Source organism: Pseudomonas sp. ok266, from assembly GCF_900110195.1.
Classification (GTDB): Bacteria; Pseudomonadota; Gammaproteobacteria; order Pseudomonadales; family Pseudomonadaceae; genus Aquipseudomonas; species Aquipseudomonas neuropathica.
Genome location: NZ_FOCU01000004.1, coordinates 403,700 through 459,527, shown reverse-complemented (window position 1 = coordinate 459,527; position 55,828 = coordinate 403,700). Strand labels below are relative to the sequence as shown.

At 59.6% G+C, this 55,828-nt stretch carries 57 protein-coding genes and 3 pseudogenes (2 of these 60 cut by a window edge); 36 read left to right on the top strand and 24 right to left on the bottom strand.

The window, feature by feature from the left end; genetic code table 11:
- From BMY54_RS09915 to BMY54_RS09905, 3 genes and pseudogenes are all read right to left on the bottom strand, one after another.
- Positions 1-226: the 5' portion of a hypothetical protein gene (locus tag BMY54_RS09915; RefSeq protein ID WP_093431531.1), read on the bottom strand. Its footprint begins 104 nt before the window's first position; 226 of the gene's 330 nt are visible here — the first part of the coding sequence; it begins with the start codon at positions 224-226; its stop codon lies off the left edge, out of view.
- Between the two features lie 44 nt (positions 227-270).
- Positions 271-515: pseudogene (locus BMY54_RS30850) on the bottom strand (hypothetical protein).
- Positions 516-656: 141 nt separating this feature from the next.
- Entirely contained in the window at positions 657-2,087 is a 1,431-nt protein-coding gene (locus BMY54_RS09905; RefSeq protein WP_093431529.1) for an aldehyde dehydrogenase family protein, read from the bottom strand.
- 123 nt (positions 2,088-2,210) lie between these two features.
- Between BMY54_RS09905 and BMY54_RS09900 the strand changes: the two genes are divergently transcribed.
- Positions 2,211-3,113: a LysR family transcriptional regulator gene (locus tag BMY54_RS09900; protein WP_175559576.1), complete on the top strand. Its 903-nt coding sequence runs from the start codon at positions 2,211-2,213 to the stop codon at positions 3,111-3,113.
- A gap of 93 nt (positions 3,114-3,206) precedes the next feature.
- On the opposite strand, the gene BMY54_RS09895 is transcribed toward BMY54_RS09900, so the two are convergent.
- Positions 3,207-3,800: an NADPH-dependent FMN reductase gene (locus BMY54_RS09895; protein WP_093431523.1), complete on the bottom strand. Its 594-nt coding sequence runs from the start codon at positions 3,798-3,800 to the stop codon at positions 3,207-3,209.
- The gene (locus tag BMY54_RS09890) at positions 3,797-4,654 is read right to left on the bottom strand and encodes a sterol desaturase family protein (protein WP_093431520.1); all 858 of its coding nucleotides are present in this window, start codon (positions 4,652-4,654) and stop codon (positions 3,797-3,799) included. Before BMY54_RS09890 ends, BMY54_RS09895 begins: the two co-directional genes overlap by 4 nt.
- 67 nt (positions 4,655-4,721) lie before the next feature.
- Here BMY54_RS09890 and BMY54_RS09885 point away from each other — a divergent pair, with 67 nt between their 5' ends.
- Positions 4,722-5,684: an AraC family transcriptional regulator ligand-binding domain-containing protein gene (locus tag BMY54_RS09885; RefSeq protein WP_093431517.1), complete on the top strand. Its 963-nt coding sequence runs from the start codon at positions 4,722-4,724 to the stop codon at positions 5,682-5,684.
- 153 nt (positions 5,685-5,837) lie between these two features.
- Here the strand turns inward: BMY54_RS09885 and BMY54_RS09880 are convergent, their stop codons facing one another.
- Complete coding sequence (locus BMY54_RS09880; protein WP_093431515.1) at positions 5,838-6,227, bottom strand: winged helix-turn-helix transcriptional regulator; 390 nt, start codon at positions 6,225-6,227, stop codon at positions 5,838-5,840.
- Between the two features lie 112 nt (positions 6,228-6,339).
- Between BMY54_RS09880 and namA the strand changes: the two genes are divergently transcribed.
- Positions 6,340-7,380 carry an NADPH dehydrogenase NamA gene (namA, locus tag BMY54_RS09875; RefSeq protein ID WP_093431512.1) on the top strand — a complete coding sequence of 347 codons (1,041 nt, stop codon included), beginning with the start codon at positions 6,340-6,342 and terminating at the stop codon, positions 7,378-7,380.
- 40 nt (positions 7,381-7,420) lie between these two features.
- The gene (locus BMY54_RS09870) at positions 7,421-7,804 is read left to right on the top strand and encodes a nuclear transport factor 2 family protein (RefSeq protein ID WP_093431509.1); all 384 of its coding nucleotides are present in this window, start codon (positions 7,421-7,423) and stop codon (positions 7,802-7,804) included.
- A gap of 123 nt (positions 7,805-7,927) precedes the next feature.
- On the opposite strand, the pseudogene BMY54_RS09865 reads toward BMY54_RS09870, so the two are convergent.
- Positions 7,928-8,053, bottom strand: a pseudogene (locus BMY54_RS09865) (zinc-binding dehydrogenase); the annotation flags it as partial.
- On the opposite strand from BMY54_RS09865, the pseudogene BMY54_RS09860 reads away from it, so the two are divergent.
- Positions 8,048-8,359: pseudogene (locus BMY54_RS09860) on the top strand (LysR substrate-binding domain-containing protein); the annotation flags it as partial. The pseudogenes BMY54_RS09865 and BMY54_RS09860 sit on opposite strands and share 6 nt — an antisense overlap.
- Positions 8,360-8,529: 170 nt before the next feature.
- Positions 8,530-8,991 (top strand): hypothetical protein, encoded by a 462-nt coding sequence (locus tag BMY54_RS09855; protein ID WP_093431506.1) that lies wholly within the window; start codon positions 8,530-8,532, stop codon positions 8,989-8,991.
- Positions 8,992-9,007: 16 nt separating this feature from the next.
- On the opposite strand, the gene BMY54_RS09850 is transcribed toward BMY54_RS09855, so the two are convergent.
- Positions 9,008-10,252 (bottom strand): MFS transporter, encoded by a 1,245-nt coding sequence (locus BMY54_RS09850; RefSeq protein WP_093431704.1) that lies wholly within the window; start codon positions 10,250-10,252, stop codon positions 9,008-9,010.
- Between the two features lie 229 nt (positions 10,253-10,481).
- On the opposite strand from BMY54_RS09850, the gene BMY54_RS09845 reads away from it, so the two are divergent.
- From BMY54_RS09845 to BMY54_RS09825, 5 genes are all read left to right on the top strand, one after another.
- On the top strand, positions 10,482-11,414 hold the full coding sequence (locus BMY54_RS09845; RefSeq protein WP_093431503.1) for an AraC family transcriptional regulator: 933 nt from the start codon (positions 10,482-10,484) through the stop codon (positions 11,412-11,414).
- Between the two features lie 75 nt (positions 11,415-11,489).
- The gene (locus BMY54_RS09840; RefSeq protein WP_064118102.1) at positions 11,490-11,945 is read left to right on the top strand and encodes a (2Fe-2S)-binding protein; all 456 of its coding nucleotides are present in this window, start codon (positions 11,490-11,492) and stop codon (positions 11,943-11,945) included.
- The gene (locus BMY54_RS09835) at positions 11,945-14,197 is read left to right on the top strand and encodes a xanthine dehydrogenase family protein molybdopterin-binding subunit (RefSeq protein ID WP_093431501.1); all 2,253 of its coding nucleotides are present in this window, start codon (positions 11,945-11,947) and stop codon (positions 14,195-14,197) included. The genes BMY54_RS09840 and BMY54_RS09835 overlap by 1 nt, the downstream gene beginning before the upstream one ends.
- 17 nt (positions 14,198-14,214) lie before the next feature.
- Complete coding sequence (locus tag BMY54_RS09830) at positions 14,215-15,567, top strand: c-type cytochrome (protein WP_093431498.1); 1,353 nt, start codon at positions 14,215-14,217, stop codon at positions 15,565-15,567.
- Between the two features lie 12 nt (positions 15,568-15,579).
- The gene (locus tag BMY54_RS09825) at positions 15,580-16,584 is read left to right on the top strand and encodes an XdhC family protein (protein WP_093431495.1); all 1,005 of its coding nucleotides are present in this window, start codon (positions 15,580-15,582) and stop codon (positions 16,582-16,584) included.
- Positions 16,585-16,593: 9 nt separating this feature from the next.
- Here the strand turns inward: BMY54_RS09825 and BMY54_RS09820 are convergent, their stop codons facing one another.
- On the bottom strand, positions 16,594-17,181 hold the full coding sequence (locus tag BMY54_RS09820; RefSeq protein WP_175559575.1) for a TetR/AcrR family transcriptional regulator: 588 nt from the start codon (positions 17,179-17,181) through the stop codon (positions 16,594-16,596).
- 223 nt (positions 17,182-17,404) lie between these two features.
- On the opposite strand from BMY54_RS09820, the gene BMY54_RS09815 reads away from it, so the two are divergent.
- The 8 genes from BMY54_RS09815 to BMY54_RS09780 all read left to right on the top strand — a co-directional run bounded on the left by BMY54_RS09815 (position 17,405) and on the right by BMY54_RS09780 (position 23,774).
- Positions 17,405-18,193 (top strand): SDR family NAD(P)-dependent oxidoreductase, encoded by a 789-nt coding sequence (locus BMY54_RS09815; RefSeq protein WP_034154110.1) that lies wholly within the window; start codon positions 17,405-17,407, stop codon positions 18,191-18,193.
- 107 nt (positions 18,194-18,300) lie between these two features.
- On the top strand, positions 18,301-19,299 hold the full coding sequence (locus BMY54_RS09810) for an NADP-dependent oxidoreductase (protein ID WP_093431701.1): 999 nt from the start codon (positions 18,301-18,303) through the stop codon (positions 19,297-19,299).
- Positions 19,300-19,417: 118 nt separating this feature from the next.
- The gene (locus BMY54_RS09805) at positions 19,418-20,230 is read left to right on the top strand and encodes a DUF1206 domain-containing protein (protein ID WP_093431489.1); all 813 of its coding nucleotides are present in this window, start codon (positions 19,418-19,420) and stop codon (positions 20,228-20,230) included.
- Positions 20,231-20,346: 116 nt separating this feature from the next.
- Complete coding sequence (locus tag BMY54_RS09800; protein WP_093431486.1) at positions 20,347-21,249, top strand: bestrophin family protein; 903 nt, start codon at positions 20,347-20,349, stop codon at positions 21,247-21,249.
- A 316-nt stretch (positions 21,250-21,565) separates the two neighbouring features.
- On the top strand, positions 21,566-22,123 hold the full coding sequence (folE, locus tag BMY54_RS09795; RefSeq protein ID WP_034154114.1) for a GTP cyclohydrolase I FolE: 558 nt from the start codon (positions 21,566-21,568) through the stop codon (positions 22,121-22,123).
- Between the two features lie 81 nt (positions 22,124-22,204).
- A complete protein-coding gene (locus BMY54_RS09790) occupies positions 22,205-22,747 on the top strand; it encodes a DUF3833 domain-containing protein (protein WP_093431483.1) in 543 nt (180 codons plus the stop codon).
- Entirely contained in the window at positions 22,744-23,454 is a 711-nt protein-coding gene (locus BMY54_RS09785; RefSeq protein ID WP_093431480.1) for an SDR family NAD(P)-dependent oxidoreductase, read from the top strand. Before BMY54_RS09790 ends, BMY54_RS09785 begins: the two co-directional genes overlap by 4 nt.
- A 14-nt stretch (positions 23,455-23,468) precedes the next feature.
- Complete coding sequence (locus BMY54_RS09780; RefSeq protein ID WP_093431477.1) at positions 23,469-23,774, top strand: DUF6482 family protein; 306 nt, start codon at positions 23,469-23,471, stop codon at positions 23,772-23,774.
- Positions 23,775-23,956: 182 nt separating this feature from the next.
- On the opposite strand, the gene BMY54_RS09775 is transcribed toward BMY54_RS09780, so the two are convergent.
- Entirely contained in the window at positions 23,957-24,925 is a 969-nt protein-coding gene (locus tag BMY54_RS09775; protein WP_093431474.1) for an NAD-dependent epimerase/dehydratase family protein, read from the bottom strand.
- A gap of 92 nt (positions 24,926-25,017) precedes the next feature.
- On the opposite strand from BMY54_RS09775, the gene BMY54_RS09770 reads away from it, so the two are divergent.
- From BMY54_RS09770 to BMY54_RS09760, 3 genes are all read left to right on the top strand, one after another.
- The gene (locus BMY54_RS09770) at positions 25,018-25,905 is read left to right on the top strand and encodes a LysR family transcriptional regulator (protein ID WP_093431471.1); all 888 of its coding nucleotides are present in this window, start codon (positions 25,018-25,020) and stop codon (positions 25,903-25,905) included.
- A gap of 263 nt (positions 25,906-26,168) precedes the next feature.
- The gene (locus tag BMY54_RS09765) at positions 26,169-28,574 is read left to right on the top strand and encodes a glucose/quinate/shikimate family membrane-bound PQQ-dependent dehydrogenase (protein ID WP_093431468.1); all 2,406 of its coding nucleotides are present in this window, start codon (positions 26,169-26,171) and stop codon (positions 28,572-28,574) included.
- Positions 28,575-28,659: 85 nt separating this feature from the next.
- The gene (locus BMY54_RS09760) at positions 28,660-29,958 is read left to right on the top strand and encodes a carbohydrate porin (protein WP_093431465.1); all 1,299 of its coding nucleotides are present in this window, start codon (positions 28,660-28,662) and stop codon (positions 29,956-29,958) included.
- Positions 29,959-30,021: 63 nt separating this feature from the next.
- Here BMY54_RS09760 and BMY54_RS09755 read toward each other — a convergent pair whose 3' ends face one another.
- Entirely contained in the window at positions 30,022-30,276 is a 255-nt protein-coding gene (locus BMY54_RS09755; protein ID WP_175559574.1) for a hypothetical protein, read from the bottom strand.
- A 166-nt stretch (positions 30,277-30,442) separates the two neighbouring features.
- Entirely contained in the window at positions 30,443-31,090 is a 648-nt protein-coding gene (locus BMY54_RS09750) for a hydrolase (RefSeq protein ID WP_093431462.1), read from the bottom strand.
- Between the two features lie 178 nt (positions 31,091-31,268).
- On the opposite strand from BMY54_RS09750, the gene BMY54_RS09745 reads away from it, so the two are divergent.
- Together BMY54_RS09745 and alaE are read left to right on the top strand one after the other, a co-directional pair.
- A complete protein-coding gene (locus tag BMY54_RS09745) occupies positions 31,269-32,192 on the top strand; it encodes a LysR family transcriptional regulator (protein ID WP_093431459.1) in 924 nt (307 codons plus the stop codon).
- Between the two features lie 38 nt (positions 32,193-32,230).
- Positions 32,231-32,692 (top strand): L-alanine exporter AlaE, encoded by a 462-nt coding sequence (gene alaE, locus BMY54_RS09740; protein ID WP_093431456.1) that lies wholly within the window; start codon positions 32,231-32,233, stop codon positions 32,690-32,692.
- Between the two features lie 88 nt (positions 32,693-32,780).
- On the opposite strand, the gene BMY54_RS09735 is transcribed toward alaE, so the two are convergent.
- From BMY54_RS09735 to BMY54_RS09705, 7 genes are all read right to left on the bottom strand, one after another.
- Positions 32,781-33,143, bottom strand: a complete 363-nt coding sequence (locus BMY54_RS09735; RefSeq protein ID WP_093431453.1) for a hypothetical protein — start codon at positions 33,141-33,143, stop codon at positions 32,781-32,783.
- A gap of 91 nt (positions 33,144-33,234) precedes the next feature.
- Positions 33,235-33,723: a DUF2867 domain-containing protein gene (locus BMY54_RS09730; RefSeq protein ID WP_093431450.1), complete on the bottom strand. Its 489-nt coding sequence runs from the start codon at positions 33,721-33,723 to the stop codon at positions 33,235-33,237.
- A 138-nt stretch (positions 33,724-33,861) separates the two neighbouring features.
- Positions 33,862-35,208, bottom strand: coding sequence for a glutamine synthetase family protein (locus tag BMY54_RS09725; protein WP_093431448.1), 1,347 nt, complete (start codon positions 35,206-35,208; stop codon positions 33,862-33,864).
- 21 nt (positions 35,209-35,229) lie between these two features.
- A complete protein-coding gene (locus BMY54_RS09720; RefSeq protein WP_093431445.1) occupies positions 35,230-35,787 on the bottom strand; it encodes a helix-turn-helix domain-containing protein in 558 nt (185 codons plus the stop codon).
- A gap of 13 nt (positions 35,788-35,800) precedes the next feature.
- On the bottom strand, positions 35,801-37,090 hold the full coding sequence (locus tag BMY54_RS09715; protein ID WP_093431442.1) for an NAD(P)/FAD-dependent oxidoreductase: 1,290 nt from the start codon (positions 37,088-37,090) through the stop codon (positions 35,801-35,803).
- Positions 37,091-37,146: 56 nt separating this feature from the next.
- Complete coding sequence (locus tag BMY54_RS09710; protein WP_093431439.1) at positions 37,147-38,475, bottom strand: ATP-binding protein; 1,329 nt, start codon at positions 38,473-38,475, stop codon at positions 37,147-37,149.
- Positions 38,472-39,221, bottom strand: a complete 750-nt coding sequence (locus BMY54_RS09705; RefSeq protein ID WP_093431436.1) for a response regulator — start codon at positions 39,219-39,221, stop codon at positions 38,472-38,474. Before BMY54_RS09705 ends, BMY54_RS09710 begins: the two co-directional genes overlap by 4 nt.
- A 119-nt stretch (positions 39,222-39,340) precedes the next feature.
- Between BMY54_RS09705 and BMY54_RS09700 the strand changes: the two genes are divergently transcribed.
- The 3 genes from BMY54_RS09700 to proP all read left to right on the top strand — a co-directional run bounded on the left by BMY54_RS09700 (position 39,341) and on the right by proP (position 42,071).
- Positions 39,341-39,658 carry a hypothetical protein gene (locus BMY54_RS09700; protein WP_093431433.1) on the top strand — a complete coding sequence of 106 codons (318 nt, stop codon included), beginning with the start codon at positions 39,341-39,343 and terminating at the stop codon, positions 39,656-39,658.
- Positions 39,658-40,317, top strand: a complete 660-nt coding sequence (locus BMY54_RS09695) for a DUF3313 domain-containing protein (RefSeq protein WP_093431430.1) — start codon at positions 39,658-39,660, stop codon at positions 40,315-40,317. Before BMY54_RS09700 ends, BMY54_RS09695 begins: the two co-directional genes overlap by 1 nt.
- 251 nt (positions 40,318-40,568) lie before the next feature.
- Positions 40,569-42,071, top strand: a complete 1,503-nt coding sequence (gene proP / locus BMY54_RS09690) for a glycine betaine/L-proline transporter ProP (protein WP_093431427.1) — start codon at positions 40,569-40,571, stop codon at positions 42,069-42,071.
- 31 nt (positions 42,072-42,102) lie between these two features.
- On the opposite strand, the gene BMY54_RS09685 is transcribed toward proP, so the two are convergent.
- On the bottom strand, positions 42,103-42,990 hold the full coding sequence (locus BMY54_RS09685) for a LysR family transcriptional regulator (protein WP_093431424.1): 888 nt from the start codon (positions 42,988-42,990) through the stop codon (positions 42,103-42,105).
- Positions 42,991-43,089: 99 nt separating this feature from the next.
- Here BMY54_RS09685 and BMY54_RS09680 point away from each other — a divergent pair, with 99 nt between their 5' ends.
- Together BMY54_RS09680 and BMY54_RS09675 are read left to right on the top strand one after the other, a co-directional pair.
- Positions 43,090-43,752 (top strand): NADPH-dependent F420 reductase, encoded by a 663-nt coding sequence (locus BMY54_RS09680; RefSeq protein ID WP_093431421.1) that lies wholly within the window; start codon positions 43,090-43,092, stop codon positions 43,750-43,752.
- 68 nt (positions 43,753-43,820) lie between these two features.
- Positions 43,821-44,414: a DUF502 domain-containing protein gene (locus tag BMY54_RS09675; RefSeq protein WP_093431418.1), complete on the top strand. Its 594-nt coding sequence runs from the start codon at positions 43,821-43,823 to the stop codon at positions 44,412-44,414.
- On the opposite strand, the gene BMY54_RS09670 is transcribed toward BMY54_RS09675, so the two are convergent.
- The 4 genes from BMY54_RS09670 to BMY54_RS09655 all read right to left on the bottom strand — a co-directional run bounded on the left by BMY54_RS09670 (position 44,415) and on the right by BMY54_RS09655 (position 47,692).
- Positions 44,415-44,999, bottom strand: coding sequence for a hypothetical protein (locus BMY54_RS09670; RefSeq protein WP_093431415.1), 585 nt, complete (start codon positions 44,997-44,999; stop codon positions 44,415-44,417). It lies immediately after the preceding gene.
- A 1-nt stretch (position 45,000) separates the two neighbouring features.
- Positions 45,001-45,789 (bottom strand): DUF2092 domain-containing protein, encoded by a 789-nt coding sequence (locus BMY54_RS09665; protein WP_093431412.1) that lies wholly within the window; start codon positions 45,787-45,789, stop codon positions 45,001-45,003.
- Positions 45,790-45,897: 108 nt separating this feature from the next.
- Complete coding sequence (locus BMY54_RS09660; protein ID WP_093431408.1) at positions 45,898-47,013, bottom strand: AI-2E family transporter; 1,116 nt, start codon at positions 47,011-47,013, stop codon at positions 45,898-45,900.
- A gap of 73 nt (positions 47,014-47,086) precedes the next feature.
- Positions 47,087-47,692: a TetR/AcrR family transcriptional regulator gene (locus BMY54_RS09655; protein WP_093431406.1), complete on the bottom strand. Its 606-nt coding sequence runs from the start codon at positions 47,690-47,692 to the stop codon at positions 47,087-47,089.
- Between the two features lie 157 nt (positions 47,693-47,849).
- Between BMY54_RS09655 and BMY54_RS09650 the strand changes: the two genes are divergently transcribed.
- From BMY54_RS09650 to BMY54_RS09620, 7 genes are all read left to right on the top strand, one after another.
- Entirely contained in the window at positions 47,850-49,232 is a 1,383-nt protein-coding gene (locus BMY54_RS09650; protein ID WP_093431403.1) for an aspartate aminotransferase family protein, read from the top strand.
- Positions 49,233-49,538: 306 nt separating this feature from the next.
- Positions 49,539-51,242 carry an amidase gene (locus BMY54_RS09645; protein ID WP_093431400.1) on the top strand — a complete coding sequence of 568 codons (1,704 nt, stop codon included), beginning with the start codon at positions 49,539-49,541 and terminating at the stop codon, positions 51,240-51,242.
- 294 nt (positions 51,243-51,536) lie between these two features.
- Positions 51,537-52,832: an OprD family porin gene (locus BMY54_RS09640; protein ID WP_093431397.1), complete on the top strand. Its 1,296-nt coding sequence runs from the start codon at positions 51,537-51,539 to the stop codon at positions 52,830-52,832.
- A gap of 548 nt (positions 52,833-53,380) precedes the next feature.
- Positions 53,381-53,740 (top strand): DUF6124 family protein, encoded by a 360-nt coding sequence (locus tag BMY54_RS09635; RefSeq protein ID WP_093431395.1) that lies wholly within the window; start codon positions 53,381-53,383, stop codon positions 53,738-53,740.
- 121 nt (positions 53,741-53,861) lie between these two features.
- Positions 53,862-54,116, top strand: coding sequence for a ribbon-helix-helix domain-containing protein (locus tag BMY54_RS09630; RefSeq protein ID WP_093431392.1), 255 nt, complete (start codon positions 53,862-53,864; stop codon positions 54,114-54,116).
- A 400-nt stretch (positions 54,117-54,516) separates the two neighbouring features.
- Positions 54,517-54,876, top strand: a complete 360-nt coding sequence (locus BMY54_RS09625; RefSeq protein WP_093431390.1) for a DUF6124 family protein — start codon at positions 54,517-54,519, stop codon at positions 54,874-54,876.
- A 388-nt stretch (positions 54,877-55,264) separates the two neighbouring features.
- A protein-coding gene (locus BMY54_RS09620) for a hypothetical protein (RefSeq protein ID WP_093431387.1) crosses the window boundary here: on the top strand, positions 55,265-55,828 show its start. Its footprint extends 1,974 nt past the window's final position; 564 of the gene's 2,538 nt are visible here — the first part of the coding sequence; the start codon lies at positions 55,265-55,267; its stop codon lies beyond the right edge, outside the window.

Genomic DNA, 55,828 nt, shown 5'->3' with positions numbered 1-55,828 from the left:
AGCACCAAACCGACACCGGATCGCCTACCTTCAGCCCGTATGAGGCTTTACGCAGAGTTGCAGTTGACCAAGCGTCAATGGTTTCGTTGAGAGACTTGTGAAACCGCTTCCCGTTGGCGCTATAACTGAAGCTCATGAACTGCGCTCCAATCCACGTCCCCTCACTCCCCACAAACGTTACGTAGCCTTGTACCACTTGCCCCACAGGTACATCGCCAGCGCTCATCAATTATCTCCTGAGAATGTGCCCGACATGCCGGGACGACGCGATCATCCATGTTCCGCTGCCAACATTGACCTGAACTGAGCAATGCTCTCTGAAGATAGCCCGGCACCTTCAAACACTGCGCAGGTGAAGCTGACGGGGCGGTGCCTGGAGCAGTACAGCCAATCCACCCTGCGAACGAAACTGCCCCATAGCAGGAGCAAAAAACCTGACGTCGATCCCGTAAAACGGGGAAAGCATATTCTCAGTCCGCAAAACCGGGTTTCAGTATCAAACCCACGCGAGCCATCAGCCAGGATCCTCCATGAATGCCCGTAACATATGACGACAACAAACAGACATCAAGGGCAGCTTCGGGCCGTTTTCAGTCGCCCAGTGAACGCTAAATTGCCATTCCCCCCCAGTGCCCCCAGACAGGAACCTGACCCAGTCATTTCAATGGGGCAGAGCTGATCAACGCCTTCGGCTCCAAATACGCGCTCATCCCCCACCTGCCCATTTCGCGCCCAAGGCCTGAATGCTTGAATCCACCGAAGGGCGCACGTGGTTCGTGGGCCAGGGTGTTGATGAGCACGCGCCCCGCATCGATCTGACGAGCGACGTTCATACAACGTTCCGAGCTTTTTCCCAGCACCAGGGCGCTCAGCCCATAGTCCGTATCGTTGGCAATGCTGATTGCATCGGCATCATCCTCGTAGGGAATGATTGTCAGCACGGGGCCGAAGATTTCCTCACGCGCGATGCGCATCCGGTTGTTGGCATCAGTGAAGATCGTGGGCTTCACGAACCATCCGGCATGCAAGCCTTGCGGGCGACCTTCGCCACCCGCCAGCAACCTCGCGCCTTCTTCCTGGCCGGTACGGATGTAGCGCTGCACCCGTTCCCATTGTTTCTGGCTCACCATCGGACCGATGTCGGTGTCGGTGTTACGCGGATCGCCCGATCGGATCTGTGAGACGCCCTCCTTCGCAATGCGCTCGAACTCTGCCAGCCGGCGGCGCGGCACGAGGATGCGAGTGCCTGCGATGCAAGCCTGGCCGCTGTTGAGAAATCCGGCTTGCAGCACCAGCGGCATGACTGCCTGGAAATCCGCATCGTCAAGTACGACGGTGGGCGACTTGCCGCCGAGTTCAAGCGTCACGCGCTTCATGGTGTCAGCACCGGTTTTTACCAGGTGTCGCCCGATAGCGGACGAGCCCGTGAACGAGATCTTGGCGACATCGGGATGTCGCGCGATTTCCTCACCGACCACATCGCCTCGCCCGTTGACGATGTTGAATACACCCGGTGGCAGCCCCGCTTCGTGCAACGCCCTGACCACGACCTGCGTCTGCAATGCGCTCATCTCGCTAGGCTTGATGACGGCGGTGCAGCCTGCTGCCAGCGCGGTGGCCAGCTTGTTGCAGATGAAGCCTGCATTGCTGTTCCAGGGCGTGATCAGACCGGTCACGCCCACCGGCGTCAGAATGACCCTGGCCATGCCGACCTGTTCCTCGAAATCGAATGCCTCCAGTGCATCGATTGCCTGCGCGATCACCTCGGCCGGATAAGTCGCCATCCAGCGCCCGCGAACCGCAGGTGCGCCGTACTCCACGAGGATGGCTTCCAGCAGCTCCTCCTCCCTTGCCGCCATGGCCCGGTGCATGCGGTGCAGTGCCGCAATGCGCTCCTCCCGGCTGGTACGGGCCCACGCCGGGAACGCAACCTTGGCGGCTGCGATCGCACGCTGTGCGTCCAGTGCGTCGCCCAGCCGAACCTGGCCGATGACTTCCTCGGTACTCGGGTTATGAAGATCAAACCATTCCTGACCGTGTGGAAGGACGAACTCGCCGTTGATGTAGATATGTTCAATGCGTTGCATGGCGACTCCTCGCTCAAAAACGGCTCGCCTGAATCGAGCCTCTGTGAAGGAGTCTAAGAAGGGTTCATTATTCCGATAAGCCATCCTTTGGCTGATGAAGCATCCTTATATTCAGGACAATCCATGCACAGAACAGCAATGACCGAGCTGGAAGTGGTACTGGCCGTGGCGCGCCGCAGCAGTTTTCGCGGCGCAGCACAGGAGTTGGGCATGTCCACCACCGCCGTGAGCAGCGCGGTGGCCGGCCTGGAAGCTCGCCTGAAAGTGCGCCTGTTCAATCGCTCCACGCGCAGCGTTGCCCTCACCGACATCGGCCAACGCTATGTGGCACGCATCGCACCTGCGTTGGCACAGATCAAAAGTGCCGGCGAGGAAGCCAGCGCCGGCCCCGATGAACCCAGCGGCACATTGCGCATCAATGCACCGCATGGCGCGGCCTACCTGCTGTTGGATCCGCTATTGAAGCAGTACGCTCAGCGCTATCCCGATGTGCGCATCGACATCGTCAGCGAATCAAGCATGGTCGACATCATCGCCGGTGGCTTCGACGCCGGGATTCGTCTGGCAGAGTCTGTGCCGCAAGACATGATTGCCGTGGCACTCTCAGGTGACATCCGCATGCTTGTGGTGGCCACGCCCGAGTACCTCGAACGCCAAGGCGTGCCCGAGCATCCGCGAGATCTGCTCACCCACCGGAGCATCGGCATGCGCATGGCCCATGGTGGCCTCTACCAGTGGGAATTGGAGTGCGATGGCCAAAAACTGCAGATGGATCTGCCGGTGTGCTTCGCGTCCAACGAGTTGCTGGCCATCAAACAGGCCGTAGTGTCGGGCCTCGGCATTGGGTTCATTTCCGAGTGGTTCATCCAGGAAGAACTGGCGAGCGGCGCCCTGGTGCCGGTGTTGCTGCCGTGGTGCCCGTCGTTTGGCGGGTTGAGGCTCTACTACTCGGGCCATCGCTTCGTGCCGGCGCGATTGCGCGCACTGATTGAACTGGCGCAGGAGTTACGGCCCACTGTGGTTTGATCTGGGCTGAGTTGGAAATAGTTGACCTTTACCGGCAGCCACTAATGTTTAGCTTTAACAGTTGCACTTTAAACTTATTGAGGTGCGACAATCTCACATCCCCGTAGAGAACTCAGGTGGATGTTTGATTGCAGTTCGTATCGTACGCAAGGCGTCATTGTATTGGCAAAGAACATGCAAAACCCAATCGGCACGTGCGCGGATGCGCATATCATTTTCATCTGAAGGGCACTCACTGTTAAACATTGATTCAACGTTTCTTATAATCAGTTGCTCAGGCAAATACAGGATCCGGCTATTTTTATAGCTTGAAGCACGTAATTCGGTAATTGGGTAGGCTCCCCCAAGTCCAGCCGAAACGCCAACTAGAAGCGCGGGCTTATGTCCTAGTTCGCTGAACCCTGCGTACAAAAAGAAGTTCTTCAGGGCCGGGCAAGCCATGCCATTCCACTCTGGGCTAATCACGATCAATGCTGTTGCTTTTTTGAGGGTGGATTGCTGGGCACTCCAGGCTTTCTGAGTGTCTTCTTCTGGCCACAGCGGTAGCGGACTCGACGCCAGATCTATCAGTTCGCTTGAGTCACAAAGCTCAAGTGCTTCTAACCGCTCGCGCAGATAATGCGCAACTTTGATTGATTGACTGTTGAATCTATTCGATCCAGACAGCAGAACGATATGGCGACTCATTGTGCGACCTTCTGTTTAGCTTCACTTACCTTGGGTGCCGTGCGATGGGAGCGAACGATTGGCCAGAACAATTCTTCTTTCCAGGTTATCGGTGACAAGTGTTCGATACCGTATGCTGGCGGACGCCTACGGGTAATTTTGGCTGTTCCGAACAACACATCCCATAAAAATAACAGGTTACCGAAATTACCTTTGTAGTGAGTCACGCCATCCTCTGCAGTCAAACCGTGATGCGCAGAATGAGTGGATGGAGTGGAAATGGTTCGCTCAAGAACCCAGATGATCGGCCGTAAAGCGCGAATGCGATAAAGTTTGTCGTCCCACGCAACATTGCTGTGTGCGGCGAAGATCACAGTCATTTTTATAATCAAATAAACATAATAAACGGGTGCGAGCCCCAGATAAATCAACACGCCAGATAGCCAGATGCCCGGCATCAAGAGATAGTAGAAACTATTGTTGCGGTAGACGATGCGAATGCTCATATAGGGCGCGGAATGATGTGCGCGATGCAATGCATAAAGAGCAGGAATACGATGCGTCAGGCGATGCCACCAATATTGGGTCATGTCATCCAGCAGTAGAAACAACGCAAATCCTGCGATCCATGGAATAGAGGTCAGTGCGCCCTTCATTTCCGGGATGGCGTGATTTAATATCAGACCACTTAGCCACATGACTAAAGGAAATGTGACCATCACTAATATACCGGAGCCGACGACTTCAATGAGTACGTCACGTTTACTACCTGACGACTGACGAAGCGAGGAACAGGCAAGTTCCAGTAAAATGAAGGAGAGGAAAATCCCGGCTACTATCACTGCGGGGTTATTGACGAGCATTGTTGTATTCATGGCACTCTCGATTTAGGCCCTTCCGGGCAATGCCCTTTCATTAGAAACCTGCGAGCAAGTCCTCCCAATGCGCGAAATGGACAAAATTGAGCTAGAACCGGCCAACCGCGCCCCCCAACGCTTTCATCGCGGCAGGCTGGGCCAGGTATTGGAGCGCTTCCTTGATAGCCAGGTTGCCCGGAAGAGTACGGATTACAACCTGATCGAACTGGATCAACTGTGGCGCGAAGCGGCACGTATCGATCCGGCGATCGGATTAAAATTGTTCGCGCTATTCACCCCCCAGGACTGGCATGTCTTGGCTTATCTTTGCTTGTACAGTCCAGATATTTTGTCAGCCATGCACCTTTGGGCCCGTTACGCACCTCTTGCCTCGGACACAGACAATGTCAGGTTGGTTAATGACGAAAACGGCGTCGGAGTCGAATTGAACGTTGATGCGCCAGGAGAGTTGGCGCGGTATGTCGTCGAACACTACGGGGTGATGTCCATAGCGCAGTTACGACGAGGTACAGGACACAATGTGCAGCCGATTTTGGCAAAGTTCACTCATTCGCGTCCGTCGTATTACAAGCAATACACCGAATGGTTTGGTGATCGTGTTGAGTTTGATTGCTCGATCAACTGCTTCTATTTTCATGCTCGAAGCTTGAGCCTGCCAATGCAAACCCGTCATCACGGGATGTTGGAATTATTAACGCAGGAGCTGGATCGACGGATCGCCGCGCATCGGAATTTCAGCGGTTGGTCAGCCAAGGTTGCTGAAGGAGCGCGACGATCTCTAGCGAGACGTGAAACTCCCAATCTGGAAAATCTGGCGAAGTCGCTGCACCAGACGCCAAGGACCTTGCGCAGACGGCTGGAAGAACAAGGTACAACCTTCAGACAATTGCTCGATCAGATTCGCGCAGAATTGGAAATGCATCTTGAATTGCAGGGAGAGTCATTAACGGAGATTGCAGCTCAACTAGGTTACAGCGATTTGACGGCGTATCTACACGCCCGAAGCCGATGGCGTGACATGAAATAAGGTGGCGGCCAGAATTTTTCGTAACGGCAGTGCGACCTCAAAAATTCGCCTCATCACGCGCGAGTGATTTCTCTCGTGCAGTTTCAACCCTGCGCCAAGCGGGCATCAAACTTCGCATTGTTCACCCCCTCCACCTCTCAACATCGGCGTGATTCAAGCCAGAGATTCCAACTTGTCGTCACAGACGGCAGAGCGCCTGAGTTCCAGGATCGTGCGTTCATGCACTGCTCCCCACTCTCGCATCGCACTCACCAATGGCGCGAGTGAGTCACCTAACGCTGTAAGCGAATACTCCACTTTGGGTGGCACCTCGCGATAGATTTCGCGATGAATCACCCCGTCAGTCTCCAGCTCTCTCAGCTGGAGTGTCAGCATCCTCTGCGTGATATCTGGAATCAGCCGACGTAGCTCGTTAAAGCGCTTCGTGCCTGACATCAGGTGAAAAAGTATGAGCGATTTCCATTTTCCACCAATGACATCAACAGTGAAGGCGACGGGACACGCGAAAGCCTCAATCTCATCCTGAGGGTTACATTTTTTCACTGTTATCACCTTGGTATAAAAAGTGTGCCTACCGCACAAAATTGTGCGTACTTACGTCGATGTGCTGCAAAAGTTAGCATGATTCCATGTTCACCACGATGGAATCTGCCAGATGAGTTTGTTGTTATCACCCTATGAAATTAAGGGCCTCACCCTGAAAAACCGGGTCGTCATGTCCCCTATGTGCATGCACATGGCGGCGGATGATGGCTTCGTGACTGACTGGCACCGCGTTCATTACGGAGCTCGTGCCCTGGGTCAGGCAGCACTGATTTTTCCCGAAACGCTGGCGATTCAGGCTGACGGTCGTATTGGAGCCGGTGACCTTGGCATCTGGAGCGATGAGCACGTTGCCGGTTTGAAGGCGCTAACAGAATTGCTTCACGGCTTTGGTGCAAAAGCCGGCGCTCAAATCGTCCATGCGGGGCGCAATGCTGACCTGCCCGGTCTGATTCACATCGCGCCATCGGCGATTCCATTTACGCAAACCAGCCCCGTTCCTCGCGAACTCGCGGCTGATGAGATTCCGTCTTTGGTAAAGCTTTACGGCGATGCCGCACGTCGCGCCAGCGAAGCGGGCTTCGATGTGCTTGAGATCCATGCCGCGCACGGCTACTTGTTAAGTGAGTTTCTCTCGCCGTTGGCTAACACCCGCGACGACGAATATGGCGGTGATGCCAAGCGTCGCTATCGCTTCTTGCAAGAGGTGCTGGAAGAGGTCAAAACGCATTGGGGAGATCGCCCTCTGTTCGTGCGCATCTCCAGCTCTGATTACGCCGAAGGCGGAAACACGCCCGAGTCGTTCCTCGAATATGGTCGCTGGATGAAAGCTCAGGGCGTTGACTTGATCGACTGCAGTTCCGGCGGGGTCAAGATGGTCAAGGTCGAGACCTACCCGGGTTACCAGGTGCCGGCCGCTGAATTACTGCGTAAGGAATTGCATATTGCGACAGGCGCTGTGGGGGTGATCCAGAGTGGGCGTCAGGCTGAAGAAATCTTGCAGAACGGCCGAGCTGATCTGGTGTTTGTCGGGCGGCAAATGCTCCGAGACCCATTCTGGGTTCGCACCGCTGCAGATGATCTTAAGGAAATCATCGAGATTCCTACCGCCTACACACGTTATGGATCTGTCTGGCTTGATACCAAAGCCTGATGCCTTTGTTGCACTAATCCTATGAAGCAGGAGCAAGCACATGAGCAAACCGACTTACGTTGAAGAATACCAAGCCATCACCGAGGTGCTTAACCAGTACATTGAGGGCTGCAAGCAGGCCAAAAGCAGCATCATGAAGCCGGCTTTCAGTGAGCAAGCGACCATGTTCAGCGTCGATGGCGACGGTAAGCTGGCGGGCGGCGCAATTTCAATCCTGTTCAACGGGATCGACAAGGGTTTCCGCCCTTCTCCTGACGCACCAGCAGCTATCGTCCGCGTCGAAGTCGTCGGTACGGCGGCTAGTGCTCGCATCGACGCCAACGACATGTCAGGCATCTCTTTCACCGACTTTTTTCATCTGCTGAAAGTTGATGGCAAGTGGACTGTGATCAGCAAGATTTTTCAAACGCATGGAGCAGCTTGATGACTAGTGCCGTCCGGCGGTTTAGTGTTCGACTCTCCCTGCTCACGCGTTGACATTAGAATCTGCGGGCAAATCTGCTGCGATGAGCGAGAAAAAAGGCGCCAAATTGGCGCCTTTACGTTATTAAGCGACTTTGATCACAACCTTTCCAAATGCTCCCCTCGCGAGATGCTCGTAAGCTTCTCGTGCTGTCTCGAATGGATAAACCTGATCGATCACGGGACGGATCTTGTGCTCGTTGAGCCCTGGCATTTTTCGGTGAAAGGTCAGGATCCATCCTTTGTGCCTGACGCTGGCATCACCGTCACCGAGTCGAATGCGTACGTTCAGTGTGGCGTGTCGGGTTTCGGAATAATTCAGGCACCAGGGATCGCCGTGGCCAAGCATTTGGAAAGTCGCGGTTTGGTGGAAATTCTAAAGCCTTATCGGCCAGCCCCTCGCCCGGTGTCATTGCTATACCCGAGCCGGACTCATCTGGCGCCCCAGGTTCAAGCCTTTATCGAGTGGCTGCAAGAGCGATTTCCGCAGCTTCATTCTGACTGGCTGGAACTCTAGCGATCGAGCTGTGTAAACGGTGGTTAAGGGGCGGAACCGGTCCTTCGCGAACGTCGGTTCTTACCCAATTCACATAACACCCTTATGTAACCCGAAAACACGCCGATACCGTGCTGCAGCAAGGAAGCACCGCAGCAGCACTTACTTCATGGACGGCAGGAACCTGATCAATGTTGGAACACCTCTGGCGCAACATCCATTCCCCGGACTACTTGCCCAACGTACTGGAGTGGATGCTCCATATTCTCCTCAGCCCGTTCATGGTGATCATGTGCCTGATGGTCGGAGCGCTGGCCGGCAAATGGTGGAGAGCACTGCCCTACGGCAGTCTGACTTGTTATGTGGTCTTTCTGAGCCGGTCTTCTTTCTATCGCTGGGAAAGCATTTTCCCCGTAGCCGGCCTGCCTGCGCTGGCGATAGATGGCGCACTGCTTGCGCTGCTTGGTTTTTATTTGAAAGGCCTACTCAGAGCCCGCGCAGACGCAAAACCCGAAGGCCATTGGCTGCGCAGGCTTTATCAAGGCCTTAAGGTCGTCATGCTGACAGTCATGGTGTTGTTCTGGGGACTCGTCGTGCTGTTTGTCGTGGTCTTCACTGTCTCGGTCGCGACCCAACCGTCATTGGTGCACTGAGCAGCTTCCTGCTTGATCAGACAAATCGGGACTCAGGAGCGCCGGAAACAGCGCTCGAATGAGCTGTCGGTTCGACAAGATGCACTTCCGTGGCATTGCGCCCCGCCAGCCAGGCCAGCACTGAGGCGACAACCAAGACAGCGGCGCTAAGCTCGAATGTGGCTTTGTAACCACTCAGATCGAAGGCCAGACCTCCAATGATTGCGCCTCCTGCGATCGCCAGTTGAACAATCGCCACGAGCAAGCCGCCTCCGGCTTCCGCATCATCCGGAAGCGTCTGCGCCAACCATGTCCACCAGCCAACCGGCGCGGCCGTCGCCACCAGTCCCCAGAGTCCGAGCAACATCGCGGTGAGTACCGGTGATTTGCCGAAGCTGACCAACGCCAGCGCGATGGCCGCCATGATCAGCGGGATGATGGTCAACGTGCGGTAGAGGCCGCGACCCATAAACCTTTCAATCAGAAAGGTGCCGATAAAACCGGCCAGTCCCAGCCCCAGCAACATCAAGGACAACGTAGAAACGCTGACGCCCGTCACGCCTTCAAGAAAGGGCCGCAGATAGGTGAACAGCATGAACTGGCCCATGAAAAAGACGCTGACGGCGACCATGCCCAAGGCCACTGGCAATTGCTTCATCAGCCGCAGGACGTTGCCGCTACCGGCCTGGCGCTCGGCCTTGAACGACGGAAGGCTGATCAGCAGCCACACGGCGGCCAGCACTGCGACCGGAACCACACAGAAGAATGCCCCACGCCAGCCGATCAGCGAACCGAGAAAGCTCCCTGCCGGAGCGGCTATCACCGTGGCCAAGGCGTTACCGCCATTGACGATGGCCAGCGCTCGCGAAACCTGTTCAGGCTTCACCAGACGCATTGCGGTCGCCGCCGACAATGACCAGAAACCACCAATCGCGATCCCGATCAGCGCACGTCCGAACATGAATGACGGGTAGCCCGGCGCGACCGCGACGACCGTACCGGAGACGATCATCAGCAAGGTCAGGCCCAGCAGCAGCTTCTTGCGTTCGACGCGAGCGGCGACCGAGGCAATCAGCAGGCTGGTGATCAAGGCAAAGGCTCCGGACACGGAAATCCCCTGCCCGGCCTGGCCTTCGGTGATGTGCAGGTCGGCCGCAATCGGCGTCAGCAGGCTGACCGGCATGAACTCTGAAGCGACCAGGGCGAATGCGGCTAGCGACATGGCCAGCACGGCGCTCCATCCGCCTGTTCTTTTAGAAGGATCTGTAGAAGGAAACGTCATGGGAACTACCTGTGGTGCGAAAAACTTGTGGATGTGATGCGCAGGGGCAAGCAGTTTGATGCCCATCCGGGCACTGCCCCTGTAACAGATAGACACATTCTCCCGGTCAATCCGGCCCTTCCCTAGCGCATTCCTCTTGAATGCTTGCCTGATCCTCTGGGGATGCAGGGTGATGGATAGGAAACGTCTCGCGCGCGGATTAGAGTTCGGTCAACAGGAGTGACCCGACATGATCCCTACCCCTCTGCCCCAGGAATCGCCTTTGGCGTTGAACATCGACCCGCGTGTGAGCGCGCCGGGTGACTTCGCCACAGCCATACCCGGGCTGTCGCTGTTTCGTCGCGACCAGCCAGCGCCGCCCGTGGTGTGCATGATCGAACCCAGCCTGATTCTCGTCGGTCGCGGCGAAAAGCGCTTGTGGGTCGGTGGTGAGGGCTACAGCTATGACCCTTCACGGTTTCTGGTGACGTCGCTGGACCTGCCCGCCAACTCCGAAGTGATGCTCGCCAGTCCCCAACAGCCTTGTGTCGGCCTCGTGCTGAAACTGGATGTGAGCATGCTCGCCGAAGTCATCACCAAGAGTGGCTTGCCGGCCAAGCGCCAGCCAGCAACGGGCACGGGCGCCGCGATTGGCAGCCTGTCGTCCGCGCTGGAGGGCGCACTTGATCGCCTGCTGGCATTGCTCGATGAACCCGAGGCGATCCCGGTGCTGGCGCCGCTGATTCTGCGCGAAATCCACTATCGCTTGCTGCACACCGACCAAGGCGCACGGCTGCGGCAGATCACGGCCGTCGATGGTCAGGGTTATCGCATCGCCAAAGCGATTGACTGGCTCAAGGTCAATTACACAGATGCATTGCGCATCGATGATCTGGCCGCGCGGGTGCAGATGAGTGCGCCGACCTTTCACCATCATTTCCGCCAGCTCACCGGCATGAGTCCGCTGCAGTACCAGAAATGGCTGCGGCTCAACGAAGCGCGACGGCTGATGCTGGTCGAACGCCTCGACGTTTCGCGGGCGGCGTTTGCGGTCGGCTATGAAAGTCCGTCGCAGTTCAGCCGCGAATATGCCCGGCTGTTCGGCACCGCGCCGAGTCGTGACATCGCCCTTTTGCGCGGGCAGCCATTCGAGGCAGAAGCGCTCGGCACCGTCGCGAATTGAACGAACACCGGTGATGCGCCTCGCCGCGCCACCGCTCATAACAATGCACGTCAACCGATGATCAGCGGGTGAATCATGGAACTACGAATCAACCAGAAGACCTATCAGGTCGATGCCGACGCCGATACGCCCTTGCTCTGGGTGATCCGCGATGATCTGGGCATGACCGGGACCAAGTACGGCTGCGGACTGGCGCAATGTGGCGCCTGCTCGGTGCTGGTGGATGGCAACGTCGTGCGCTCGTGCGTCACGCCGGTGGCGGGTGTGGTCGGCCGCGAGGTCACCACGATTGAGGCTATCGAAAGCGATGAGGTGGGCAAACGAGTGGTCTCGACCTGGGTCGATCTGCAGGTCGCGCAGTGCGGCTACTGTCAGTCCGGGCAGGTGATGGCCGCCACTGCGCTGCTCAAACAAAACCCTAAACCGAGTGACGCGCAGATCGAGGCAGCGATGGTCAATCTGTGCCGCTGCGGAACGTACAACGCCATTCATGCCGCCGTGCATGAGCTGGCCGGCAAGGGAGACGCGTGATGAACGTTCGAATCGACCCTTCACTGCAAGCCTCAGCACTGGATCTGCACGAACCGATCAATGTTTCGCGTAGACGTTTTCTCACCGGTACCGCCGTCGGCGCACTGGTCCTCGGCTTCGGCCTGCCGCTGGGTGCGACGCGCGTGCAAGCTGCCGTGGCAACGGCGACGGCTGAGCGCGGCACGCAGGTGCCGGCGTTTCTCGAAATCCGCCCGGACAACCGCGTGCGTCTGCTCTGCCCGTTCATGGAGGGCGGGCAAGGTACGTTCACCGCAATGGCGCAGATTGTCGGTGAAGAACTGGATGCCGACCCGGCGACCTTCCTGGTCGAAGCGGCGCCGCCCGGCGAAGCCTATGTGGTGTTGGAAAACGGCATGCGCATCACTGGCGGCAGCATGTCGGTGCGCATGAGTTACCCGGTGATGCGCCGCCTCGGCGCCCTCGCCCGCGCCATGTTATTGCAGGCGGGCGCGCAGCAACTTGGCGTGCCGGTAAGTGAATTGACCACCGAGCCAGGCAAAGTCGTGCACGCCAAGTCGGGCCGCTCGCTGGCTTACGGTGAACTGGCCGAGCGCGCGATGGATCTGCCGGTTCCCGATCCGGCCTCCGTGAAGCTGCGTGATCCGAGCCAGTTCCGCTGGATCGGCAAACCGGTGAAGCGCCTCGATGCTTACGACAAGTCCACCGGCAAGGCGCTGTACAGCATCGATCTGAAGGTCGACGACATGCTCCATGCCGCCGTGCAACATGCCCCGCGCCTGGGCATGACCGTGGGTAACCTGCGCAACGAAGAGCAGGTCAAGGCGATGAAAGGCGTGCATTCCGTGCATCGTCTGCCGGGTGCCGTGGCGGTGGTCGCCGAGCGCTGGTGGCACGCCAAACGTGCCGTCGAGGCGATTCAGGTTGACTGGCAAGAGCCAACGGCCGACAGCAAAGTGCGGCCGATGCCTGCTGACTTTTCCAGCGATGCCTGGTTCAAGCGCCTCGCTGAAGATAAAAGCCCGGCCAAAGATGATGAAAACGAAGGCGACGTGGCGGCGATTCTCAAGGAGACCAAGACCCGGATTGACGCCACTTACCACAACCAATACCTGAACCACGGCCAGTTGGAGCCGCCTTCGGCACTGGCCCGATTCAACCCGGACGGTTCGCTGGAAGTCTGGTTGCCGAATCAGGCGCCGGACATGTTCCGCGCCGACATTGCCAAACGCACAGGGCTGGATCCGTCACGCATCACCTTGCATTCGCCGCTGCTGGGTGGCTTCTTCGGTCGGCATTTTCTCTACGATTCGGCCAGTCCCTATCCGCAGGCGATCGCGCTGGCGAAAGCGGTTGGCCGTCCGGTCAAACTGATCTGGAGTCGCGAGGAAGAGTTCCTGCGTGACGTGCTCCGTCCCGTTGCTGCGGTGAATTTCCGTGCCGCACTGGACAGCGACGGCTGGCCGCTGGCAATCGAAGCGATCAGTGCCACCGAAGGCCCGACCGAAGCGCTCGCTGGCAAGCAAGGTGAAAAGCTCGATCCGACGGCGCTTGAAGGTTTGTCCGGCAAGTCCTACGCAATCGCCAACAAGCGCATCGCGCAGATCTATGTCAAAGGCCCGGCGATGCTCGGTTACTGGCGTTCGGTGGGTAACTCGCTGAACGACTTCTTCTATGAATCGTTCCTCGATGAGCTGGCCGACAAGGGCGGCAAAGACCCGTTCGATTTGCGCCTGCATCTGTTACGCGACAACAAACGCCTGACCACTCTGCTGCAAGCGGTGGGTGAACTGTCCGGAGGCTGGAAGCGCGGGCCGTTTACCGCCGAGGATGGCAGCAAACGTGCGCGCGGCGTGGCCATGGCTTCGCCGTTCGGTACCGAGACGGCGGTGATCGCCGAGGTGTCCATCGAGAACGGCCAGGTCAAGGTGCACGACATCTGGCAGGCGATTGACCCGGGCAGCATCGTCAACCCGGCGATTGTCGAGGCGCAGGTCAATGGCGCCGTGGCGCTAGGGCTGTCGCAAACCCTGGTGGAAGAAGCCGTGTGGGTGGATGGCAAACCCCGGGCGCGCAACTACGACTTGTATCCGATCCTGCCGCCTGCGCGGATGGCCCGGGTTCACGTGCGGGTGGTCGAGAGTGGAGAAAAAATGGGTGGCATCGGTGAACCGCCGCTCCCTGCGGTCGCGCCCGCCGTCGCTAACGCGGTGGCAAGGCTAACCGGTCAGCGGGTGCGCAGCCTGCCCATGAGCCGACACACCTTCACTTGATCAGCGCCGGAGCGTCCATGAATAACAGCCGATTCGCAAGAACCGCTGGCTGGCTGGCAGTGCCGTGCCTGGTCGCGGCAGGCCTGCTGGCCTGGTATGTCACCCGCGAGCCCGTCTCGCGCCTGGAAAACCATCAGATCGCCGTGGCCGACATCGACCCGGCGCTGGTCGCGCGTGGCGAATACGTCGCCCGGCTCAGCGATTGCGTGGCCTGCCACAGCGTGCCGGGCGGCGCGCCGTTCGCTGGCGGTCTGGAAATGGCCACGCCGCTGGGCTCAATCCATGCGACCAATATCACCCCGGACACGGAAACCGGCATCGGCCACTACAGCCTGGCGGACTTCGACCGGGCGGTGCGCCACGGCTTGGCGCCCGACAGTCGCCGTCTGTACCCGGCGATGCCCTACCCGTCCTACGCCAAGCTCAGTGATGACGATGTGCGTGCGCTGTATGCGTTCTTCATGAAAGGCGTGGCGCCGGTGAAACAGGCGAACATCCCCAGTGCGATTCCGTTTCCGCTGAACCTGCGCTGGCCGATTGCGCTGTGGAATGGCGTGTTTGTCGACGCCGAGCCCTACGTAGCCAAACCGTCGCAGGATGAACAGTGGAACCGTGGCGCTTACCTCGTTCAAGGCGCCGGACATTGCGGCAGTTGCCACACGCCGCGCGGTTTGGCGTTCAACGAGAAGGCACTGGATGAGGCCGGCAAGCCGTATCTCGCTGGTGCGTTGCTCGATGGCTGGTACGCACCGAGCCTGCGTGATGATCACAACACCGGGCTGGGCCGCTGGAGCGAACCGGAGATCGTCCAGTTCCTCAAAACCGGTCGCAACAAACATGCGGTGGTCTACGGCTCGATGACCGAAGCATTCAACAACTCCACGCAGTTCATGAACGATGAGGATCTGACCGCGATTGCCCACTACCTGAAGTCCTTGCCTGGCGACCGCCAGCGCGATGGCGAGCCTTGGCAGTATCAAGCGGTTTCGGCGGCGCAACGTCTCGACTCGCCCGGTGCTCACACCTACGTGACGCGCTGTGCTTCCTGCCATGGTCTGGACGGCAAGGGCCAGTCCGAATGGATGCCGCCGCTGGCCGGCGCGACTTCTGCACTGGCCAAGGAAAGCGCCTCGGCGATCAACATCACTCTGAATGGTTCGCAACGCGTGGTGGCGGCCGGCGTGCCGGATGCCTACCGCATGCCGGCCTTCCGCGAGCAGTTGTCGGATCAGCAGATCGCCGAAGTGCTGACCTTCATGCGCAGCACCTGGGGCAACCAAAGCACTGCGGTTGATGCGCAGACGGTGGGCAAACTGCGTGAACACACCGATCCGGCCAGCAGCAGCCCGATCATTCTGCAGATGCGCTAAGAGGAGACACTGATGGAAAGCATCGACTTGCTGGTCCTGCGCACAGCGCGGGACTGGCTTGCCGCTGGCGAGCGTGTGTTGCTCGCCACGGTGGCGCGCACCTGGGGTTCTTCACCACGGCCGACGGGGTCGATGATGGCGTTGCGTGACGATGGTCGCGTGGTGGGCAGCGTGTCTGGCGGCTGCATCGAGGACGATCTGATCCATCGCTACACCACGGCCCATGGCGGCAGCGCTTTCAGTGGCAGCACGCCAGAAGTGGTGCGTTATGGCGTCAGTGCCGATGAGGCGCATCGCTTCGGCTTGCCCTGTGGCGGCACGCTTGAACTGATCCTTGAGTTCAACCCGGCGTGGCAGTCGCTCGATGAACTGCTGACGCAACTGGACGCCGGGCAACTGGTTCGCCGTCGCCTGACGCTGGAGTCCGGTCAGGTCACAGTTGAATCTACCGCAACGCCGGAACAGTTCAGCTTCGATGGCGCGCAGATGCTCAACACCTTGGGGCCGGGCTATCGAATGCTGATGATCGGTGCCGGCGCGCTGGCCGAGTATCTGGCGACCATGGCTTTGTTCAACGGTTTCAAGGTGGCAGTGTGCGATCCGCGTCCCGAGTACATCGAGACTTGGGCGGTAGACGGTGTGGAGCGCATTGTCGGCATGCCGGACGACGTGGTCCGCGACTTCGCGGTCGATCTGCGCACCTGCATCGTCGCCCTGAGTCATGACCCCAAACTCGACGATCTGGCCTTGCTCGAAGCGCTCCATAGCCCGGCGTTCTACATCGGCGCCATCGGCTCGCGGCGCAACAGCCAGCTGCGTCGCGAACGCCTGATCGAGCATTTTGGCGAGACCGAGGCGTCGCTTGCGCGTCTACACGGGCCGATCGGTCTGTACATTGGCAGCAAGACGCCTGCGGAAATCGCCGTCAGCGTGATGGCCGAGATTCTTGCGGCGAAGAATGGCGCCCAGCTGCCGCAAGCATTTTCCATCGCCAGGGCCAAAGCGCTCGCCGAATGAGCCGCGCTGCTACTCTGCGACGGCGTTTTCGGTCGGCAACGAAGCGAGCATTTCTACGCGGCATACCTCAAGAATCTCGTCTGCCAGCGCGGAATCATCCGGGCAGGCACGCGACAGGATAATCGCGCCGACGGCCCGCGACAGCAGGTCGATCATCTTCCTGCGCCCCTCACCCGCCTCGGCATCCGGCCCGCTCGGGTATTTCTCGCCCAGGGTTTGCAGGGTGTGCTCAATGCCCTCGGCAAACGTCGCTTTCACCTCATCCGACTGACGCGCCGCGTCGCCGCCCAACGCGGCCATGGTGCAACCGTCGCCGCGTCCGTCGCGATGTTCTCTGTTCACATAGACGTTGATGAAGCCCGGAACATCCAGCGCTTGGGCGGCTGTCAGCGATTTGGCCAGACTGCACGCCGAGGCTTCGGCCATCAGGTCGGCCTTCGACCCGAAATGTTTATAGAAACCACCATGGGTAAAACCGGCGGCCGCCATGAGGTCCGCCACGCCGACGCCGTCAAAGCCGCGCTCACGGAACAGCTCTGAGGCGGTTTCAACGATGTGTTCTCGATTGGCCTGCGCCTGGGCCTTGGTCACTCTCACGTGCAATACCTCGTGTTTCCGGGGAAATCCTGCGTCCGATGATACATAGATGTTGGCCATAATCAAAACCGTTGACAGTTTAGATTTAGATCATCATCCTAATTGCTCGCACCATCGATCTTCATCAACGGGCACGGAACAACCTCAATCGCCGCTGGCTGAATCGAGCATCAGCGCAAGCTGAGCGCGTTCTGCTTCTCACACCCTCAAAGAGAGATAAACCATGAGCACTCGCCCTACTGTTCTGATCACTGGCGCCTCCACCGGCATCGGCGCGGTCTACGCCGAACGCTTTGCGCAACGCGGCCACGATCTGGTGCTGGTCGCCCGCGATCAGGCGCGCCTGGATGCACTGGCTGCGCGCTTGCGCAGCGAGCATGACGTCGCCGTCGATGTGATCCCGGCGGACCTGACCCAACCCGGCGATCTGACCACTGTTGAAAACCGCCTGCGCGACGATGCCCGTATCGGCGTCCTCGTCAATAACGCTGGCGCGGCGCTGTCCGGCCATTTCGTCGAGCAAAGCACCGACAAAGTGGCGCAACTGGTCGCCCTCAACACCACCGCACTGGTGCGGCTTGCCAGCGCCATCGCTCCACGCCTGGCCAAGGCCGGTGACGGTGCGATCATCAACATCGGTTCGGTAGTTGGCCTCGCACCGGAGTTCGGCATGACGGTCTACGGCGCGACCAAGGCGTTTGTATTGTTCCTGTCCCAAGGACTGAGCCTGGAACTGTCGCCTCAGGGTGTCTACGTGCAGGCCGTGTTGCCGGCCGCCACACGCACGGAAATCTGGGATCGCTCCGGCGTCGACATCAACACCTTGAGCGAAATCATGGAGGTGGGTGATCTGGTGGATGCTGCGCTCGTCGGCTTCGATCGTCGCGAACCGGTGACCATTCCGCCGCTGCACGAAGCAGAGCGCTGGGATGCCTTGCAGGGCGCACGGCTGGGCCTGATCGGGCAAATCCGCCAATCTGAGGTTGCCCAGCGCTACCAGACGCCAGAGTGATCCTCAGCTAGCGAGCATGCGCGGCAGATTAGATGCAGTCACAAGGCGCTGCATCGAATCCGCAACGCAGCGACTACCATCCGTACACCGACAAGAGCCGCACCTCGATGAAAGCTTTTTTGATTGATCGCTATGGCAAACACACCGGGCGCATCGGCGACGCGCCGGTCCCGGCAGTGGGTTCTCACGACGTCTTGATCGAGGTCCATGCCAGCAGCGTCAACGTGCTGGACTCGAAGATCAGCACCGGCGAATTCAAGTTGATCCTGCCCTACGCGTTTCCATTGATTCTGGGCAACGATCTGGCAGGCGTGGTGACTGAAGTCGGCACGCAAGTGACACGCTTCAAACCGGGAGACGAGGTGTACGCTCGCCCACCCGAAGCACGAATCGGCACCTTCGCTGAGTTGATCGCCGTGAACGAAAATGCGATTGCCCTCAAACCGGCCAATACCGACATGGCACAGGCTGCTTCCCTGCCCTTGGTGGCACTGACCGCCTGGCAAGTGCTGGTCGAAACCGCCCAGCTGAAAAAAGGCCAGAAAGTACTGATTCACGCCGGCTCCGGCGGCGTCGGCACCGTTGCCATTCAGCTTGCCAAACACCTCGGTGCCTTTGTCGCCACAACCACCAGCACCGCGAATGTCGAATGGGTCAAGGCGCTAGGTGCTGACGTGGTGATCGACTACAAACAGCAGAACTTCGAAAGTGTCTTGCACGACTACGACGTGGTGTTGAACAGCCTCGGTTCTGATGTCCTGGAGAAGTCAATCAAGGTGCTCAAGCCCGGTGGCCAGCTGATTTCCATCTCTGGGCCACCCACCGCGCAATTCGCACAGGAGCAAGGTTTGTCCTGGCCCTTGCAGCAGGTCATGCGCTTGCTGAGCTTCGCTATTCGGCGCAAGGCACGCAAGCGTGACGTCAATTACGCGTTCGTGTTCATGCGCGCAAACGGCGCCCAACTGCAACAAATCAGCTCGCTGGTTGCGGCCGGCATCATCAAACCGGTGATTGATCGAACGTTCCCCTTTGAATCAACGGCCGAGGCGTTGAGTTACGTCGAGCAGGGCCGCGCGAAGGGCAAGGTCGTTGTTTTGATCAAGTGAAGATTCCGGCTATTGCTGAATTATCCGTAGAAACCAGCTCACTGCGTTCTTCGACAGGTCATAGAACCCCTCCCGGCAAGAAGGGTCTGCTCTCTTATAACCTCTCAGGAATCCCCCCATGTCCGCGCAACGCAACCTTGTCCTCCTCGCTCGGGGAGGCTATGCCGCTCGAGGAATGCTTTATCTGATCATCGGTATCTTTGCGTTGCTGGCAGCCCAGGATTCGACTAAACCGAAGGACAGCCACAAGAGTCTGGAAGCCTTGCTGGCTCAGCCATTCGGCTATTTTCTGGTTGGACTTGTCGTGGCGGGACTGCTCGCATTTGCCGCCTGGCGTGTTCTGCAGGCAACGCGTGATGTCGATCATCACGGCACAAAACTCAAAGGTCTGGTGATTCGCACAGGGCTGTTTGTGGGAGGTCTGGTGAACGGTGCTCTGGCGTTCTTTGCATTGGGCCTGCTCATCAGCGGGATTAAAAGCTCGGGCAATTCCGCAGGACAAACCAAAGACTGGCTGGCGCATCTTCTGTCCTGGGAACACTCGAACTGGCTGGTGTACCTGATCGCCCTCGTGCCGCTCGGTGTAGGCATTGCTCACATCATCAAGGGCTGGAAAGCGTCGTTCGAGAAGTATTTCGAGGCCGACGAAGAGGTCATGCTCTACGTCCGCCCGGTCTCGCGGTTTGGTCTGATCGCGCGCGGCGTCGTGTTTATCGAGATCGCATTGCTGCTGGCAATCAGCGGCTCTACCTATCAAGCCATGGATCCCCCAGGTATGAAAGAAGCGCTCGATGCACTGCAGAATCTACCCGCTGGCTGGCTGATCTTGATGGTAATAGCCTTGGGGCTGATGGCGTTCTCGGTCTACAGTCTGTCGGAAGCTTGCTGGCGCAAGATCAATATGGATGTGCCAGGTGTATCGAGCACATAGCGTGTAACGTCTTTGCCGATGATCACCCGGGCGCTGCATCGGTGAGCGAACCTTTCCCCCGAAAACAACGTCCGAGCTAAAGCGTTAACGCTTACCGCTCGCCACGAGGTTTCCGTTTGAAAGCTGCCATCGTCAGAAAATACCGATTGATCATCAAAACGCTGGGCTACGTCGGCTGGGCCTTGTTCTGGCTGTTGCTCTGGGACATTGCTGTCACTGTCGACTTCATGTTGTTTCTCAACACCAAGCTGAATTTACCCCTCATGCCCCTGACTTTATTGGGTTCGGCGTTGATTGTGTTGATCAGTTTCCGCAACAGCAGCGCCTACAACCGCTGGTGGGAAGCAAGGACGCTGTGGGGGGCGATGATCAACAACTCGCGCAGTTTCGCCCGGCAGGTGCTGACGTTGCTGGATGACGCTGACAACGAGGTCAATCCGGTCAAGTCGACTCTATTACGCCGCCACGTCGCCTATGTGAATTGCCTCGCAGCGCATCTGCAAGGCCAGCCTTGCCCTGAGGAAGTCCGCGCGTTTATTCCCGCCGAGGAGTTCGCCCGCAGCGGCACCACCAATAACTTTGCCAACGATATCCTCACCGGCTCGGCGACTTTGCTCGCGCGGGAATACAAGGCCGGGCGCCTCGACAGCATTCGCCTGGCGCGGTTGGAATCGACGCTGGTGGACCTGTCCAACAGCCAGGGTGGCATGGAGCGAATTGCCAATACGCCGCTGCCCTACCCTTATGTGTATTTCCCACGGCTGTTTATCTCGCTGTTCTGCCTGATCGTCCCGGTCGGTCTGGTGGAGTCGCTGGGCTGGTTCACGCCGCTGGCGTCGACCGTGGTGGGCTTTATGCTGCTGGCCATCGAGCGCATCGGCACCGACCTGCAAAGTCCGTTTCGCCACAGCGAGCATCAGATTCAGATGGAAGCGCTGTGCGAAACCATCGAGAAGAATCTGCAGTCGATGCAGCGTGACTCCCTGGGTGACGTGCGCAGGCTTGCAGAGAACGTTTGAGGTGCAGTAATCGGGAACCGTCAGTATGTCTGACGGTTCCCGAATCAATCAGAACGCCGCACAACATCGCTTGTTATCGCACCGCGCTCACACATTTCCCCGAGCGCTCACCGTCATTCCCCCTCTGCTTCCCGCTCCTCGCGGTCTCACATTTTCCGATGTGAGGTTTTCGCATCTGCATAAAAAAGATTGCCGATTCATTGTCAGGTGATTTTTTTCAGCCTATCTTCAATAAAACCTATACAAAGCACTTCATCGCGTACAACTCTTTCGCTATGGATTGGCCCCACGCACAGCACTGCCGCGAGCACCTTGAATGAACCCACTATTAGCCAGCCATTACCGTGAAATTCTCGTCGGCGTCGGTGAAAACCCCGAGCGCGAAGGTCTGTTGGACACACCCCAGCGCGCCGCCAAAGCGATGCAGTATCTGTGCAATGGCTACACGATGAGCCTGGAAGACGTCACCAACGGTGCCCTGTTCGAGTCGCAGAGCGATGAAATGGTGATCGTCAGCGACATCGAGCTGTATTCCTTGTGCGAGCACCACATGCTGCCCTTTATCGGCAAGGCACATGTCGCGTACATCCCCACCGGCCGGGTGCTGGGGCTGTCGAAGGTCGCGCGGGTGGTAGACATGTTCGCGCGGCGCCTGCAGATCCAGGAAAACCTCACGCGGCAGATTGCCGATGCCATTCAGCAAATCACCGATGCCGCCGGTGTCGCGGTGGTCATTGAAGCTCGGCACATGTGCATGATGATGCGCGGCGTTGAGAAGCAGAATTCGGTCATGACCTCCTCCGTGATGCTGGGTGCTTTTCGGGACAGTTCGACGACACGGCAGGAATTCCTGCAACTGATCGGGCGGCGATAAAGCTATACAGGAGACAGTCACTGTACAAGCCGCCAGTTCGAATCTCACCCTCTTCACTCGTGCGTTTCAGGGAGTTAGGCAATGACCCGATTTCTGCTGTTACTGACACTGGCACTCAGCGTCGCAAGCTGCGGCAGCGTGGATGTTGCCCGTTATGCCGAGCAACAACCGGCCTTGGACCTGCAGCGTTTTTTCAGCCAGCCCGTCAAAGCCTGGGGAATGTTTCAGAAGCGCAGCGGTGAGGTGGCCAAACGTTTTGAGGTCAACATCGTCAGCCGGCGTGAGGGTAACAACCTGATTCTCGACGAGCGCTTCCTGTACAGCGACGGCACCCGCCAACGTCGCGTCTGGACCCTCACGCCCGAAGGCCAGGGGCGTTGGAGCGGTCGCGCGGCTGACGTAGTGGGTGTCGCCGAGGGCCAGGTCGCGGGCAATACGCTGCACTGGCGTTATCGCCTGAACCTGCCGGTCGACGACTCGACTTACGAAATGAGCATGGACGACTGGATGTACTTGATGGACGAGGACACGTTGATTAACCGCACCAGCATGTCCAAATTCGGCGTAGAGGTCGGACAGGTGACATTGTTCTTCCGTCGCCAGGGTGCCGGAGTCAGCGAGTGAACCGCGCATTGACCCTGGCCTCGTTTGGCGATGGTTATCGCGCGCTGGTGATCGGCGCCAGTGGCGCCCTCGGTACAGCCTTTTGCCAACGGCTGAAACAGGATTCGCGCTGTGCCGGCGTTCGCGCGCTGGGGCGCCGTACCCTCCCCGCGCTCGACCTTGAACGACCTGAAACGATTGCCAGCGCCGCCGCCGAACTGGCAGGCGAAGCGCCGTATCAACTGATCATCCACGCGGCCGGTCTGCTCCATCGTGACGGGATCAAGCCGGAAAAAAGCTTCAACGCGATCGAACCGGAAGCGCTGCAAACCGTGTTTCAAGTGAACACGCTGGGACCGGCATTGGTGTTGCGTCATTTCCTGCCACTGCTCGATCCTCGGGGAGCGATGGCGATGCTTTCGGCCAAGGTCGGAAGCATTGGCGACAACCGATTGGGCGGCTGGTACGCCTACCGCGCTTCCAAGGCTGCGCTGAACATGCTGATCAAGACCGCCGCCATCGAACTGGCACGCACGCGCCCGCAGAGTCGCTTGCTCAGTCTGCACCCGGGCACGGTGGTGTCGGGGTTGTCGCAACCTTTTCGCGGCGCCTCCAGCGCCCGTCCGGCAGACGTTGCCGCTGAACAGTTACTGACCTTGATTGACCAGTTGATGCCGGCCGACAGCGGCCATTTCTTTGCCTACGATGGAGAACGCCTACCCTGGTAGGCAAGGAGTGAAGCATGAACCTGCAAGCCCTCACCGAACGTGCGGCCAACAGTGAAATACGCGAACTGGAGCTGCTGTCACTCGAAGGTGGTTTTTATCTGGCGCGGATCCGCCTGGATCACGGCCAGTTCACCTTGCTGGATGACGCGGCCAAGCCGATGCACCTGCGCTCGATCACCCACCTGCGGGACTTGCTACAGACCGTGCCGGCCTTTCCCTGCGTACTGGTGCAGCAATGCGTGCACGACGAAATGTGCGGGCGCGATTCAGGGCCTGTCGAAGAGCTGCGCATTCCGTTTTCGCTCACCACGCCGGCATGAGTCGGACACTGTCGTTCAACTCGCAATCAGCGCTGGCGGCCAGACGGATTCCCACGCTGGCCTGACGTGACCTGTCATCTGTGGATACGCCCCAATACCGTGAAGCCGTAGGTACGCCGGGCGTATGAGCTGATCTGGAGCCGTCAGGCGCGTGGCGCATTTCCCGCCAGGCGCGGCTTCATTCAATCCAGGCAACCCAGACCTGCCAGCGTTGCTTCGACAGCCTCATCCAGCGGCGTGTGCGGCTCACGACCCAATGTCGCCAGCAAGCGCGCGCCGCTCAAACGCACCGGCTCGTTCCACAGGTAGCGCATCTCCTGCATTTCGCGAAAGGTTTCGACAACGGGTGACAGCACGCTGATCAACCACCACGGGAAGGCTTTGATCTTCGGTGCCTTGCCGCTGCGTTTTACGACAACGCGGCGGATGGCTTCGGCCATTTGCCGACCGTCCGCATCCCAATGACCCGCCATATGAAAGGTTGCAAAAGGATCAAGGATCTGGCGACGCTCCAGCAGTTGCACCATGGTGTTGGCGACATCGGGCAAATAGGCCCACTGGTTGCCGATGCCCCTGGCACTCGGCAGGAACACGCGGGCCACCGTCCTGCCCGGTTTGATCAAGCCTTGGGAAAACCAGTTATTGCCCGGTACCGGCCCGAAAAAATTGCCGGCGCGCACAATGATCACGCGGCAGCCTTGAGTGCTGGCGGCGCGCAGTCGTCGCTCAAGTTCCACTCGCAAGGCGCCTTTGCGGGTCAACGGTTGTTGGGGCGAATCCTCGTGCAGCAGTGGAAAGGCATCCGGCCCGTAGTTGTAAACGGTGCCCGGCAGGACAATCGTCGCGCCTTGGGCAATCGCGGCGGCGATGGTGTTGTCGAGCATGGGCAACACCTGCTGGTCCCAGCCACGATACCCCGGCGGATTGACCGCATGGACGATGGCCGAGCATCCCTGCGCAGCGGCCATGACCTGCTGACGATTCATCGCGTCACCGTCGAACCAAGTAATGCCTTCCACCCCTTGGTTTCGCGGACGGCCACCGCGACGCAATGCACACACTTCCCAACCGGATTCGCGCAACTTGCGCGCCACCTCACCGCCAATGCCACCGGTTGCACCCAAAACCAAAACGCGCCGACTTGTGATCATGTTACCGCCCTCTCGATGGAATGAGAGAAGTCTGAAGGCGCTCATCACTCTATGAAATTGCCTAATTTCGGCGACCCGCTATACATTTATGCATGGACAATAACATTAGCTGGGAACTGTACCGCTCCTACCTGAGCGTGTTGCAGGAAGGATCATTGTCGGCCGCCGCGCGGGCACTGGGTGTTGCCCAGCCCACGGTCGGGCGCCACATCGATACGCTCGAGCAGCAACTGGGCGTAAGCCTGTTTACTCGGTCACAACAAGGCCTGTTGGCGACAGAAGCTGCGCTGGCACTCAAGCCTTTCGCCGAAGCCATGCGCGCCAATGCCGCTGCACTGTTGCGCGCCGCCGAGGCACAAGGGAGCGCAGTCAGAGGAACGGTGCGCATCAGCACCAGCGAGGTGGTCGGCGCAGAAGTGCTGCCCCCGGTGATTGCCGGACTGCAAAGCCGCTACCCGGAACTGAAGGTGGAGCTGGTGCTGACCAATCGCGTGCAAGACCTGTTGCATCGTGAGGCCGATATCGCCGTGCGCATGGTCGCCCCCGAACAGGGCTCGCTCATTGCCCGACGGATCGGCGACATCGAACTGGGCCTGCATGCCCACCGTCGCTACCTCGATGCGCGCGGCACTCCGCAGACACTGGAAGCACTCACCGATCACGCACTGATCGGGTTCGACCAGGAAACGCCCTTTCTGCGCAGCGCCAGACACTGGTTGCCACAATGGCGGCGCGAACACTTCACCTTGCGCACTGACAGTGATCTGGCCCAACTCGCGATGATCCGCGCTGGTGTGGGCATCGGCGTGTGCCAGGTGCGAGTGGCGCAACGTGACCCCGAACTGGTGCGCGTACTCGCCCAAGCCTTCAAACCCCGACTGACCACCTGGCTGACCATGCACGAAGATTTACGCAGCAGCCCGCGCTGCAGAGTGACCTTCGAAACCCTGCTCGCAGGACTTGAGCTATATGTGGGCTAAGCTGGTTTTAATGCCGTGGGTCGGCTGATCTTTAAGGCCAGGTTGAACACCGCACAACGAAAGAACTGTCATAACCGGCATTTTTTCTGACACAAATGCGTTTTTTGCAGACATTCAAAAGCTCAGCTGAACCCCATGAGACTGCCAGTTTCGGCTCAGGCGCGTTATCGAAGAACCAACAACGCTTTATTACTGAATTAGTGATTTAACTAGGTAGTTACCTAACTATATAATGCCCTCCTCATTTCAACGGGACATTCAACGTGAAGCAGAGTCAACGCCTCTCGGGCATATCAAAATTCATTCTGGTCGGGCTGGGCGTCGTCATCGCCCTGCTCGGCTTGGCGCTGGCTGCGGGCGGCGTGAAGTTGGTCAGCCTGGGAGGCTCGTGGTACTTCCTGGTGGGTGGCTTGGTCATGGCCGTTTCCGGTCTGCTGATCGCGCGCTTCAAGCTGGCCGGTGCGTGGCTGTTTGCCGCGTTCCTGGTGGGCACCGCGATCTGGGCGGTGAGCGATGCCGGGCTGGTATTCTGGCCGGTGTTCTCGCGCCTGTTCATGTTCAGTGTGATCGGCCTGGTCGTGGCGCTGGTTTATCCTCTGCTCAAGCGTGCCAACGGCAGTGTTGCAGGTCGCGGCGCTTACGCCGTGGCTGCGGTGCTGGCGGTCGGCGTGGTTGTGGCGGCTGGCAACATGTTCGTCGCGCACCCGACCGTTGCCGCCACCGGCACTGGCCCGGGCCTGACCCCGGTCGAGCCGGACAAGGCGCAAAAGGACTGGGCGCACTACGGTAATACCGAAGGTGGCAGCCGCTTCGCCGCGCTGGACCAGATCAACCGCAACAACGTCGACAAGCTGAAAGTCGCGTGGACCTACCACACCGGTGACGTCGCCGAGAGCGATGGCAATGGCGCTGAAGACCAGCTCACCCCGCTGCAGGTTGGCAACAAGGTGTTCATCTGCACCCCGCACAACAACCTGATCGCCCTTGATGCCGATACCGGTAAAGAGCTGTGGAAGAACGCGATCAACGCCCAGTCGAAAGTCTGGCAGCGTTGCCGTGGCATGGCCTATTTCGACGCCAGCGCTGCCATTGCTCAGCCAGCCAATTCGAAAATCATCGAAGCCAAACCGGCGCCGGCAGCCAATTGCCAGCGTCGTCTGCTGACCAACACCATTGATGCCCGCCTGATCGCAGTTGATGCTGACACTGGCGAGTTCTGCCAGGGTTTCGGCAACAATGGCCAGGTCGATCTGAAGGCCGGTCTGGGTGATGTCCCGGACAGCTACTATCAGTTGTCGTCCGCTCCGTTGATGGCCGGCACCACCGTGGTGGTTGGCGGTCGCGTGGCTGACAACGTGCAGACCGACATGCCCGGCGGCGTGATCCGTGGTTTTGACGTGATGACTGGTGCCATGCGCTGGGCCTTCGACCCGGGCAATCCGCAGGATAAAAAGGCGCCGGCAGACGGCAGCACCTATGTGCGCAGCACGCCGAACAGCTGGGCACCGATGTCCTATGATCCGGCGACCAACACCGTGTTCCTGCCGATGGGCAGCTCGTCTACCGACATTTATGGTGTCGAGCGCAGCAAACTCGATCACACCTACGGCGCTTCGATCCTCGCGCTGGACGCCACCAGTGGTGAAGAACGCTGGGTGTTCCAGACCGTGCACAACGATCTGTGGGACTTCGACCTGCCGATGCAGCCGAGCCTGATCGACTTCACCAAGGACGGTAAAACCGTACCGGCCGTGGTCATCGGCACCAAGGCCGGGCAGATCTACGTGCTCGACCGCGCGACCGGCAAACCGCTGACCGACGTTAAAGAAGTCCCGGTCAAAGCGGCGAACATCCCGAACGAACCGTACTCGCCTACTCAGCCAAAATCGCTGGGCATGCCGCAAATCGGCGCACAGCACCTGACCGAATCGGACATGTGGGGCGCAACCCCTTACGACCAGTTGCTCTGCCGCATCGACTTCAAAGGCATGCGTTACGACGGGTTGTACACCGCACCGGGCACCGACAAATCGCTGAGTTTCCCGGGTTCGCTGGGCGGCATGAACTGGGGCAGCCTCTCCACTGACCCGGTGCACGGCTTCATCTTCGTCAACGACATGCGTCTGGGCCTGTGGATTCAGATGATCCCGTCGCAGAACAAAGGCCAGGCTGCTGGTGGCGGCGAAGCGCTGAACACCGGCATGGGCGCCGTGCCGCTGAAAGGTACGCCGTACGCGGTGAACAAAAACCGCTTCCTGTCGGTAGCCGGCATTCCGTGCCAAGCACCACCGTTCGGCACACTGACCGCGATCGACATGAAAACCCAGAAAGTCGCCTGGCAGGTTCCGGTCGGTACCGTTGAAGACACCGGTCCACTGGGCATCCGCATGCACCTGCCGATCAAGATTGGTCTGCCAACCCTCGGCGGCACCCTGTCGACCCAAGGTGGTTTGATCTTCATCGCCGGCACCCAGGACTTCTACCTGCGCGCGTTCAACAGCGGCAACGGTGAAGAAGTCTGGAAAGCACGTCTGCCAGTCGGCAGCCAAGGTGGCCCGATGACGTATGTTTCGCCGAAAACCGGCAAGCAATACATCGTCATCACCGCCGGTGGCGCGCGTCAGTCGACCGATCGCGGCGACTACGTGATGGCTTACGCCCTGCCGTAAACCACGGTGTTCACGTAAAGCGCGGCACCTTCGGGTGCCGCGCTGCTTTCCCCCTATTGCTCATGTTTTTTGCAGGAAGATTTACATGCTATCGGCTGTTGGTTTTTCCCGTTCCGACCTGTTCAAAGGCCTGTTGCTGGGCCTGATGTGCACCACCGCTCTCCCCGCGCTGGCCGACAACGATTCCGATCTGTTGACCCGCAGCACCCTCACTGGTGACTGGGGTGGCTTGCGTCACCAAATGGATGAGCAAGGCATCAAATTCACCGGCGACTACAGCGGCGAAACTGCCTACAACGCCGACGGTGGCTTGCATCGCTCGGCGCGTTACTCGCAGAACATCAAGCTCGGCGTGCAGTTCGACCTGAGCAAACTGTACGGCGTCGACAATGCCGGCAAGGTTCAGTTGACCATCAACGACCGCCGCGGCAACAGCGCCTCGGAAGATCTGGTCGGCAACCGTCTGCCGATCCAGGAAAACTACGGTGGCCTGTACACGCGCCTGACCGAACTGAGTTACGAGCGCACGCTGTTCACTCCAGCGCTCAATGTGAAACTCGGCTACATGGCCATGGGCAACGACCTCGGCGGCCTCGACAGCGGCATTCTGTGCAACTTCATGAACGCCGGTTTCTGCGGCCATCCGCTGAACATGTCCGGCGGCAGCGGCTGGACCAACTACCCCAACGCGCGCCTGGGCGTGCGGGTGAAATACGACCTGTCGTCGTCGTGGCAACTGCGCGTGGCCGCGTTCAACGTCGACCCCGAGAGCAACGGCAATTCCAGCCGCGCCTGGCACCTTGATCCGAAACACACCACCGGCACCGTGGTGCCGATCGAGCTGGTGTACAAACACGCGGGCGCCCTGCCCGGCGAATACAAGCTCGGCTACTACTACGACAGCTCCGACGTAAAACGCATCGGCAGCGACAAAGAAGTGTCCGGTCGCGGCGGTCATTATCTGCTGATCGACCAGGCCGTCTGGAGTTCGTCGACGTCCGAAGGCCGCAGCTTGCACGCGTTCGGCCAATACTCGGCGGCCAGCGAAGCGGCGTCACCGTTCAGCAAGTGGTACGGCACCGGCGTGGTGCTGTACAAACCGTTCGAAGGTCGCCCGCGAGACACCGTCGCGCTGGGTTATGGTCGCGCCGTGCCGAACCCGCGCAGCCGCGATGTGCAGCAGGACGCCGCATTGAACAACGGCACGGCGTTGCCGAACCTGGACAGCGCCGAGCAACTGATCGAACTCGGCTACGGTTATCAGGCCACGCCTTGGCTGACCCTGCGCCCAAATGTGCAGTACATCATAGAGCCGGGCGCGTTTTCCGGGCAGGACATCGACAATGCGCTGGTGATTGGCTTGCAGGTCAAAGCGGCGCTCTGATCTCCAAATAGCAGACAATAAAAAACCCGGCTCGAATTGCCGGGTTTTTTCTTGCCTTCAAGATCACTTTTTCTTTTTGGCCGGCTTATCAGCCTTCTTCGAATCCTTAGCCTTCTCAGGCTTGCTGTCGGCTTTTTTCGCCGACTTCTTGGGCTCGGCGTCTTTCTTCTTGTCTTTCTTGTCGGAAGACTTTGAAAGCGTCGAAGCTGCCGCTGATTTCTTTTCTGGTGATGACTTTTTGTCTTTCAGATCCTTGCTGGCTTTCGAAGCGTCACCTTTGTCTTTGCTTTTCTTTTCGTCTTTAGCCACGTTGACCACCTCTCGGAGTGTGCCGTTATTGACACAGCGCCTGTGCGATTGACCACAAGCTAATCATTAGGCGAGCGGCTCCGACAGCGGTTCAGATTATTTTCAAGCGTTGAAACAGGCCAAATGAAGGCAGCGCCGGCTATCGCCCACGCCACCTTCAGCAACACCTCGTGAATCAGGCCTTGTTGCCCGCTGCTTCCAGCGCCTTTTCAGCATTGAAACCGTCGAAGTTTTCAAACACGCCCATGAAGCCTGGCACGGTCACCTCGCGCGCCCAGTCGCGCTGCAGTTCGCAGTACATCTGTACCCGGCTGATAAGCTTCGCCCCCGCCTGCTCCATTCGGCGCAACGCTGCCTCGTGTGCGGCGAGCGACGTGCCGCCCACCGCATCGACCGGCACGTAAACTTCATAGCCTTCCTGAATGGCGTCGAGCACCGGGAAGGTCAGGCAGGCTTCGGTCCACAGTGCGGTCATGATCAGTTTCTTGCGCCCGAGCGCTTTGACTGCCTGCTTGAACCCGGTGTCCTCCCAACTGTTGATCGACGTGCGGTCATAGGTGGGCAGATGGCCGAGTACCGCTTGCAACTCTTGAATCGGCGGTTTGTTGCGACCGGTCGCGACATTGACGGTCGAGTGGATGATCGGCAGGTTGTAGTTGAGCGCCGCCTTCGCAACGCTGGTGATATTGAAGACCAGTTCATCCCGTGGCATCGAGCGGATCGAAGACACCTGAACCGGTTGATAGTCGATGATGATCAACGCTGAATTGTCGGGCGTCAGGAGTTGATCGGTGTGCGGGTTACGGATGGGTTCGCTTGCCATTTGCAGGTCCTTTTGTATGGGTAACGCACGTCGGTAAAACGGCCGGAGCCCGTGCGGCTAATGGTTCCAGAATGCACGCGAGTGACGCCGTGCCTGGAAAACCCATTGTGCTGTTCCCCTCTTCGCTGCAGTAGTAGCATCCCGAGGCGAACTGTGTCGCGCCAAGGGGAACGCGAGAATGGATATCGAAGAACTGCAAACCTTCGTCGAAGTGGCCGATGCCGGGGGCATTTCACAGGCAGCGCTGCGGCTCGGGGTTTCGAAATCAATCGTCAGCCGCCGTCTGGCGCGGCTTGAAGCGGAACTCGGCGTGCAACTGCTGGCACGCTCGACGCGCGGGGCATCACTCACCGAGGCCGGCGCGACGTTCCGCGATTACGCCGCCCGAGTCTGCAGCGAAATCGACATCGCCAAGGAAACCATCCTGCCCGCCGGCGCCCTGCGCGGTCGCTTGCGCGTGGCGGTGCCGTTGTCGTTCGGGCCGACACACTTCGCCCCCGTGCTGGCGGAAATGGCTCGCCGTCACCCTCAGTTGCACATGCAGACCTGCTACAGCGATCGCTTCGTTGACCTGATTACCGAGGGCTATGATTGCGCCATTCGCGTGGGTTACCTGCAGGACTCCAACTTGATCGCGAGGCGTATCGGCCCGGTCTACACCAAGCTCGTCGCAAGCCCCGACTACATCAAAGCGCACGGCGCGCCCGATACCCCGGACGAACTGCACGCCCATCAGGCGCTCATGCAAGGCACCGAAGCCTGGCAATTCATGGCGGCTGACAAGGTCATCACGGTTCGCCCGCAAGGACGCTTCAAGGCTGACAACGGCACGGCCCTCGCTGCAGCCGCGGCTGCCGGCCTCGGCGTCGCCTACCTGCCCGATTGTCTCACCCACGAACAAATTGCCTCGGGTGCACTCGTGCCGATCATGACCAACCATCCACCGCCCCCGGCCGGCGCCTACCTCCTCCGCGCGCCGGGCCCGCATCCCGCGCGCAAGATACGCGTGCTCACGGATCTGCTGATCGAGTACTTCGGCGAATCTCCGCACCTCGCCGTGCAGCCGCTGTCACAGCCCGATGAAATGTCGGCGTCCAGCTGAGGAAAGTTCGGTCCTGAAGCCATGAAAGGAGAAGTGAGGTGCCGCAACGCCTGCAACAGTCAACGCGTCGGACTGCATTTATCGCAGACACCACAGCGCTGATCCTGTTTTTCACCATCACCGGCATCCTCAATGAACGTTTCATTGCCGGCATGACGTGGGATCAGGTTCTGCACGCGCGCCTGCTGGGCGCGGTGCTGATGATTCCAGTCGCGCGGCCTTACGGTATCTGGCGCGATTGGATGATGACGCGTGCCGGTCAGGGTCGGGTGTCGAGATTGTTATGGGACAGCATCGCCCTGGTCAGTTTTCAGGTGCCGATCTATGCCGCGATCATTGGCTTCAGTGGTGCATCGGGCGAAGGTCTGGTGCGCGGCACACTGGGTGCGGCCGTGATGATGCTGGCTCTGGGGCGACCCTATGGGGCGTTTCTTAATCGGGTGCGGAAGCTGTTTGGTTTGCCGCCGGGTGGGGACAAGCCGATGTCGTTGAAGGGTTGAGTGGCTGGGGAAAATTTCAGAGACAGACCACATTCAGAAAAAACGTGATCAGTCCTTTAATCCCGCTCTACTGGCCAGTTTCAGCAGTTCATGCTCTTGCTCCGGTTTCATAAAAGTGGTCAACGCAATAGGCTCTTCCCTTGAGTACAGGTTGCTGGCAATCCTTCGCCAGACAAGCAGATGTATCCAGACCGCCATGATTCTCGACCATGCGCAGCTTTATCAAAGTTTCCATTCCAGCTGATTCCCAACCCTCGGGCGAGTCCAGTTTGCGGGCGTACAGGGTTTGATATTTATCCCACTCATCCGCTCGCCAAAGCTGCCCGCACCCGGCACATTGCAATAGTTTGATCCAGTCCCCCGTCGCCAGGCAGCGCATTCCTGCGACAAACGCCGTGTAACGCTGACTGATATCTACCAGGTTGTCTTGACCGTTGCAGGTGCATTGCATGGTTCCACTCCAAATCTTCTTGCTGCTACTCGTTCCACAGTCAACGTCTGCCTCTGCCCCACCGCAGCTGTCCCGGCGCGGGCACCGTTAACTACACTTCGGCGGCGCCTGTATTCCGCTTGAGACGCTCGAGGTCCCTATTGACCAGCACCTTATGGACTACGCCCACCGGCAACATATAGACGCGCCCAAAGACGTTATGCGTTACGACAGACGATGTGATTGTGAACACATGATCTGTTATCGACAGGCAAATCATGACATCCAGATGTCGGTCTCTTACGCTCAGAACGAGCACGTCGGGGGCACTATGCTCCACCAGAAAAAAATCCAGCTTTTCGCCAGCCTGTATTGCCTCTCGACGGGCGCCAGAGAAACCGCCGATGCGCTTCACGCCAACTAACGAGCAAATCGCATCCCTCGTTCGAAACGCCAGTCGCATGACCAGTCCCGGCTTGGCCCGCATGCAGTTCCAGGCTTCAAGAGTGGTTATTTCAACAGGCAGCAGCACCGATCGGCTGTGATAGTAATCAAGATCAGGCAATGCCCTCAGGGTGTGAGCAGGTGAAGGGGTGGTCATACATGATTCCTTTCAATGGGCCGATTTGTTACTCGACATCACTTTCCTTGCGTCTCTGCGCAACGCGATTTCCACGCCAGCAGACGTGCAATGCGCGCAAAAGCGGCCATTCAATGCGCGCTCTGGATAAGCACCGGGTCACAAATACCAGCGATACTCCCGCGCACTGATCTCCTGCATAAACGCCAAATGATCCTGGCGCTTGTTCTCGCAATACACATCCACAAACTCTGCGCCCAAGCCCCCACGCAACTGCGGCTGATGCTGCATCGCACGCACTGCCTCGAACATTTCTTTAGGGAAGTCGATCCCGCTGCTGCGGTCTTCATTCAGCGGTGCGATCGGTTCTTTAGCCGATTCCAGCCCGTGCTCCAGCCCCACCAGAATCGCCGCCAGCACCAGATACGGATTGGTGTCCGCGCCCGCCAAGCGATATTCAACCCGCAAATTCTTCGCGTCCGACTCGGGAATCCGCAGACACGCATCACGATCCTCAAAACCCCAACTGGCCTTGGTCGCGGTGTTCACCGTGCCGCCCAATCGGCGCATCGAGTTCTGGTTCGGCGCGAAGATCGGCATGCTGTGCGGCAGCAATTCCAGGCACCCCGCGACTGCATGGCGTAGCGGCTGCTGCTCATTGGCCGCCAACAGATTATTGCCGGCTGCGTCGTACAAACTGACATGCACATGCATACCGCTGCCCGGATGCTGCAAGTACGGCTTGGCCATGAAACTGGCGCGATAACCATGCTTGAGCGCCACACCGCGCGTGCTGCGGCAGAACAACGCCGCCCAATCCGCCGCACGCAAACCGTCGTCGAGATGGCCGAAGTTGATTTCAAACTGTCCGGGGCCGAGTTCAGCGGTAATCACCGTGGCGTCGATGCCCTGCGCCCGCGTCGCTTCGACCATTTCATCCAGCACCGGCGCGAAGCGTGAAAGCCGCTCGATGTGCAGGTTCGGTTGATCATCGGCGTCGTCAGTCAGGTCGTCGCGGGGGAATTGTGGCAGACCTTCGCGCAGCTTTTTATCGAACAGGTAGAACTCCAGCTCAAAGGCCACCACCGGGTGAATGCCTTTGCGCGCCAGACGCTTAAGCACCTGTGCGAGCACTTCACGGGGTTCGAATTCGATCGGCTTTTCAGTGCCGTCGGAAGTGATCAGCATCTGCCCCAGCGGCTGCGCTTCCCATGTCACCGGTTTCAGTGTGCCCGGCACCAGACGGCGCACGGCATCCGGGTCGCCGTCGTTGAAGCAGTAATCGCCAATCGGGAACAAGCCACCCTGCACGCCCAACAGTACGCAATTCTGCGGCAGCTTCAGTACGCTGCCGGCGGCGACTTTTTCGAGCATGTCTACCGGATAACGCTTGCCGTAAAAATGCCCCGGGATGTCCAGGCAAATCAGGTCGACATAACGCACCTCGGGGTAGCGTTGGCGAAACGCCCGTACTTCGGCGAGCAGGTCAGCGCAGACAGCGTCCATCGTGTTCATCCTTTATGGTTATCAGGTGTAGACCCAGAGCACGCGGGTGAGCTGCTCGGTGAGGTTGCCGTAGCGGCAGCGGGTATGACTGTCGAACTGAAAGCTGTCGCCGGCCTTCAACGTAGCCGGCTCTTCATCGTCGCCCAGCCACAACGTCAGTTCGCCTTCGAGGACGTAACCGCCCTGCTCGGAGCTGTCGGTCAAATGGCGATCGCCGCTGCTGGCGCCGGCTTCGAGATGGCTTTCGAGCATGGAGAACGAGGCGCGCATCTGCGGCGACACCAGAATGTCGGTGATGCCATTGGCGTAATACAGCGTGCGACGCTCGTCCGGGCGCGTCACCCACGGCAATTCCTTGGGCTTGGGCAGGCTGTAGAAATACGTGGTCGGCACGCCGAAGGTTTCGCTGATCGCAGTCAGGTCCGCCACGGTAGGCCGCGACAAACCGCGCTCGACCTGCGACAGGAAGCCGACCGAACGGCCGATCTTGTCGGCCAGTTCCTTGAGGGTCCATTTCTTGTGCTTGCGCAGGTCGTGGATGAGGATCGCCAGCGCGGCGATTTCTTCTTGCTTGTTCATGGTCAAAGTCTCATCAAATGCTGTCGCGCAGTCGATACCAGGCCTTGCCGATGGCTTCCAGCGGTGCCGCGAAATGTTTGCCACCGGGAAAACGGCCATTGCTCAGGCCCTGGTACAACGCCAATTCATCACTATCGCCGAGGATCGCATGGGACACCGCACGTGCGGCAGCCAATGTCGGCAGGACGCCGTGCCCCGAGTAGCCTTGCAGCCAATAACGGTTACCCTCGCCGCCCACGTCCGGCGTGCGGTTGATCGTCAGGTCGATATGCCCGCCCCAGGCAAACTCGATGCCGACACCCTGGAGCTGTGGGAACACTCGCTCAAGAAATGGCCGCGTTGCCGCCGCGATGTCCTTGGGCATACCGCCCAGGTAAGTGCAGCCGCCGCCGAACAACAAGCGGTTGTCCGGTGTGCGGCGGAAGTAATCGAGGACGAACTGGTTGTCGGTCACGCAAACGTTGCGCGGCAAAAGCGCGCTGGCCTGCTCAGCGGTGAGCGGTGCGGTGGCGACCTGATAAGTGCCCACCGGCAGAATGCAACTGGACAGTTGCGGGTCGAGTTCATCGAGATAAGCGTTGCACGCCAGCACCAGCACATCGGCGCGCACCGAACCGCGCTCGGTGTTGACCCGGAAACCGTCGCCCTCCTCCTGATAACTCAACGCCTTGCTTTGCTCTTGGATACGCCCGCCGGCCCGCTCGATGGCGGCCGCCAGGCCCAAGGCCAGTTTCAGAGGATTGAGGTGTGCGCCCTCAGGATCGTAAAGCCCGGCCTGATAGCGATCGGTGGCCACCCATTCCGGCAATTGTTCACGAGGGATGAACTGCAACCCATCATGGCCCCACTTATGGCTGGCCTCATGTTGCCATTCGCTGAGCAAGCTGACCCGCCGTGGCATCACCGATGTCCACAAATGCCCGGGCCGATAGTCGCAATCGAAACCATGGCGGCCGGGCAATTCGCGCAATTCGTCGGCAGCCCAGCGCATGCCATCCCAAAGCCGTCTGGCCCGCTCATAACCGAGCGCGGCTTCCAGCGGCGGCATATCGCACGACCAGCCAAGAATCGCCTGCCCGCCATTACGCCCCGAGGCCGCCCACGCCACGCGACTGGCCTCCAGCACGATCACGCGTTTACCCGCCAAGGCCAGACGCAACGCGGTGTGCAGGCCACTGAAACCGGCGCCGATGACCACCACGTCGGCGTCATGTTCGCCTTCCAGCACCACTCGATCACGCAGAATATCGGCGCAGCTGTGGGCGTAATAGCTGTCGACGTGCTGGCTGGATTGCTGAAACATTCACGACCCCATGAAATTTGTTTCTTGTAATTTCATGAAAATCTACAGAAGAAATTTCACACAGGCAACTCGACCTTCGCGATCAACCCTCCGCTCTTGCGATTGCTCAGCGTCAATTCACCGCCCTGCTCACGGACGATGGCTCGCGCGGCGGAAAGACCCAGACCCACACCGCCGGTGTCACGATTGCGCGAAGTCTCCAGCCGAAAGAACGGATCGAACACCTGCTCCAACGCCGCCTCGGGAATGCCGGGGCCTTCGTCTCTGACCTCGATGCGAATCGAATACTCGTCACGCTTCAACGCAATGACCGGACGCTGCGCATACTTCAGCGCATTCTCCAGCAGATTGACGACCACCCGTTTGATCCCCAGTGGCCGGCCTTCATACACCAAATGCGCCGGGCCGCCGAAGTCGACATTGATCTGCTGATCACGGTAATCGTCGACGATGGTTTGCAGCAGCTCCGACAGATCAAATGCTGTGGTTTGCTCGCGGTGCGTGTCTTCGCGGAAGAACGCGAGCGCGGCGTTGATCATCGACTGCATCTCCTCGACGTCGCGAATCAGTTTGCCCTGATGATCGACGTCTTCCATGAACTCACTGCGCAAACGCATGCGTGTCAGCGGCGCACGTAAATCGTGGGAGATCGACGCCAGCATGTGCGTACGCTCGGCAATGAAATGCTGGATCTGCGCCTGCATGGTGTTGAAAGCGATGATCGCTTGACGGATTTCGTCGGGGCCTTCGAGCTTGATCGGCGGTGCGCGCAGATCGGTGCCAAATCGTCTGGCGGCACGCGTGAAGCGCTGCAACGGATTGGCCAGTTGCCGGGTGGCGACCCAGGCGACGAGCAATGTGGCAATCAGTCCCAACGCGATGACGATCACGATACGCACGCCAAACTCCAGACCCCAACTGCGCTCCGGCGGGATAAATGACAACCAACTGCCATCGACCAATTGCACGACGGCGGCGTAATGCGCCTGGGCACTGCCTTTCGGCCAGTCGCCCGGGCTGAACACCTCGATTTTTCGATCATTGCCCAGCAGTTGCTGCAGCACCGGCACCCTGCTCGCTGGCAGGCGAAGGCCGTCATTGGGCAGATCGAAGTCGGCGCGCTGTGCTTTCCACGCCACTTGCAGCATGGCGCTGCTCGCCGCTGCGGCCAGTTGCGGGCGCAGGTTGGCCGGGGCGGCTTCGATCACCCGCGAGGTCGCGGCAATCTGCTCGAGCAGGCCGGTGCGTTCAATCGGCGGCCGTGCCCAGATCCCGGCGACTTGCACGAACAGGGCATTCAACGCCAGCGACGCGACCATCGCCGCAATGATCGTCAGGGCGATGCGCCGGCGCAGGGTGTCGCCACGCCACAGTCGGCGAATCACGAGCGGCTGACCTTGGCGGTGAACAGATATCCGCCGTTGCGCACGGTACGGATCAGGTCCGGGCGCTTGCTGTCCGGCTCGATCTTGCGCCGCAGGCGACTGACTTGCACATCGATGCTGCGGTCGAAAGCGTCATGGCCATGGCCGTGAGTCAGGTCGATCAACTGCTCGCGGGTCAGAATGCGTTGCGGATGATCGAGGAACACCACGAGCAAATCGAACTCGCCGCCGGATAACGGAATCATCACGTTTTCCGGCGAGCGCAGTTCGCGACAGGTGATGTCCAGATGCCAACCGGCGAAGCCGATCACCGGGCGTGATGGCTCAACCGGATGCCGCTGTTCACTGGCACGACGCTGCAAGGCGCGCACCCGCGCGAGCAGTTCCTGCGGGGCGAACGGTTTGGTCAGATAGTCGTCCGCGCCCAGTTCCAGCCCGACAATGCGATCACTCAGTTCGGCCATGGCAGTGAGCATGATGATCGGAATGCCCAGTTGCGTATGCACCTTCTGGCACAGGCTCAAACCGCTTTCGCCGGGCATCATCAGATCAAGAATGATCGTGTCCGGACGGTTCTGCGCGATCGCCGCCCACATGGCCTCGCCATGCGGCGCGACGTCGACTTCATAGGCGTGCTGCACGAAGAATTTCTTCAGCAGCGCGAGAATTTCCACGTCGTCGTCGACGAACAGCAGTCTGCTCACAGTTACAGATCCATGCGGCGAAAAACGCCAATCTAAAGCCATTTCGCCGCCCGGGTCATTTATTTCAATCGAGCAACATTTCTACGCGCCAGACATCAAGCGGACATTCTCTGGCAAAACCGCGCGGGCATTCTGCGGCCATTCCAATCCAGGGGGTTCGCATGAAGCTATTGAACGACAACCATTGCGCCGAGGGGCACAACAGCAATCGTCCCTTGATCCTCAGCCAGCGCACTGCCGCGCTCGGCCCTGATACGCCGATTGTGTTTCAGGAGTCGTGCCTGAGCGTTTCCAGCGATCAGAGCCGCATCGTCCTGCGCCGCTACTTCGAGCAGTTCAGCCCGACCAATGCGCACTGGGTCGAATACGTCCACAGCATCGCTGCCGCCGACCTGATCCAATGGATCATGAGCCACGGCCAGTTGCACATCGAATGCTCGGACAGCATCGCCACGCAACCTCACAAGGAAACCCGTTAATGACCCGCACGCATTCGCTGTCGCTGGCCCTCGCCACCACCCTGAGCCTGTCGGCCTGCAGCAGTAACAAGGTCGAGCACAGCGGCTTTCTGCATGACTACAGCGTCTTGGCCGAGCGCCAGTCGCCGTCCGGTCAGCCGGTGCTGGCGTGGGTCAGCCCGGCACTCGCCCGGGGCCGATATACCCAGGTTTACCTGGCACCAAGCCAGTTTTACCCAAGTGCCGAGCCGACGTCGCGGATTCCGCTGAGCACGCTGTCCGGGGTTACTGACTACTACGATGCGGCGCTGCGGCTGGAATTGGGCAAGGTGATGCATCTGGTCAACCAACCGGGGCCGAACACGTTGGTGGTGCGCCCCGCCATCACCCAAGTGGCGACCAGCACTCAGGGTTTGCGCTTTTATGAGTGGCTGCCCGTCACCCTCGTCGCTGCCGGTGTGAGCACGGCGACCGGCATCCGCGATCAGGACAGTCAGGTCGCCACCGAGGTTTCGTTCGAGGACGGTTCGACCGGCGAAGTGATTGCTGAAGTGGTGCGCAAAGGCACCGGCGTGCCCTTGGAGAACGACAAGCAGGTGTTAACCGCCGACGACATCAAAGTGGTGCTGGACGGCTGGGCCAGCGACCTGCGGCAATCGTATACGGCCATCCGCCGGTAAACATATATCCCCCTGTAGGAGCTGCCGAAGGCTGCGATCTTGTTGGGACGCGGAGCGTCCCCGGCTGCATTCCCACGCAGAGCGTGGGAACGATCAATCGCAGCCTTCGGCAGCTCCTACACCGGTGCGCCAGGAAAAAAAGCGCCTGGCAGTGAATTATTTCGTGTCCTCATGTATCTGAGCCAAAGAGTACGCGCCATCAAAAAGATGGCATCTACGCGGCACGATGGATCAGCAAAGAGAAGACCCGGATGAAATCACGCAAGAAAACCGTCAAGCCGATCGGCCTGAACGACATCACCATTGTCGACGACGCCAAGATGCGCAAAGCGATTACCGCTGCCGCCCTGGGCAATGCCATGGAATGGTTCGACTTTGGTGTTTACGGCTTCGTCGCCTATGTGCTCGGCAAAGTGTTCTTCCCCGGCGCCGACCCCGGCACCCAGATGATCGCCGCGCTGGCGACGTTCTCGGTGCCCTTCCTGATTCGGCCGCTGGGCGGCTTGTTCTTCGGCGCCTTGGGCGACAAGTACGGGCGACAGAAAGTCCTCGCCGCGACCATCGTGATCATGTCGCTGAGCACCTTCGCTATTGGCCTGATTCCGTCCTATGCCTCGATTGGCATCTGGGCGCCGATCCTGCTGTTGCTGGCGAAAATGGCCCAAGGCTTCTCGGTGGGCGGTGAATACACCGGAGCGTCGATCTTCGTCGCCGAATACGCGCCGGACCGCAAGCGTGGCTTCCTCGGCAGTTGGCTGGATTTCGGCTCGATTGCCGGCTTCGTTCTCGGTGCCGGTGTGGTGGTGTTGATCTCCACCACGCTGGGCGAAGCCAAGTTCGAAGAATGGGGCTGGCGTCTGCCGTTCTTCCTCGCCTTGCCGCTGGGCATGATCGGCCTCTATTTGCGTCACGCCCTGGAAGAAACCCCGGCGTTCCAGCAGCACGTCGAAAAGCTTGAGCAAGGCGATCGCGAAGGCCTCGCCGGTGGCCCGAAAGTCTCTTTCAAGGAGGTCGCGACCAAACACTGGCGCAGCCTGATGACCTGCATCGGCGTGGTGGCGGTGACCAACGTCACCTACTACATGCTGCTCACCTATATGCCGAGTTACCTCTCGCACAATCTGCACTACAGCGAAAACCGTGGCGTGTTGATCATCATCGCGATCATGGTCGGCATGCTCTTCGTACAACCGGCGATTGGCTTCATCAGCGACAAGATCGGCCGCAAGCCTTTCATCGTGGTTGGCAGCATCGGTTTGTTCATTCTGGCGATCCCGGCGTTCATGCTGATCAACAGCGGCAAGATCGGTTTGATCTTCGCCGGTCTGCTGATGCTGGCCGTGTTGCTGAACTTCTTTATCGGCGTGATGGCCTCGACCCTTCCGGCGATGTTTCCCACGCACATTCGCTACAGCGCGCTGGCGGCTGCTTTCAACGTCTCGGTATTGATTGCCGGCCTGACTCCGACCGTGGTCGCCTGGCTGGTCGAGAGCACCAATAATCTGTACATGCCGGCGTATTACCTGATGGTCATCGCCGTGATCGGTCTGGCCACCGGGGTGACCATGAAGGAAACCGCCAACAAGCCATTGCGCGGTGCCGCGCCGGCAGCCTCGGACCTCGAGGAAGCCAAGGAACTGCTGCAAGAGCACCACGACAACATCGAGCAGAAAATCGAGGACATAGACGCCGAAATCGCTGCGCTGGAAGCCAAGCGCAAGGAACTGGTGCAGCAGCATCCGCGAATTAACTGAGTCGCTTTATTCACTCATCCAAATCGCCCGGTCAGCCAAATCGGCTGACCGCGGCATCGATGAACTGGCGCACTTTCGCGGTCTTCTGCCGATGCGCCGTGTACAGCAGATGCATCGCTCTGCTCGGCGCCTCAAACCCCTCCAACAACCTCACCAACTCGCCTCTGCGCAATGCCGGTTCAAGAAAGTCGGCAGGCCCCAGCACAATCCCGAAACCATCCACCGCCGCTGACAACAACGCCTTGCTCTCGTTGACGTGCAAGCGACTGCTCACCGGCACGCGCTCGACCTGCGCACCGTTGAAAAACGACCACTCGTGATCGGCAGGCCGTGACCAATAGGCATAACCCAGGCACTCATGTTGTTGCAGATCGGCGGGCACTTGCGGTGTGCCGTGTTCCGCCAGATAGCGTGGCGCCGCGCAGACAATCAAGCGATACGCGGCCAAGGGCCTGGCGGTGAGGCTAGCCGTGGCCAACGGGCCGATCCGGAAAGCCACCTCAAACCCCTCCTCCACCAGATCCACCGCACGGTCGGTCAGGTGCAGATCAATTTCCACTTCAGGGAATTCGCGCAAGAACGCGGTCATGAACGGCATCAAGCTGTACGAACCGAAGGTTACCGGCGCGCTGATCCTGAGCTTGCCGCGCGGCGTGTCATTCATGATCTGCGCCAGCGAATCAGCGGCCTCTGCCTCAGTGACGATGTGCTTGCAGCGCTCGTAGTAGGCCTGGCCCAGTTCGGTCAGGCTCTGCCGGCGCGTGGTGCGATTGAGCAACCGCGCACCCAGCCGCTGTTCAAGGGCGGCCACGTGTTTGGCGACCATTTGCGCCGACATGTCGAGGCGTTGCGCAGCGCTGGCGTACGAGCCCGCTTCAGCCGCCATCACGAAAGCCGCCATGCTGGTCAGCCGATCCATTCGAAACTCCTGTTAGCGAAAGTAAGTAACAGAGTGCAATTTATCTGCATCTGGGCAGGAATCATCATAGTGGCTCCCCACCTGACAGAGGAACACACCATGCGCATTGGAATCGTTGGAGCCGGATTCATCGGGCGCGCCGTCGCGCAAATCGTCCTCGCCGCCGGGCACGAAGTAATGCTCAGTAACTCACGCGGCCCGAAGACCATGAGCAGCGTGCTCGCCGGCATCACCGGCTGCCAGATCGGCACGGCCGAACAGGCCACACAGTTTGCCGACGTGGTGTTGCTGGCCATCCCCTACGAACACATCCCGAGCCTGCCGCCAGCCTGGTTCGAAGGGAAAACCGTGCTCGACGCCAACAACTATTACCCTGATCGCGACGGCCACATCGCCGTACTCGACACGTTCCAGAGCACCACCAGCCGCTTGCTCGCAGAGCATTTGCGCGGTGCCACGGTGGTCAAGGTGTTCAATGCCATCCTCGCCGCGGACTTGCTTACGGATGGCCGCCCGCATGATTCCAGCGAGCGGCGCGCCCTGCCCGTCGCCGCAGATGACGCTGACGCCAAGGCATTGGTCGTGGGTTTGCTGGACGAACTCGGCTTCGATGCGGTCGACGCCGGAGGCCTCGATGAGAGCTGGCGATTCGAGCGGGCGAAACCGGCTTACTGCGCGCCGCTGGACAAGTCCGGGCTGGAGAAAGCGCTGGCTGCTGCCGAGCGCGAGGTCGAGTTACCTTTGGGCAGTTGGCGGCGCTGAAGCCTTCCGGCAGCTGGACGGAGATCAGCTAGCCTTGAATCCGATCGCACGTCATTCAAGGAGCCGTCATGTTCAAGTTCATCAAGACCACCGTGATCGGCGGGCTGCTGTTCATCCTGCCGCTGGTGCTGATTGTCGTGCTGATCGAAAAAGCCATCCACCTGCTGCGCGGGCCGGTAGAAAAGTTATTGCCGATGTTCAAGGGCTATGACGTGGCGGGCGTGACGCTGGTGAGTCTGGCGGCGTTGCTGGGCCTGATCGTCCTGTGTTTTCTCGCCGGGCTGCTGGCACGCACGTCTGCGGCGGCGCGGGCGCTGGAGGCCACGGAAAACAAGCTGCTCAGCAACCTGCCGGGTTACCAGTTGTTCAAAGACACCACGGCGCGGTTCGCCGGACTGGAAAACGAGGACGGTTCCAAGGTCGGCCTGATTGCCGAGGGCGAAGGCTTTCGCCTGTGCCTGATCGTCGAAAGCGTGGATGACTGGCTGACGATTTTCATGCCGGACGGTGGCCCGGCGGGCAGTACTGCCGGTGAAGTGCGACTAGTGCCGGCCGCACAGGTCATCGTTACTGAGCTGTCGTGGCTGACCCTCGCCACCGGGTTACGCCGAGGCGGCCGTGGCATGTTGGCGCAGATGCAAGCGTGGGTGCCGAAAGCCTGATCAAGGCGCATTGACCACCACATACGTCACATCACTGCCTTGATACTGCGGCTGGTACCAGGTCGAGCCGCATTGCATGTAGGCGACGTTGTACTGAATCACCTGCACACAACTGCTGGGCATTTGCGCCGGGGTAAAGATCGCCCCTACCACCGCCGCAGTGGCCGCGACGGTTGCCGTTACCGCCACTGCGGCCGCCACCGGATGGTAGTGATCGTCGTAGCCATAACGGCCATGGCCGTCGACATCAATATCGACATCGCGGCTGTTGTCGATGTTGACGTTTCGGTTGCCGTTGTTGACGTTCGTACGGTTACCAACGTTGTTGCCGGCATTGACCCGGTTACCCGAATTGACCCGATTGCCCGAATTGACCCGGTTACCGGCACTGACATTGTTGGTGCGCTGCGGCGCATTGATCCGCTGCGCCCGTTGCGCGTTCGGTGCTGGCGCGCGATTGACGTTGGCGCGGGCATGGCCCTGGGCGCGTTGCCCCCGGGCATCGGCTTCGGCGACATAACCGGCGGTCAGCAGCGTGGCGGTGGCCAGCGACAACAACAAACTCCACGTCATCGACTTGTTCATATCACTGCCCTCCCTGATCGCTGGCCTGTTTAAACGCAATCGCCACATCGCCTTTGCCCGGTTTGAAGGTGAACTGCGTGTCCGGAATGGTCGGCTTGAGGTTCCACTGATACACCGCGCTGTACTCGGGGAAGCTCTTATCGTCGGTGGTGGTGATCACCAGCTTGCACGGCAAGGGTTTGTCGGAGCGGGTCAGCCACAATTGCCAGTCGATGCCCTCCTGGCGAAACGCCAAATGGTCGCAGAGCTGGCCCTTGATGACCGACGGGCCCACGTACAACGCGGCTTTCAAGGCATCGATCTGCGCCTGATCACTGCCGAACAGAAACAGGTCCTCCATCGGTACCTGCACACCGTAGAAGTTTTCGACCTTGTGCAGGGTTTCCGCCACCGTGGCCGGGGCGTCGACGGTGGTGTAGTACTTCAGGTATGGCGAATACTGGGTGAGTTTTTTGCCGTTATAGAAAAACTCGCGGGTGCGCACATCGCCTTCGCTTTTCGCATACAGGCGATCATGGCCGACCACTTTCAGGGTGTTGGCGGACTCGGTCTTGATCTTCTGCCCGGACTCCAGAACCGTGTCGCGCGAGACTTGGGCGTCGACCTGGAATTTCGGCAGACTGCGCAGGTAATCGCCCATATCGATGAGCTTGTCGACCACTTGCGGGTTGATCAACGGCGCGTCGTCGGTGGTCTCGGGAGGGGGCGCCGCCGGCGGGTCTTCGGCGCGGACTCCCGGCGCGAGAACCAGTGTGAACATCAGGCAGACAATACTGGCTGGGGCTTTCATCGGTTCCGCTCCTGTCCCTGCGTGGGCGTTGCGCCCGAAGGGCGACTGACTGACCAGCCTAGACGTCCGCTGAGGTGTACGCCAATGCGTCAGCGAGAGGGATGAGTGTCACGGTAGATTTTCTTTGCGCTGGCTCTCCAGAAGCTCGGTGATATCGGCCGGTTGATAGACCCAGCCGATGAACAATTCATAGCCAACCGCCAGAATCACCGGCCCGGTGAACAAACCAATAATGCCGCTGGTGACCATGCCCCCGAGCGCGCCGATCAGTACTACTGGCATCGGCACCGCGACGCCGCGTCCCAGCAGCATCGGTTTGAGCACGTTGTCGGCAAGCCCGGCAATCGCCATCCACACCGCAAAGATAATCGTGCCGGCGCTGACCCCGTCCACGGCGAAGACATAAATCACGATGGGCAGCGTGATCAGCAACACCGGCAATTGGGTGATGCCCAGCAGCAGCACCATCAAGGCGAGAACACCGGCCGCCGGTACGCCCATGACCACCAGTGCCACGCCGACCAGCAGCATCTGAATAAAGGCGATGCCGACCACACCCTGTGCCACGGCGCGGATGGTTGCCGTGCACAGTTGGGCAATCTGCGGGCCGCGCACCGGCCCGGAAATACGTGTGGTGACTGCAACCGCTGTGCGGTGGCCGCGCTCGCCTTGGTGCATGATCAACCCGGCAACGATCAAGGCAATCACAAACACCACGATGCCTGCGCCGACGCCGGCGGCTTGATGCAACACCACTTTGCTCCAGTCCTTGAGGTGTGGCGCCAGTTCCTGAAACACCCAGCTCAGATCCTGTGACGCATGCATCCAGATGCCGTAAAGCGGCGCGCCAATCAACGGCCAGCCTTCAACACTGGCCGGTGGCGGCGGTATCTCGAACTGCCCCGCTTCGAACGTGTGCATGCTGCCCTTGATCGAATCGGCGATCGAAGCACCCAGCAGGCTCAACGGCAGCATCAGAATCACCAGGCCCAGCAGCACCAGAATGATTGCCGCCCAGCCGTAGCGATTACCGAGTTTGGCGCCCAGAGCCTGATTCAGCGGATACAGCGTGACGGCCAGGATCAGCGCCCACAGCATGACATTGAGAAACGGATGGAAAATGTCGTAGCAGAACAGCACCAGAACGGTGATCAGGCCCGCGCGAATGAGCACGTCGAGCAATGCTCTGGAACTCTGAAACGTGATCAGCGGTTTGTCTTCCATGTCGGCGCTCCTGGGTGGGCCATCGATGAACCGCTGTGAGCCTAGTTCACTTCCGGCACATCGTCTTTTAGCCTTAGCGCTCCAGCATGCCGTGACACAACAGATTCAAAACCCCGCGCATGTGCAAGGCGTGCGCGGCCCGATCCGGGATTTCCTGCGTGGCGAGGCGAATGAACGCCATGTTCGCGTATTGGTTGAACAGCGTCGCCACCACATCGAGATCGATCGATTCGCGCACTTTGCCGGCCTGCTGAAAATGCAGAAGCAGCGCTTTGGTCTCTTCGATCACGGCGGCATTCCACGGGCTCATCGCCTCAGCCAACTCACCGGTCAGCAGAAACGGCGCCAGTTCCCGCCACAGCGAAGCCGGCATCGCCTGTAGCTGGTAATCGGTCATCAGCCCTTCGAACTCGCACAACGCCTCCAGCGGATCACTGGCATCGTCGAGATTCGCCCGCGCCTCGCGCATGGCTTGCTCGTCGGGTTGCTTGAGCAGGGCCAGCAGAATCTCCTGCTTGCCGCCGAAATAATTGACCACGGTGGGGGCGGAAACCCCCGCCTGCACGGCGATCTGGTCCAGCGTGGTAGCCGCAAAACCGTTGCGCTTGAACAACTCGAGCGCCGCCTCGGCAATCACCTGCCGGCGCTGTTCCTTCTGCCGTTCTCTGAGTCCGCTCATGTTGCCTCTGTTGATCGTTGCCAATGGCGGTCAGCCTACGATTATCTTTTTTTACCGACAAATATTTTCTTTACAAAAATATTTTTAGATGACAAAACTTTCCCCGTGCAGCGCTGTGACGAACGCACCCACTTGCCCTTTGCTCTGGAGATCCGCCATGTCCGCCGAATTCGATTCGACCCGCAGTACCCGCGATTACCAAGCCTCTGACGCCGCTCACCACATCCATGCGTTCGTTGATCAAAAGGCCCTCAACGAGGAAGGCCCACGGGTGATGGTCAGCGGCGATCGCCTGGCGTTGTGGGATAACGACGGCAATCGCTATCTGGATGGCATGTCGGGTCTGTGGTGCACCAACCTCGGTTACGGGCGCAAGGATCTCGCCGCCGCCGCGACCGCGCAGCTGGAACAACTGCCCTACTACAACATGTTCTTCCACACCACTCACCCGGCGGTGATCGAGCTGTCCGAACTGCTCTTCAGCCTGTTGCCCAAGCACTACAGCCACGCGATCTACACCAACTCCGGCTCCGAAGCCAACGAAGTGCTGATCCGTACCGTGCGCAAGTTCTGGCAGGTGATGGGCAAGCCCGAGAAGAAAATCATGATCGGCCGCTGGAACGGCTACCACGGCTCGACCCTGGCCGCGACGGCGTTGGGCGGGATGAAATTCATGCATGAGATGGGCGGGACCATCCCCGATGTCGCGCACATTGATGAGCCGTACTGGTTCGCCCATGAAGGTAATCTCAGCCCGGAAGAGTTTGGCCTGCAAGCGGCGCGGCAACTGGAAGACAAGATTCTTGAGCTAGGCGCCGACAAGGTCGCCGCGTTCGTCGCAGAACCGTTTCAGGGTGCGGGAGGGATGATCATTCCGCCGGCGACGTACTGGCCGGAAATCCAGCGTATCTGCCGTCAATACGATGTGTTGTTGTGTGCGGATGAAGTGATTGGCGGTTTTGGCCGCACCGGTGAATGGTTCGCGCATCAGGCATTTGGTTTTGAGCCCGACACGCTGTCGATCGCCAAGGGCCTGACCTCGGGTTACATCCCTATGGGTGGCTTGATTCTGTCGCGGCGCATGGCTGAAGCATTGGTCGAGAAAGGTGGCGTATTTGCCCACGGCCTGACCTATTCCGGGCACCCGGTCGCGGCTGCCGTGGCGATTGCCAACCTCAAGGCCTTGCGCGATGAGGGCGTAGTGAATCAGGTGAAAACCGACACCGGGCCGTATCTGCAGAATTGCCTGCGCGAGGTGTTCGGCAGTCATCCGTTGGTGGGTGAGATTCAGGGGGTTGGTTTGGTGGCTGCGTTGCAGTTTGCTGAGGACAAAGCGACGCGCAAGCGTTTTGCCAATGAAAACGATATCGCCTGGCGTTGCCGCACGATTGGCTTTGAGGAAGGCTTGATCATTCGCTCGACACTGGGGCGGATGATCATGGCCCCGGCGCTGGTGGCCACGCGCGCGGAGCTGGATGAGCTGGTCGACAAGACGCGGATTGCGGTGGATCGGACGGCGCGGGAGTACGGGGTGCTGTGATCGGCTGAAGTGATAGGTTGGCCGGGCTGACGCCTTCGCGAGCAAGCTCGCTCCCACATTTGGAACGCATTTCACTTGGCGCCCTGGCTCCAAATTTGAAATGCAATCCTTGTGGGAGCGAGCTTGCTCGCGAAGGGCTCGCCGAAGATTCATTGTCGAACAAACAACAATCCCGCCGATTACTCCGCGCCCCGCTTGGTGTTAAATAGGCGCCAGTCTTAACCTTGTCGCTTATAGCTGTGCAACGAGAACCGATATGAACACCCACTCCAGGAAAAACACCCAAATTCAAACAGCGGTGAGCGCATGATCGAAGTCACCGAAGTTTCCATTGCCCAACTGCGCGCCGCGCTCGAGTCCGGCCAGACCACCGCAGTCGAACTGGTGCAGGCGTATCTCGCACGCATCGATGCCTACGATGGCGCCAACACCCCAACGGCGCTGAATGCCGTGGTCGTGCGCAACCCTGAAGCGTTGAACGAGGCCCGCGCGTCCGATGCCCGTCGTGCCGAAGGCAAAACCCTCGGCCCGCTCGACGGCATCCCCTACACCGCCAAGGACAGCTATCTGGTCAAAGGCCTCACGGCAGCGTCCGGCAGCCCGGCCTTCGCCGATCTGGTGGCTTATCGCGACGCCTTCACCATTGAACGTCTGCGCGCGGCCGGGGCGATTTGCCTGGGCAAGACCAACATGCCGCCGATGGCCAATGGCGGCATGCAACGTGGCGTCTACGGTCGCGCCGAAAGCCCTTACAACGCTGATTACCTCACCGCGCCGTTTGCCTCCGGTTCGTCGAACGGTGCCGGTACCGCCACTGCCGCGAGTTTTGCCGCGTTTGGTCTGGCTGAAGAAACCTGGTCGAGCGGGCGTGGCCCGGCGTCGAACAATGGTTTGTGCGCCTACACGCCGTCACGCGGGGTGATCTCGGTGCGCGGCAACTGGCCGTTGACGCCGACCATGGACGTCGTCGTGCCTTATGCGCGGACCATGGCCGATCTGCTCGAAGTCCTCGACATCGTCGTCGCCGAAGACCCGGACACCCGTGGCGACCTCTGGCGTCTGCAACCGTGGGTGCCGATCCCGAGCGTCAGCGAAGTGCGCCCCGCCGCCTACGCCGATCTGGCCGCCGACGCCAAAGCGCTGGCCGGCAAGCGTTTCGCCGTGCCGCGCATGTTCATCAATGCCGACCCCGAGGCTGGCACCAGCGAAGCCCCGGGCATCGGTGGCCCGACCGGCCAGCGCATCAACACCCGCGCCTCGGTGATCGACTTGTGGAAGCAGGCGCGTCAGGCCCTCGAAGCGGCCGGTGCCGAAGTCATAGAAACCGATTTCCCGCTGGTCTCCAACTGCGAAGGCGATCGCCCCGGCGCGCCGACCGTATTCACTCGGGGGCTGGTCTCCAAAGAGTTCCTTCACCATGAGCTGTGGGACCTGACCGCGTGGGCGTTCGACGACTTCCTGCAAGCCAACGGTGATCCGAAACTCAATCGTTTGGTCGACGTCGACGGGCCGAAAATCTTCCCGCACGACCCGGGCACCCTACCCAACCGTGAAGGCGATCTGGCTGCCGGCATGGATGAGTACGTGCGCATGGCCGAGCGCGGCATCACCCCGTGGAATGAAATCGGCACCGTGCCTGACGGCCTGCGCGGCCTGGAGCAAACCCGACGCATCGACCTCGAAGACTGGATGGACACGCTGGGCCTCGATGCCGTGCTGTTCCCGACTGTTGCCGACGTCGGCCCGGCAGACGCGGACGTCAACCCGGCGTCGGCTGACATCGCCTGGAGCAACGGCATTTGGGTGGCCAACGGCAACCTCGCGATCCGCCACCTCGGCGTGCCGACCGTCACCGTGCCAATGGGTGTGATGGCCGATATCGGCATGCCGGTCGGCCTGACCTTCGCTGGCCGCGCCTACGACGACTCGAACCTGCTGCGTTTCGCCGCCGCGTTTGAATCGACCGGCAGCAAACGCCAGATCCCGCCGCGCACGCCGCCATTGTCGTAACGCGATCAAAAGGTGTGTCAGGCAGCAAAAATGTTGCCCGACACACCGCCATCGCTGACGCAGATTTTTGCTCCCGCCACAAAACCCTCATTCAGCCCAGAACCCTGTGGGAGCGAGCTTGCTCGCGAAAGCGGTTTATCAGCCGGCAAAAATGTTGACTGATGTACCGCTTTCGCGAGCAAGCTCGCTCCCACAGGTTTTGTGTAGCCCCGTAAATTCAGCACATCCGCTCAATCCCCTGCCCTACATTCCCGCGATCATCCCAGCCACCTTAATTGCCGCTGGCCACCGACCATGATCGACCGCGCCCCTTCGCGTCTCACCCTCCTCGCGCTGCTCTGCGGTCTGACCACCAGCGCCCACGCCAGCGGTTTCTTCGACGATGCCAAAAGCGAAATCCTCAGCCGCAACTTCTACCTGAGCAACGACTACCGCTCGCCCTCACCCTCCGGCAAAAACTACAAACAGGAGTGGGCTCAGGGCTTTATCGGCACTTTCTCATCCGGTTTCACCACCGGAACGGTCGGTTTTGGCATCGATGCCCACGCCTTCGCCGGGCTCAAACTCGACGGCGGCAAGGGCCATTCCGGGACCGGTCTGCTGCCGGTCGACAGCGATGGCCGCAGCGAAAACGATTACTCCAGCGCGGGCGGCGCACTCAAGCTGAAAGCCTCGCGCACCACGCTCGCCTTCGGTGAAATGACCGTGGAAACCCCGGTGTTCGACACCTCCGACAAACGCCTGCAACCGGAGTACGCCACAGGCTTTCTGCTCAACAGCGCCGAGCTCGACCACATCAATCTGGTGGCCGGGCATTTCACCGCGTTCAAGAATCAGGACAGCTCATCCGGCAAAGGCGATTTCTATGGCTACGGCGCCAATACCGAGGCCGGTGGGATCAGTTTTCTCGGCGCCGATCTGTTCACCGACAGCCCAGTGGGCGGCGCGCTGTACGCCTCCGACCTGAGCGACACCTGGCATCAGTACTACGGCAATCTGCACTTCAAGCAGTCCGGCGTGCTACTCGACGCCAACCTCTACCACACCCGCGACACCGGCCGAGCGCTGGCCGGCGCCATCGACAACACCGCGTTCAGCCTGTCCGGCAAATACGCCTTCGGCCCCCACGCGGTAATGCTCGGCTGGCAAAAGATCAATGGCGACACACCGTTCGATTTCGTCGGCGGCGACTCGATCTACCTCGCCAACTCGATCAAATACGCCGATTTCAACGGCGCCAACGAACGCTCCTGGCAAGCGCGCTACGACCTCGACCTCGGCGCCTTCGGCATCCCCGGCCTGAAGTTCATGACCCGCTACGTCAGCGGTAGCCACATCGACGGCACCCACGCGCCCAAGGGCGGCGCCTACAACCCGTTTGATCCTGACAGCGGCAGTTATCAGCCGCAGCAAGGCGACGGCGGCAAACACTGGGAGCGCGATATCGATTTGAAGTACGTCGTGCAATCGGGCGCAGCGAAGGATCTGTCGGTGCAGGTGTCACATGTTTCACACCGGGCCAATGAGGCGCAGGCAGGCGATGACATTGACCGGATCTACGTGGTGATCCAGTACCCGTTGGGTTTTTAACCCACCGCCCATCCCGATTTGAAACGCTTTCCCCTGTAGGAGTGAGCCTGCTCGCGATAGCGTCTTTTCAGCAACATTCATGCTGACTGATACGCCGTTATCGCGAGCAGGCTCATTCCTACAGGTTTCTGCGTCGATCATCAGGCTGTGTTTACACCGCCGAACCTGTGGGAGCGAGCCTGCTCGCGAAGGGGCCAGTGAAATCAGCGCAAATCGCCTTTTAAACTCCGGTGTTTAAAAGACACCTCCAGACACGCCTTCAAGGCTACAAATTCTTGCGCCATTGCCTACAGCTACGCCAGAATCCGCCGGCTTGTGCGCCTTGGGGGCGGGTTCTATTGTGGTGCCGTCGCTGACGAATCAGCGATCGGGTTTAGCAGCCCGGGTTTTTCTCTAGACGCACAAAGTTCATTGCCGTTATGGCGGCTTTGCGTGGGGCACTTCGGTGCGCCGGGTTCTAGAGTCCTGGTCTGCTAACCCGCGTATAGCCGCCACCTCCTTCGTTAGCAGCGAACGGTGGCAGCTTCATTACTCTAGAGGCTTTACCGATGATCAAACCAACGCCCAACCCACCCGAAACAGACCTCGCTTCCCCCTACGAATCCCTCGATTCAAAAAAACTCAACGACGCCGCCGAACGCGCGCTCGATCACTACCTCTGCCCACCCGGTTCCACCCCGCCGCCCCGTAAAACCCGTCGGATGTACGCCGTCACCGCAGATTTCAAAAATGAAGAACTTCTGGCCGACGCCAGCGAAACCCTCGCCTCCGCCAGAACCATCGCCCATGACTTCGCCCATCTCGTACCCGCGTCGCAGCGACGGACGCTGTTGGGGATCGCGCAATTGATCATGCTCGGCGAGCTGGCGGTGAATCGGGTGATGGATAATCTGGAATTGCCGGGCTGATCAGTACCCCGGCAATCCTGTGGCGAGGGCGATCGCTCTCGCTACAGGGCTAAACAGGGTCAGACAACGTTCTCCGCTTTTTGCTTTTGCACACATTCGACCACCCTCCGGAGGTCCGCCCATGGCAACCGTACGAAAAACCATCACTGTGACTGATCAGCGAGACCACTGGACCAAAGCTCAGATCGAAGCCGGTCATTACACCAACGGCAGCGAACACATTCGCGACCTGATCCGCCGTGAACAGGAGCGAAGCGTCGAGCTGGAAACCATCCTAGCTGCTCTTCGTAAAGGTGAGTCCAGTGGAACACCACGCCCCTTCGATCCCGAGGCATTCAAAAAGAGAATGTCGAAAGTGCATCGTTATCAGGGATAGATCACGTTTTCCGTTCAGAACTTCGCCCGACTTTTTGCCTTTTAAACTTGAGTGTTTAAAAGACACCTCCAGACACGCCTTAGAGGCTACACATCCTTGCGCCATTGCCTACAGCTACGCCAGAATCCGCCGGCTTGTGCGCCTTGGGGGCGGGTTCTATTGTGGTGCGGTCGCTGACGAATCAGCGGTCGGGTTTCGCAGCCCGGATCAATCAAGGCGCACAGCGCTCCAGTGCATTGCCATCAAGATTAATGGCAATGATGCTTCATGGCGGCTGTGCGCGGGATACCTTCGGGTATGCCGGGTTCCTTGATTCCCGGTCTGCGAACCTGCGTACAGCTGCCACCTCTCTTCGTTTCGCAGCGAAATGTGGCGGCTCCAGCAATCAAGGAGCTTCACCATGATAAAACCAACACCCAACCCACCCGAAACCGACCTCGCTTCCCCCTACGAATCCCTCGATTCAAAAAAACTCAACGACGCCGCCGAACGCGCCCTCGATCATTACCTCTGCCCACCCGGCTCCACCCCACCGCCCTGTAAAACCCGCCGGATGTACGCCGTCACCGCAGACTTCAAAAACGAGGAACTGCTGGCCGACGCCAGCGAAACCCTCGCCTCAGCCAGAACCATCGCCCATGACTTCGCCCACCTCATACCCGCATCGCAACGACGGACGCTGTTGGGGATCGCGCAACTGATCATGCTCGGCGAACTGGCGGTGAATCGGGTGATGGATAATCTGGAGTTGCCGCAGTAGCACGGTTCTGTACCAAGCCTTGAATAAGTCGGTGCAGCGACTGACGTCTTCGCGGGCAAGCCCGCTCCCACAGTGATCGGGATCGATCACAAACCTGTGTTCACCCCGGCGAACCTGTGGGAGCGAGCCTGCTCGCAAAGGCAATCTCACAGCCAACACAAACGGCTAAACGGGGCACGACGAAGCTTTCCCGCTTTTTAGTTCAAAAGATCGCAGCCTTCGGCAGCTCCATAGATCGGTGTAGGAGCTGCCGAAGGCTGCGATCTTTTGCTTTTGACGCTCGCGCCGATGACCACTCGTCGCCACCTGTCAGATCTGACAGGTGCGCAATTCTCAATTAAGCGCTCTGATAACCCCTGCCCGTTCCCAACACGCAGGAGCCTCATCCATGACCACCTCAACCCCGCCGGACAACACCGTCCTCGTCCTGTACCCGCCAAAGGTCAACGGCCAGACCACGCCCGTGGTAGGTGCACACATCGGCGTGCCCCTGGTGGCCTCTGATCTGGTCGCCGACGGTAAAGGAGCCGTTGTTATCGTCGATCCACCGCTGTCGGGCACCATGGACCCCGGCGATGTCATGGAGCTTTGGCTTGAGGGTGAATCGGCGACACTGGATAGCGAGACCATTACAAATCCGAACGCGAAAACCCAGTTACGGACTAAGGGGCGCCTGCATCCGGACAAGGTCAACAAGATGTACTACACCGTCAGGCGTGGCAGCGACAACATCGGCACTTCCACACCATCGCTGGAAATTCTCTATAACCGCGTCCGCCCCGGCCTGAAGGATCGCTTTCCCCAAATCGACGGCCACTCCGAACTCGACCTGGACTTGTCCGACCTCATTAAACAAGGCGTCGGCAAAGACTTCGTCAGCGCGCCCGTCTGCTTCAGTTATCCCTACTGCCGCGCTTACGACACCATCAGCCTGAAGTGCAACGGCGAAATA

What these genes read in the sequence shown, in the direction of transcription:
- BMY54_RS09770 (WP_093431471.1), top strand. Translation starts at nt 25,018, where the DNA reads ATGGACAATAACATTAGCTGGGAACTGTACCGCTCCTACCTGAGCGTG.
- BMY54_RS09660 (WP_093431408.1), bottom strand. Translation starts at nt 47,013, where the DNA reads ATGGAAGACAAACCGCTGATCACGTTTCAGAGTTCCAGAGCATTGCTC.
- BMY54_RS09760 (WP_093431465.1), top strand. Translation starts at nt 28,660, where the DNA reads ATGCTATCGGCTGTTGGTTTTTCCCGTTCCGACCTGTTCAAAGGCCTG.
- proP (WP_093431427.1), top strand. Translation starts at nt 40,569, where the DNA reads ATGAAATCACGCAAGAAAACCGTCAAGCCGATCGGCCTGAACGACATC.
- BMY54_RS09745 (WP_093431459.1), top strand. Translation starts at nt 31,269, where the DNA reads ATGGATATCGAAGAACTGCAAACCTTCGTCGAAGTGGCCGATGCCGGG.
- BMY54_RS09775 (WP_093431474.1), bottom strand. Translation starts at nt 24,925, where the DNA reads ATGATCACAAGTCGGCGCGTTTTGGTTTTGGGTGCAACCGGTGGCATT.
- BMY54_RS09695 (WP_093431430.1), top strand. Translation starts at nt 39,658, where the DNA reads ATGACCCGCACGCATTCGCTGTCGCTGGCCCTCGCCACCACCCTGAGC.
- BMY54_RS09905 (WP_093431529.1), bottom strand. Translation starts at nt 2,087, where the DNA reads ATGCAACGCATTGAACATATCTACATCAACGGCGAGTTCGTCCTTCCA.
- BMY54_RS09675 (WP_093431418.1), top strand. Translation starts at nt 43,821, where the DNA reads ATGTTCAAGTTCATCAAGACCACCGTGATCGGCGGGCTGCTGTTCATC.
- folE (WP_034154114.1), top strand. Translation starts at nt 21,566, where the DNA reads ATGAACCCACTATTAGCCAGCCATTACCGTGAAATTCTCGTCGGCGTC.
- BMY54_RS09640 (WP_093431397.1), top strand. Translation starts at nt 51,537, where the DNA reads ATGATCGACCGCGCCCCTTCGCGTCTCACCCTCCTCGCGCTGCTCTGC.
- BMY54_RS09705 (WP_093431436.1), bottom strand. Translation starts at nt 39,221, where the DNA reads ATGGCTTTAGATTGGCGTTTTTCGCCGCATGGATCTGTAACTGTGAGC.
- BMY54_RS09625 (WP_093431390.1), top strand. Translation starts at nt 54,517, where the DNA reads ATGATAAAACCAACACCCAACCCACCCGAAACCGACCTCGCTTCCCCC.
- BMY54_RS09825 (WP_093431495.1), top strand. Translation starts at nt 15,580, where the DNA reads ATGGAAAGCATCGACTTGCTGGTCCTGCGCACAGCGCGGGACTGGCTT.
- BMY54_RS09845 (WP_093431503.1), top strand. Translation starts at nt 10,482, where the DNA reads ATGATCCCTACCCCTCTGCCCCAGGAATCGCCTTTGGCGTTGAACATC.
- BMY54_RS09815 (WP_034154110.1), top strand. Translation starts at nt 17,405, where the DNA reads ATGAGCACTCGCCCTACTGTTCTGATCACTGGCGCCTCCACCGGCATC.
- BMY54_RS09890 (WP_093431520.1), bottom strand. Translation starts at nt 4,654, where the DNA reads ATGAATACAACAATGCTCGTCAATAACCCCGCAGTGATAGTAGCCGGG.
- BMY54_RS09790 (WP_093431483.1), top strand. Translation starts at nt 22,205, where the DNA reads ATGACCCGATTTCTGCTGTTACTGACACTGGCACTCAGCGTCGCAAGC.
- BMY54_RS09895 (WP_093431523.1), bottom strand. Translation starts at nt 3,800, where the DNA reads ATGAGTCGCCATATCGTTCTGCTGTCTGGATCGAATAGATTCAACAGT.
- BMY54_RS09725 (WP_093431448.1), bottom strand. Translation starts at nt 35,208, where the DNA reads ATGGACGCTGTCTGCGCTGACCTGCTCGCCGAAGTACGGGCGTTTCGC.
- BMY54_RS09730 (WP_093431450.1), bottom strand. Translation starts at nt 33,723, where the DNA reads ATGACCACCCCTTCACCTGCTCACACCCTGAGGGCATTGCCTGATCTT.
- BMY54_RS09855 (WP_093431506.1), top strand. Translation starts at nt 8,530, where the DNA reads ATGTTGGAACACCTCTGGCGCAACATCCATTCCCCGGACTACTTGCCC.
- BMY54_RS09750 (WP_093431462.1), bottom strand. Translation starts at nt 31,090, where the DNA reads ATGGCAAGCGAACCCATCCGTAACCCGCACACCGATCAACTCCTGACG.
- BMY54_RS09645 (WP_093431400.1), top strand. Translation starts at nt 49,539, where the DNA reads ATGATCGAAGTCACCGAAGTTTCCATTGCCCAACTGCGCGCCGCGCTC.
- BMY54_RS09840 (WP_064118102.1), top strand. Translation starts at nt 11,490, where the DNA reads ATGGAACTACGAATCAACCAGAAGACCTATCAGGTCGATGCCGACGCC.
- BMY54_RS09715 (WP_093431442.1), bottom strand. Translation starts at nt 37,090, where the DNA reads ATGTTTCAGCAATCCAGCCAGCACGTCGACAGCTATTACGCCCACAGC.
- BMY54_RS09720 (WP_093431445.1), bottom strand. Translation starts at nt 35,787, where the DNA reads ATGAACAAGCAAGAAGAAATCGCCGCGCTGGCGATCCTCATCCACGAC.
- BMY54_RS09850 (WP_093431704.1), bottom strand. Translation starts at nt 10,252, where the DNA reads ATGACGTTTCCTTCTACAGATCCTTCTAAAAGAACAGGCGGATGGAGC.
- BMY54_RS09630 (WP_093431392.1), top strand. Translation starts at nt 53,862, where the DNA reads ATGGCAACCGTACGAAAAACCATCACTGTGACTGATCAGCGAGACCAC.
- namA (WP_093431512.1), top strand. Translation starts at nt 6,340, where the DNA reads ATGAGTTTGTTGTTATCACCCTATGAAATTAAGGGCCTCACCCTGAAA.
- BMY54_RS09680 (WP_093431421.1), top strand. Translation starts at nt 43,090, where the DNA reads ATGCGCATTGGAATCGTTGGAGCCGGATTCATCGGGCGCGCCGTCGCG.
- BMY54_RS09635 (WP_093431395.1), top strand. Translation starts at nt 53,381, where the DNA reads ATGATCAAACCAACGCCCAACCCACCCGAAACAGACCTCGCTTCCCCC.
- BMY54_RS09665 (WP_093431412.1), bottom strand. Translation starts at nt 45,789, where the DNA reads ATGAAAGCCCCAGCCAGTATTGTCTGCCTGATGTTCACACTGGTTCTC.
- BMY54_RS09805 (WP_093431489.1), top strand. Translation starts at nt 19,418, where the DNA reads ATGTCCGCGCAACGCAACCTTGTCCTCCTCGCTCGGGGAGGCTATGCC.
- BMY54_RS09830 (WP_093431498.1), top strand. Translation starts at nt 14,215, where the DNA reads ATGAATAACAGCCGATTCGCAAGAACCGCTGGCTGGCTGGCAGTGCCG.
- BMY54_RS09810 (WP_093431701.1), top strand. Translation starts at nt 18,301, where the DNA reads ATGAAAGCTTTTTTGATTGATCGCTATGGCAAACACACCGGGCGCATC.
- BMY54_RS09735 (WP_093431453.1), bottom strand. Translation starts at nt 33,143, where the DNA reads ATGCAATGCACCTGCAACGGTCAAGACAACCTGGTAGATATCAGTCAG.
- BMY54_RS09885 (WP_093431517.1), top strand. Translation starts at nt 4,722, where the DNA reads ATGCGCGAAATGGACAAAATTGAGCTAGAACCGGCCAACCGCGCCCCC.
- BMY54_RS09870 (WP_093431509.1), top strand. Translation starts at nt 7,421, where the DNA reads ATGAGCAAACCGACTTACGTTGAAGAATACCAAGCCATCACCGAGGTG.
- BMY54_RS09655 (WP_093431406.1), bottom strand. Translation starts at nt 47,692, where the DNA reads ATGAGCGGACTCAGAGAACGGCAGAAGGAACAGCGCCGGCAGGTGATT.
- BMY54_RS09780 (WP_093431477.1), top strand. Translation starts at nt 23,469, where the DNA reads ATGAACCTGCAAGCCCTCACCGAACGTGCGGCCAACAGTGAAATACGC.
- BMY54_RS09835 (WP_093431501.1), top strand. Translation starts at nt 11,945, where the DNA reads ATGAACGTTCGAATCGACCCTTCACTGCAAGCCTCAGCACTGGATCTG.
- BMY54_RS09670 (WP_093431415.1), bottom strand. Translation starts at nt 44,999, where the DNA reads ATGAACAAGTCGATGACGTGGAGTTTGTTGTTGTCGCTGGCCACCGCC.
- BMY54_RS09700 (WP_093431433.1), top strand. Translation starts at nt 39,341, where the DNA reads ATGAAGCTATTGAACGACAACCATTGCGCCGAGGGGCACAACAGCAAT.
- BMY54_RS09900 (WP_175559576.1), top strand. Translation starts at nt 2,211, where the DNA reads ATGCACAGAACAGCAATGACCGAGCTGGAAGTGGTACTGGCCGTGGCG.
- BMY54_RS09685 (WP_093431424.1), bottom strand. Translation starts at nt 42,990, where the DNA reads ATGGATCGGCTGACCAGCATGGCGGCTTTCGTGATGGCGGCTGAAGCG.
- BMY54_RS09650 (WP_093431403.1), top strand. Translation starts at nt 47,850, where the DNA reads ATGTCCGCCGAATTCGATTCGACCCGCAGTACCCGCGATTACCAAGCC.